Source organism: Flavobacterium sp. ALJ2, from assembly GCF_015594725.1.
Classification (GTDB): Bacteria; Bacteroidota; Bacteroidia; order Flavobacteriales; family Flavobacteriaceae; genus Flavobacterium.
The window spans coordinates 57,672-115,342 of record NZ_JADNRC010000001.1 but is presented as its reverse complement, the minus strand read 5'-3'; the positions used below and the strand labels follow the sequence as shown (position 1 = coordinate 115,342).

At 33.2% G+C, this 57,671-nt stretch carries 45 protein-coding genes (2 of these 45 cut by a window edge); 24 read left to right on the top strand and 21 right to left on the bottom strand.

Annotated elements, in window-relative coordinates; translation table 11 throughout:
- Positions 1 to 926 carry the 5' portion of a histidine--tRNA ligase gene (gene hisS, locus IUY40_RS00545; RefSeq protein ID WP_195734944.1) on the bottom strand. Its footprint begins 448 nt before the window's first position, so only the first 926 of its 1,374 coding nucleotides appear in the window; its start codon is at positions 924 to 926; its stop codon lies off the left edge, out of view.
- Between the two features lie 145 nt (positions 927 to 1,071).
- Here hisS and IUY40_RS00540 point away from each other — a divergent pair, with 145 nt between their 5' ends.
- Positions 1,072 to 2,316 carry an ABC transporter permease gene (locus IUY40_RS00540; protein ID WP_195734943.1) on the top strand — a complete coding sequence of 415 codons (1,245 nt, stop codon included), beginning with the start codon at positions 1,072 to 1,074 and terminating at the stop codon, positions 2,314 to 2,316.
- Between the two features lie 111 nt (positions 2,317 to 2,427).
- On the opposite strand, the gene prmC is transcribed toward IUY40_RS00540, so the two are convergent.
- From prmC to IUY40_RS00525, 3 genes are all read right to left on the bottom strand, one after another.
- Positions 2,428 to 3,282 carry a peptide chain release factor N(5)-glutamine methyltransferase gene (prmC, locus tag IUY40_RS00535; RefSeq protein ID WP_195734942.1) on the bottom strand — a complete coding sequence of 285 codons (855 nt, stop codon included), beginning with the start codon at positions 3,280 to 3,282 and terminating at the stop codon, positions 2,428 to 2,430.
- A 142-nt stretch (positions 3,283 to 3,424) separates the two neighbouring features.
- A complete protein-coding gene (locus IUY40_RS00530) occupies positions 3,425 to 3,865 on the bottom strand; it encodes a hypothetical protein (RefSeq protein ID WP_195734941.1) in 441 nt (146 codons plus the stop codon).
- Positions 3,866 to 4,106: 241 nt separating this feature from the next.
- Positions 4,107 to 4,592, bottom strand: coding sequence for a GNAT family N-acetyltransferase (locus IUY40_RS00525; protein WP_195734940.1), 486 nt, complete (start codon positions 4,590 to 4,592; stop codon positions 4,107 to 4,109).
- Between the two features lie 310 nt (positions 4,593 to 4,902).
- On the opposite strand from IUY40_RS00525, the gene ribD reads away from it, so the two are divergent.
- Genes ribD through IUY40_RS00510 form a run of 3 tightly spaced genes read left to right on the top strand, consistent with a single transcriptional unit; the run spans position 4,903 to position 7,195 of the window.
- Positions 4,903 to 5,958, top strand: a complete 1,056-nt coding sequence (gene ribD / locus IUY40_RS00520; protein WP_195734939.1) for a bifunctional diaminohydroxyphosphoribosylaminopyrimidine deaminase/5-amino-6-(5-phosphoribosylamino)uracil reductase RibD — start codon at positions 4,903 to 4,905, stop codon at positions 5,956 to 5,958.
- Positions 5,951 to 6,553 (top strand): HAD family phosphatase, encoded by a 603-nt coding sequence (locus IUY40_RS00515; protein WP_195734938.1) that lies wholly within the window; start codon positions 5,951 to 5,953, stop codon positions 6,551 to 6,553. Before ribD ends, IUY40_RS00515 begins: the two co-directional genes overlap by 8 nt.
- Before the next feature lie 9 nt (positions 6,554 to 6,562).
- Entirely contained in the window at positions 6,563 to 7,195 is a 633-nt protein-coding gene (locus IUY40_RS00510; protein ID WP_195734937.1) for a YigZ family protein, read from the top strand.
- A 24-nt stretch (positions 7,196 to 7,219) separates the two neighbouring features.
- On the opposite strand, the gene IUY40_RS00505 is transcribed toward IUY40_RS00510, so the two are convergent.
- Complete coding sequence (locus tag IUY40_RS00505; protein WP_195734936.1) at positions 7,220 to 7,630, bottom strand: thioesterase family protein; 411 nt, start codon at positions 7,628 to 7,630, stop codon at positions 7,220 to 7,222.
- Positions 7,631 to 7,816: 186 nt separating this feature from the next.
- Between IUY40_RS00505 and dnaA the strand changes: the two genes are divergently transcribed.
- The 12 genes from dnaA (at position 7,817) to IUY40_RS00450 (ending at position 19,601) form a co-directional block, all read left to right on the top strand.
- The gene (gene dnaA / locus IUY40_RS00500; protein ID WP_195734935.1) at positions 7,817 to 9,244 is read left to right on the top strand and encodes a chromosomal replication initiator protein DnaA; all 1,428 of its coding nucleotides are present in this window, start codon (positions 7,817 to 7,819) and stop codon (positions 9,242 to 9,244) included.
- Between the two features lie 7 nt (positions 9,245 to 9,251).
- A complete protein-coding gene (locus IUY40_RS00495; protein WP_195734934.1) occupies positions 9,252 to 9,719 on the top strand; it encodes a low molecular weight protein-tyrosine-phosphatase in 468 nt (155 codons plus the stop codon).
- A 35-nt stretch (positions 9,720 to 9,754) separates the two neighbouring features.
- Positions 9,755 to 10,477, top strand: coding sequence for an SAM-dependent methyltransferase (locus IUY40_RS00490; protein WP_195734933.1), 723 nt, complete (start codon positions 9,755 to 9,757; stop codon positions 10,475 to 10,477).
- A gap of 22 nt (positions 10,478 to 10,499) precedes the next feature.
- Complete coding sequence (locus tag IUY40_RS00485; RefSeq protein WP_317190886.1) at positions 10,500 to 10,835, top strand: hypothetical protein; 336 nt, start codon at positions 10,500 to 10,502, stop codon at positions 10,833 to 10,835.
- Positions 10,795 to 10,935, top strand: a complete 141-nt coding sequence (locus tag IUY40_RS19680; RefSeq protein ID WP_347343914.1) for a hypothetical protein — start codon at positions 10,795 to 10,797, stop codon at positions 10,933 to 10,935. The genes IUY40_RS00485 and IUY40_RS19680 overlap by 41 nt, the downstream gene beginning before the upstream one ends.
- A 99-nt stretch (positions 10,936 to 11,034) precedes the next feature.
- On the top strand, positions 11,035 to 12,162 hold the full coding sequence (locus IUY40_RS00480) for a methionine aminotransferase (protein WP_195734932.1): 1,128 nt from the start codon (positions 11,035 to 11,037) through the stop codon (positions 12,160 to 12,162).
- 77 nt (positions 12,163 to 12,239) lie between these two features.
- On the top strand, positions 12,240 to 13,121 hold the full coding sequence (locus IUY40_RS00475) for an SDR family oxidoreductase (protein WP_195734931.1): 882 nt from the start codon (positions 12,240 to 12,242) through the stop codon (positions 13,119 to 13,121).
- 200 nt (positions 13,122 to 13,321) lie between these two features.
- Entirely contained in the window at positions 13,322 to 13,930 is a 609-nt protein-coding gene (gene udk / locus IUY40_RS00470) for a uridine kinase (protein WP_195734930.1), read from the top strand.
- Positions 13,931 to 14,041: 111 nt separating this feature from the next.
- Positions 14,042 to 14,365 carry a septum formation initiator family protein gene (locus IUY40_RS00465; protein WP_195734929.1) on the top strand — a complete coding sequence of 108 codons (324 nt, stop codon included), beginning with the start codon at positions 14,042 to 14,044 and terminating at the stop codon, positions 14,363 to 14,365.
- Positions 14,366 to 14,389: 24 nt separating this feature from the next.
- A complete protein-coding gene (locus IUY40_RS00460; RefSeq protein WP_195734928.1) occupies positions 14,390 to 15,760 on the top strand; it encodes a methylmalonyl-CoA mutase subunit beta in 1,371 nt (456 codons plus the stop codon).
- A gap of 43 nt (positions 15,761 to 15,803) precedes the next feature.
- On the top strand, positions 15,804 to 17,942 hold the full coding sequence (gene scpA, locus IUY40_RS00455; protein ID WP_195734927.1) for a methylmalonyl-CoA mutase: 2,139 nt from the start codon (positions 15,804 to 15,806) through the stop codon (positions 17,940 to 17,942).
- A gap of 222 nt (positions 17,943 to 18,164) precedes the next feature.
- Positions 18,165 to 19,601, top strand: a complete 1,437-nt coding sequence (locus tag IUY40_RS00450) for an alanine/glycine:cation symporter family protein (RefSeq protein ID WP_195734926.1) — start codon at positions 18,165 to 18,167, stop codon at positions 19,599 to 19,601.
- A 213-nt stretch (positions 19,602 to 19,814) separates the two neighbouring features.
- Here the strand turns inward: IUY40_RS00450 and IUY40_RS00445 are convergent, their stop codons facing one another.
- From IUY40_RS00445 to dapF, 4 genes are all read right to left on the bottom strand, one after another.
- Positions 19,815 to 20,459 carry a peptidoglycan-binding protein LysM gene (locus IUY40_RS00445; protein ID WP_195735255.1) on the bottom strand — a complete coding sequence of 215 codons (645 nt, stop codon included), beginning with the start codon at positions 20,457 to 20,459 and terminating at the stop codon, positions 19,815 to 19,817.
- A 463-nt stretch (positions 20,460 to 20,922) separates the two neighbouring features.
- On the bottom strand, positions 20,923 to 21,963 hold the full coding sequence (mltG, locus tag IUY40_RS00440) for an endolytic transglycosylase MltG (RefSeq protein WP_195734925.1): 1,041 nt from the start codon (positions 21,961 to 21,963) through the stop codon (positions 20,923 to 20,925).
- Positions 21,964 to 22,021: 58 nt separating this feature from the next.
- Positions 22,022 to 22,555: a GNAT family protein gene (locus IUY40_RS00435; protein ID WP_195734924.1), complete on the bottom strand. Its 534-nt coding sequence runs from the start codon at positions 22,553 to 22,555 to the stop codon at positions 22,022 to 22,024.
- 55 nt (positions 22,556 to 22,610) lie between these two features.
- Complete coding sequence (gene dapF, locus IUY40_RS00430; protein WP_195735254.1) at positions 22,611 to 23,393, bottom strand: diaminopimelate epimerase; 783 nt, start codon at positions 23,391 to 23,393, stop codon at positions 22,611 to 22,613.
- Between the two features lie 134 nt (positions 23,394 to 23,527).
- On the opposite strand from dapF, the gene IUY40_RS00425 reads away from it, so the two are divergent.
- Both IUY40_RS00425 and IUY40_RS00420 read left to right on the top strand, forming a co-directional pair.
- The gene (locus IUY40_RS00425) at positions 23,528 to 24,934 is read left to right on the top strand and encodes a trypsin-like peptidase domain-containing protein (protein ID WP_195734923.1); all 1,407 of its coding nucleotides are present in this window, start codon (positions 23,528 to 23,530) and stop codon (positions 24,932 to 24,934) included.
- A gap of 239 nt (positions 24,935 to 25,173) precedes the next feature.
- On the top strand, positions 25,174 to 26,622 hold the full coding sequence (locus IUY40_RS00420; RefSeq protein ID WP_195734922.1) for a glyceraldehyde-3-phosphate dehydrogenase: 1,449 nt from the start codon (positions 25,174 to 25,176) through the stop codon (positions 26,620 to 26,622).
- A gap of 200 nt (positions 26,623 to 26,822) precedes the next feature.
- Here the strand turns inward: IUY40_RS00420 and IUY40_RS00415 are convergent, their stop codons facing one another.
- Together IUY40_RS00415 and IUY40_RS00410 are read right to left on the bottom strand one after the other, a co-directional pair.
- On the bottom strand, positions 26,823 to 26,990 hold the full coding sequence (locus IUY40_RS00415; protein ID WP_195734921.1) for a hypothetical protein: 168 nt from the start codon (positions 26,988 to 26,990) through the stop codon (positions 26,823 to 26,825).
- Positions 26,991 to 27,423: 433 nt separating this feature from the next.
- Positions 27,424 to 27,882 (bottom strand): Lrp/AsnC family transcriptional regulator, encoded by a 459-nt coding sequence (locus IUY40_RS00410; protein ID WP_195734920.1) that lies wholly within the window; start codon positions 27,880 to 27,882, stop codon positions 27,424 to 27,426.
- 201 nt (positions 27,883 to 28,083) lie between these two features.
- Here IUY40_RS00410 and ald point away from each other — a divergent pair, with 201 nt between their 5' ends.
- A complete protein-coding gene (gene ald, locus IUY40_RS00405) occupies positions 28,084 to 29,202 on the top strand; it encodes an alanine dehydrogenase (RefSeq protein ID WP_195734919.1) in 1,119 nt (372 codons plus the stop codon).
- 123 nt (positions 29,203 to 29,325) lie between these two features.
- Here ald and IUY40_RS00400 read toward each other — a convergent pair whose 3' ends face one another.
- Positions 29,326 to 30,735, bottom strand: coding sequence for an amino acid permease (locus tag IUY40_RS00400; RefSeq protein ID WP_195734918.1), 1,410 nt, complete (start codon positions 30,733 to 30,735; stop codon positions 29,326 to 29,328).
- A 475-nt stretch (positions 30,736 to 31,210) separates the two neighbouring features.
- On the opposite strand from IUY40_RS00400, the gene IUY40_RS00395 reads away from it, so the two are divergent.
- The 3 genes from IUY40_RS00395 (at position 31,211) to IUY40_RS00385 (ending at position 34,315) form a co-directional block, all read left to right on the top strand.
- Complete coding sequence (locus IUY40_RS00395; protein WP_195734917.1) at positions 31,211 to 32,311, top strand: glycosyltransferase family 9 protein; 1,101 nt, start codon at positions 31,211 to 31,213, stop codon at positions 32,309 to 32,311.
- Positions 32,312 to 32,403: 92 nt separating this feature from the next.
- Complete coding sequence (locus IUY40_RS00390; RefSeq protein ID WP_195734916.1) at positions 32,404 to 33,876, top strand: serine hydrolase domain-containing protein; 1,473 nt, start codon at positions 32,404 to 32,406, stop codon at positions 33,874 to 33,876.
- A gap of 73 nt (positions 33,877 to 33,949) precedes the next feature.
- Complete coding sequence (locus tag IUY40_RS00385) at positions 33,950 to 34,315, top strand: DUF1801 domain-containing protein (protein WP_195734915.1); 366 nt, start codon at positions 33,950 to 33,952, stop codon at positions 34,313 to 34,315.
- Between the two features lie 55 nt (positions 34,316 to 34,370).
- Here IUY40_RS00385 and IUY40_RS00380 read toward each other — a convergent pair whose 3' ends face one another.
- From IUY40_RS00380 to IUY40_RS00360, 5 genes are all read right to left on the bottom strand, one after another.
- Positions 34,371 to 35,561, bottom strand: coding sequence for a peptidoglycan endopeptidase (locus tag IUY40_RS00380; RefSeq protein WP_195734914.1), 1,191 nt, complete (start codon positions 35,559 to 35,561; stop codon positions 34,371 to 34,373).
- Positions 35,562 to 36,365: 804 nt separating this feature from the next.
- On the bottom strand, positions 36,366 to 38,630 hold the full coding sequence (locus tag IUY40_RS00375) for an aconitate hydratase (protein WP_195734913.1): 2,265 nt from the start codon (positions 38,628 to 38,630) through the stop codon (positions 36,366 to 36,368).
- Positions 38,631 to 38,759: 129 nt separating this feature from the next.
- Positions 38,760 to 41,531, bottom strand: coding sequence for a bifunctional aconitate hydratase 2/2-methylisocitrate dehydratase (locus tag IUY40_RS00370; protein WP_195734912.1), 2,772 nt, complete (start codon positions 41,529 to 41,531; stop codon positions 38,760 to 38,762).
- 285 nt (positions 41,532 to 41,816) lie between these two features.
- Positions 41,817 to 42,770, bottom strand: coding sequence for a MoxR family ATPase (locus IUY40_RS00365; protein WP_195734911.1), 954 nt, complete (start codon positions 42,768 to 42,770; stop codon positions 41,817 to 41,819).
- Positions 42,771 to 42,849: 79 nt separating this feature from the next.
- Positions 42,850 to 44,280 (bottom strand): peptidylprolyl isomerase, encoded by a 1,431-nt coding sequence (locus IUY40_RS00360; RefSeq protein ID WP_195734910.1) that lies wholly within the window; start codon positions 44,278 to 44,280, stop codon positions 42,850 to 42,852.
- A 563-nt stretch (positions 44,281 to 44,843) separates the two neighbouring features.
- On the opposite strand from IUY40_RS00360, the gene IUY40_RS00355 reads away from it, so the two are divergent.
- Together IUY40_RS00355 and IUY40_RS00350 are read left to right on the top strand one after the other, a co-directional pair.
- Entirely contained in the window at positions 44,844 to 46,277 is a 1,434-nt protein-coding gene (locus IUY40_RS00355; RefSeq protein WP_195734909.1) for an alpha-amylase, read from the top strand.
- A gap of 177 nt (positions 46,278 to 46,454) precedes the next feature.
- Positions 46,455 to 48,044 carry a peptide chain release factor 3 gene (locus IUY40_RS00350; RefSeq protein WP_195734908.1) on the top strand — a complete coding sequence of 530 codons (1,590 nt, stop codon included), beginning with the start codon at positions 46,455 to 46,457 and terminating at the stop codon, positions 48,042 to 48,044.
- Positions 48,045 to 48,322: 278 nt separating this feature from the next.
- On the opposite strand, the gene IUY40_RS00345 is transcribed toward IUY40_RS00350, so the two are convergent.
- The 4 genes from IUY40_RS00345 to rplL form a co-directional block, all read right to left on the bottom strand.
- On the bottom strand, positions 48,323 to 48,634 hold the full coding sequence (locus tag IUY40_RS00345; RefSeq protein WP_195734907.1) for a DUF3467 domain-containing protein: 312 nt from the start codon (positions 48,632 to 48,634) through the stop codon (positions 48,323 to 48,325).
- A 53-nt stretch (positions 48,635 to 48,687) separates the two neighbouring features.
- On the bottom strand, positions 48,688 to 52,998 hold the full coding sequence (rpoC, locus tag IUY40_RS00340; protein WP_195734906.1) for a DNA-directed RNA polymerase subunit beta': 4,311 nt from the start codon (positions 52,996 to 52,998) through the stop codon (positions 48,688 to 48,690).
- Positions 52,999 to 53,317: 319 nt separating this feature from the next.
- Positions 53,318 to 57,130, bottom strand: a complete 3,813-nt coding sequence (rpoB, locus tag IUY40_RS00335) for a DNA-directed RNA polymerase subunit beta (protein ID WP_195734905.1) — start codon at positions 57,128 to 57,130, stop codon at positions 53,318 to 53,320.
- A gap of 262 nt (positions 57,131 to 57,392) precedes the next feature.
- Positions 57,393 to 57,671 carry the 3' portion of a 50S ribosomal protein L7/L12 gene (gene rplL / locus IUY40_RS00330; RefSeq protein WP_035619173.1) on the bottom strand. It continues 93 nt past the right edge of the window, so the window shows 279 of its 372 coding nt (coding positions 94–372); the start codon falls outside the window, past its right edge; its stop codon occupies positions 57,393 to 57,395.

The window sequence follows — 57,671 nt, the reverse complement described above, 5'->3', positions numbered from 1 at the left end:
CCAATTTCAAAAATTGCTCCTGTATAATAATTAAGTCCACGAGCAAGCGTAACATCCAAATCCAGAATTGCAGTAGACAAACCTAAATTTGAAACATTATCACATATAAAACGTAATTCTTCCACCCCTTTCATTCCTTCTTCTGAAGAAGATAATAAATCGGAGAGTTGATTAATTTTATCCGAAATAGTTCCTGAAAAACTAAATAATGGCTGCACTTTTACGAGCGCTTCTTTCGAAATTCCTTTCTCCATCATTTCTTTCTTCACACCATCTTCACCTATTTTATCAAGCTTATCTAGCGCTACTGTAAAATCAATTAATTTATCCGAAGCACCAATAACCTCAGCAATTCCAGATAATATTTTTCGATTATTAATTTTTATCGTTACACCATTTAAACCCAAAGAAGTAAAAACAGTATCGTATAATTGTACTAACTCTACTTCCTGCCACAATGATGTAGAACCAACCACATCGGCATCACATTGAAAAAATTCTCTAAAACGTCCTTTCTGCGGACGATCAGCACGCCAAACTGGCTGAATCTGATATCTTTTAAAAGGAAATTCTATTTCGTTTTGATGTTGTACCACATACCTCGCAAATGGAACAGTTAAGTCATAACGCAACGCTTTTTCAGAAATACTAGCCGTTAATTTAGTACTGTCTTTTGCTTCTAAATGCGCTTCATTTGCCTTAGACAAATAGTCCCCTGAATTCAAAATTTTAAAAATCAAGCGATCACCCTCTTCTCCGTATTTCCCCATTAAGGTTTCCGAATTTTCAAACGAAGGTGTTTCGATTGGTTGGAAACCAAATTTCTCGAAATTGTTTTTTATGATCTGAATGATATATTGACGTTTTGCCACCTCTATTGGTGAAAAATCTCTGGTTCCTTTAGGAATACTAGGTTTAGATGCCATTTAATTTAGTATTTTAGTTTTTAGACTTATGCTTTCAGATTTCTCAAAATTGTAAATCGAATGCAAATATCTCACTTTTTAAAATAAATAATGACTGTTCTAAAACAAACTTGTAACAAAAATTGTATTTTCGTGACAAACTAGTATGATGCTAAAATTATTCAAAGAAAATATCCGAATTGCATTTGGTTCGATTCGAACTCAATTATTACGAACGATTCTTACCGTTTTAATTATTGCAATCGGTATCACTGCTTTAGTTGGAATCTTAACCGTAGTTTCGGCTTTAGAAAACACTATCTCTACCGATTTTGCTTCTATGGGAGCAAATACCTTCAATATTAATCAGTACGAAAACGAAGTTAGAAACCGCGGTGGTAACGAAAGAGAAGTCATCAATCCTATTATTTCTTATCCAGAAGCTATCGCTTTCAAAAATAAATACAAATACCCATTTACAGAAACTTCTCTTTCATTTACAGCGACTTCTACTGCCGAAGTAAAATACCTCTCGACTAAAACCGATCCCGAAATTAAAGTACTGGGGGTCGACGAACATTTTATTGGTAACTCAGGTCTAGAAACAAGCATAGGCAGAACCTTTAATCAATTTGATATCGAAAACAACACCTATGTATGTATATTGGGCTCTGATTTTATGAAAGACCTATTAAAAGACGTAAATCCAATTGATAAAATTATTTCTATCCGCGGAGCACGTTTTAAGGTAATTGGCGTACTAAAAGAAAAAGGGTCCACATTTGGAAACAGTCAGGATTTACGAGTACTAATTCCGATACAAGTAGCACGTTCCTTATTTACCGCTCCAAATATAAATTACACTATAAGCATAATGGTTTCTAAAAAAGAACTCTTGGACCAAGCTATAGACAACGCAACGAGTACCATGCGCCGTGTTCGAAAATTAAGTCCTACTCGTGATAATAATTTTGGCATTGTACGAAGTGATGACCTTATTAATCGTATTCTAAGCATTACACAATATCTAGGCTGGGCTGCATGGATCATTAGCGTCATTACCATCCTAGGCTCATCGATTGCCTTAATGAATATCATGATTGTATCGGTAACAGAACGCACACGCGAAATCGGCGTTCGTAAAGCGCTAGGCGCCAAAAAAACAACTATTGCCGTTCAGTTCTTCATCGAAACTTTACTAATCGGACAATTAGGCGGCTTAGTCGGAATTATCCTTGGAATTCTAGTTGGTTTCGCATTTGCTACAGCTATGAATTTTGTTTTCGTAATTCCTTGGGGAGCAATTTTAGCTGCCTTCGGTACTAGTTTTATGGTTGCAGTTGTTTCTGGGTTATATCCCGCAATAAAAGCATCTCAACTTGATCCTATCGAAGCTTTGCGCTACGAGTAGCTTTGGGCTCGTTAGTTATCCGGATCAGTCACAGTATTTCGTATTTCTTGCAAGATTAAAGAAACCATTGCAAGAAATACACATTTACCTTTTTATATCTTATCAAAAAAATTATTTTTTACAAAAAATCATCCTATCATTGTCATAAATATCTTTGCGCAATTCGATGTTTTTAAAGCCTAGATTCTCAAGTAATTCAACTGTTTCTTTCCCTAAATACTGATTGATTTCAAAGTAAAGACTTCCGTTTTTTACCAAATTTTTCTGTGCCAATTCAGCTATTTTTTTGTAAAAAATCAATGCATCATTATCCGCTACAAAAAGTGCCAAATGAGGCTCATTATCTAAAACATTTTTCTTGATTTCTTCTTTTTCTAAATTCCGAACATAAGGAGGATTCGAAACTATAACATCGAATTCTTGCATTAAATCTTCTGTTTCCAAAATGTTTTGATGCAAAAAAGTAACCGAAACTTCGTTAGATATAGCATTCCTTTTAGCTGTATCCAAAGCACCTTCTGAAACATCGATTGCAAAAACCTGAGCTTTAGGAAGATTCTTTGCCAACGAAATTGCAACACAACCACTTCCAGTTCCTATATCTAAAATTTTGAGATTTTGAGATTTTCCAATCTTTGAATTCCCTTTTATAATCCACTCCACCAACTCTTCCGTTTCTGGTCGCGGAATTAAAACATTCGAATTTACCTCAAAATCCAATCCGTAAAAATTAGTTTTCCCTAATAAATATTGTATCGGAATTTCCTTTTTTAATTCAGCCTCCAAAATACTCCAATCTTCAATTTCTTCGTCTGAAAAAGACAAACCTGGATTTAAAGCTAAATCTATTTGTTTAAGGTTTCGTTTCTCTTCCAGTATTAAATAGAAGAAACTCTCCGCTTCCAGAACATCATAAATTCCTGAAAGCTCTTGAATAAATTGCGTTCTGTATTGTTTTATTTTCATTTTTATATTTGTTATTAAAAAGCAGGTTCAATTAGCAATCAAATTGCACTGCAATTTCAGAAACTCTTTTCATCGCTTCTTCACTTTTGGCTTTTGATGAAAGGAACAAAATTACTCGTTCCTCTTCATAATCTCTGTTGCACTAAAAATAAAAATCTAATTTTCCATCCCCAGCAAAAAGCAACACTACAAATGTATCGTTAAATGACTGCTCTGTTAAAAGTAATTTTTCGGTAGTATTTCCTGCTGTTAAGTACAACTTATAGCTGGCAACCTTCTTAAAAACCTCTTCTTTATTATTATCCGCAGAAATTATTTCAGAAGAAAGCACTTTGCCTTCGGCACGCAAAACGTAATTGATATTATTAAATGTATTAGTTACTTTTTCTGTTGTCCATATTTTATCTTTCTTTATTTTTAAAGACTTTGTTTTTCCTAATTTCAAACTAGGATACTCCATAAAAATGATTGTTTTATTTTTAGAAATAATTGACACTAAAGAATCTCCCGAACAGTCGTCGAATCCTTTTTCTATTTTAAAATCAGCCTTCCCTAAATAATACTCCCCATGCTGTTCATACAAATCAATCTACTTTTTAGTTAAAGAACCTGCAGAATTTTCACCGCTATAACTTCTTGGCAACAAAATATAAAAGTCATTTTTAAACTCCTCATCAGAAACTACTTCTTTTTCCTGAATAGAATCTTTTTAAACTGGTTTCTCAGTAACTGCAATATTTTTCTCTGCTTTTATCTCTTTAGAATCTTTACAAGAAAACAGGATTGAAATTAAAACAATTCCAATAGCTAGTTTTTTCATATTCTTATAGTTTTTTTAACATCCATACGGGGCATGAAGTATGACCTGTGCTTCCCATTGGAGCATCAAGATATTCAAAACCTGATTTTTTATATAATTTTTGAGCAGCATACATAAAAGGCATCGTTTCGATATAACAATTTTCAAAACCAGAATCCTTAGCACTTTCCAAGCATTTTTCCATCATTTTACTTCCTATTCCTAAGCCACGTGTTTCTGGCAAGAAATACATCTTTTGCAATTCACAAATTGTTGGTGCTTCATTCTCTAAAGGAGCAATTCCTGCACATCCTACGATTTTACCATTATTTTCAACCACATAATAAACTGATTTAGGTTTATTATATTCTTCAAACATAAAATCTAAATATGAATCTTCGTATGCAGTTCCCACTTTCGGAATATTCAACTCATCAAAAACCGCTCTTATTAATTGTGCCACGGCTTGATTGTCTTCTTTTATTATTTTTCGGATAATCCAATTTTCCATTTCTTCTTATTATATCTTACTTAAAGTACAAAAGTAAATATACTTTAACTCGTTGAATGCAATTCGTAAAAAAACATTTAACACATAAAGACATCAATTCAAACTTACAATTACAAAGAATTCTAAAAAAACCATAATTTTTTCACATAGCCTTATGCGATTTATTTTATGTGAAAAATATTTTTTTTTAGACTTTACAAACGTATGGTTCTATGAGTTAAAAAAATCATGCGCAATAGAGTATACAACATTGCCGTTTAAGATAGTTTCAAAACTAAATCATGAACTCAAAAATAACTACTTTTGCATTGTGAATATACATGAAAAATACATAAAACGCTGCATTCAACTTGCCAAAAATGGCTTAGGAACTACCTACCCAAACCCAATGGTTGGTAGCGTTATCGTTTATAATGATACGATTATTGGAGAAGGCTGGCATAAAAAAGCAGGCGAACCGCATGCCGAAGTAAATGCTATAAACGCTGTTAAAGATAAATCGTTACTCAAAAAAGCAACCATTTACGTAAGTTTAGAACCCTGTAGTCATTTTGGAAAAACACCTCCTTGTTGTGATTTAATTATCATCAATGAGATTCCAAATGTAGTTGTTGGAACTGTTGATCCAAATGAGAAAGTTGCAGGTAAAGGAATAAAAAAACTTCTTGAGGCTGGGAAAAAAGTTGTCATTGGTGTTTTAGAAGATGAATGCAATGAGCTAAACAAGCGTTTCTTTACATTTCATCAACAAAAAAGACCCTATATAATCTTAAAATGGGCAACATCTAAAGATGGATTTCTAGCTCCCGAAAAAGACAATGATGTAAAACTAAAAAGAGAACCCATCTGGATTACGAATATATATTCTAGACAATTAGTACACAAATGGCGAAGCGAAGAACAAGCCATTTTAGTAGGAACTCAAACTGTTATTGATGATAATCCTAAATTAAACACTCGGGATTGGGCTGGAAATAATCCTGTCCGGGTAATTTTAGATCAAAATAATCGCATTCCGCAAGACAGCCATATCTTTAACAATGATGTTAAAACTATTGTATTTACAAAATCCAAAATTGCCATTGAAAAAGAAAACCTTATCTTTGAAGTAATTGATTTTAAAGAAAATATAATCCCACAAATACTTACAGTTTTGTACAAGCACCAAATTCAATCGATTATTATCGAAGGCGGACTACAAACTTTACAAACCTTTATCGATATCAATCTTTGGGATGAAGGTCGTTTTTTTGTTGGAGATACTTACTTTACAAAAGGCACCAAAGCTCCTGAATTTGCTAGTAAAAAGTCAAAAACAATTTACATCGGCAAAGACAAATTAATACAAGATAGAAACCATGATTGACACTATTATATTTGATTTTGGAGATATTTTCATCAACCTAGACAAACAAGCTACAATTGATGAATTAAAAAAGCTTGGCCTATCGGAATGGAACAAAAATCTAAATCTTCTGAATATTAAATTCGAAACAGGTAACATCACACCCGAAGAATTTATAACCGGATTTCAAAAAGAAATCCCAAATGCTTCAGCAAAAGATATCCTCAATGCTTGGAATGCAGTCTTACTTGATTTCCCATTATATCGACTAGAATTTCTTCAAATGCTTTCTGGAAAATATAGACTATTCTTATTAAGCAATACCGATTCAATTCACATTAAAACATTCGAACATAAAACGGGGATTTCTTTTTACAGTGATTTCTACCAATGTTTTGAAAAAGTATATTTTTCGTTCGAAATTGGAATGAGAAAACCAAATCACGAAGCGTATAACTACATCATAAACAAACACGAACTATCCCCAAAACGAACACTGTTTGTTGACGACAAAATCGAAAACACCAATGCTGCAGCCGAATTAGGGCTTCAAGTATGGACCCTACAAGTAGGAAAAGAAGATGTCGTAGATTTATTTGACAAAAAAATAATTTAAAAAATAATCTTGGAAATCAAAGACAACTACCAAACGATAGCTTCCACTTCGGAAGAAGTCTTATATAAAGAAAAGAGCAGCAAGTTTTTTGGCTATGCTTACCCCATAACATCTGAAGAAGAAGTTAAACCCATTATTGAAACTTTAAAGAAACAACATCCAAATGCAGTACATTATTGCTATGCCTATCAATTAGGAATTGAACCTACTGTAAGCTACAGAGCTAATGATGATGGAGAGCCGAGCAATACGGCAGGGATGCCTATTTATGGACAAATCCAATCTTTTAACGTTACAAACATCCTTATTGTTATTGTACGCATATATGGAGGGATAAAATTAGGTGTTGGAGGCCTAATTGCAGCATACCGAACGACAGCACAAATGACATTAGAAGTTTGTGAAATTATCAAAAAAACGATTGATGTTCGATTTTTAATTTCTTTTGACTATAAAAACATGAATAAAGTAATGCGGGTAATTAAAGAAAAGAAACTAGAAATTATATCCCAAGAAATGGAAATAAACGAGGTTTCTGGACTGCCAATTGGCAAAATAACAGTTCAAGTACGCAAAAAAAATGCCGAAATGGTATTCGACATTTTTGATTCAATGTTTGAAATAGATGTGAAATCTTGCTAAAACCGCCCTCATTTAAGGCAAATTTTAGCAATTATCAATGTTTTTAAGAAGCTCCAAAATATAACTTGGAGGAGCCGTTGGGCGACCTGTTTTTAGAGATACAAATACCAAAATAAAGACAGCAGTTGTTAATAACTCATTTAATTCGTTATAGATTGCGCAATCAAATTCTATCTTGACAGAGGTCTGACTTTTAAATGTTGTATGCACTGTTAATAATTCATCATAGCGTGCTGATTTTTTATAATTAATATTCATAGAAACGATTGGCAAAGCAATCCCACTTTCTTCCATGCTTTTATACGAAACCCCTTTGTTTCTAAGCCATTCGACGCGACCAATTTCAAAATAAGGAATATAATTCCCATGATAAACGACTCCCATTTGATCCGTTTCTGAGTAACGAACACGCACTTGAGTTTGATGATTTTTCATTATTTATTTATTAAAAAAAATTACTTTTTAGAACCCGCCTTACAACAATATTTTATAAAATTACCATCCGAAATATTTTTTTTTAACGAAATTTGTTCACATATTTGTTATCTTGAAAAATGACAAATATCTAACCTCGTTTTTATAAGACAAATATTATCAATACACATAAATTTAATTGAATCTATGACTAAAACTGCACAATCGGTATGGGAAAACTGTTTGTCTTTCATAAAAGACAACATTCAAGATCAGGCGTACAAAACTTGGTTTGAGCCAATCAAATCAGTTGAGCTAACCGACAACGCATTATATATTCAAGTCCCAAGTAAATTTTTCTACGAATGGTTGGAAGAGCACTACGTTAAATTACTTAAAGTAGCTCTTACCAAAGAACTGGGAAAAAATGCAAAGTTACTCTATAAAATTAAAATGGAAAACACTTATGGTAATAAACAACCGTTTACGGAACAATTACCAAGTGCCAATAGAGGGCCAATGAAACCACAAGATGTTGATGCTCCATTTAAAAACTTAAATCCAGAATTAAAAAATCCTTTTGTAATTCCAGGAATACGTAATTTAAAAATCGAGTCCCAATTAAACGCTAATTATAGTTTTGACAATTTCCTTGAAGGAGACTCAAATCGTTTAGCTCGTTCTGCAGGTATGGCTGTTGCCAACAAACCTGGGGGAACTTCATTTAATCCTTTATTGATTTTTGGAGGCGTTGGTTTAGGAAAAACGCACTTAGCTCACGCAATTGGAGTTGAAGTAAAAGATAAATACCCAGAAAAAACGGTTTTATACATTTCTGCCGAAATTTTCACACAACAATATATCGACTCCGTAAAGAAGAATAATCGCAACGATTTCATTCACTTTTACCAGTTAATCGATGTTTTAATTATTGACGACGTTCAGTTTTTATCTGGAAAATCAGGTACTCAGGACGTTTTCTTCCATATTTTTAATTATTTACATCAAAATGGAAAACAAGTAATCTTGACTTCTGACAAGGCTCCTGTAGACATGCAAGACATCGAACAACGTTTATTGTCACGTTTTAAATGGGGATTATCTGCCGAGTTACATCAGCCAGATTATGAAACAAGAATTTCTATCTTAAAAAACATTCTATATCGCGATGGAGTTGAAATTCCAGAGGATATTATTGAATATGTAGCACGCAACATTAAATCAAATGTACGTGAACTAGAAGGAGCAATTATATCATTGATTGCACAATCTTCTTTCAATAAAAAAGAAGTAACACTTGAATTAGCTAAAAGTGTAGTCGAAAAATTCGTTAAAAATGTAAAAAGAGAAATTTCTATTGATTATATTCAAAAAATTGTATCTGATTATTTCCAGCTAGACATTGAAACACTTCAATCTAAAACCAGAAAGAGGCACGTTGTTCAAGCAAGACAATTAGCTATGTTTTTTGCGAAAAAATTCACTAAAGCATCTTTAGCAAACATCGGCTCACAAATTGGTGACCGTGATCACGCAACCGTATTACATGCTTGTAAAACAGTTGACAACTTAGTCTCTACTGACAAACAGTTCAAAAAATTTGTAGAAGACATCAATAAAAAATTAACGCTATAAACGCAGCATGCCTGTAAAAATTTTAATGGTCTGCTTGGGTAATATTTGCAGATCACCGTTAGCTCAAGGCATATTAGCCTCGAAATTACCTGAAGATGTTTTTTTAGTTGATTCGGCAGGAACGGGCTCCTGGTATGTTGGCCGTAATCCGGACGAACGCGCTATTGCAGTAGCAAAAAAAAACGGCCTAAATATTTCCAACCAAAAAGGAAGACAATTCAAAACTTCCGATTTTGATACTTTCGACTATATCTACGTCATGGACAGTTCCAATTATGATGACGTTATTGCATTGACAAAAAAACAAGAGCAAAAGGATAAAGTGCAACTTATTCTGAACGAGTTATTTCCTTCCGAGAATGTTGATGTTCCTGATCCCTATTACGGCTTACCAAATGGCTTCAGCTCCGTATACGAAATGCTAAACGAAGTTGCCGAAGTGATTGCTGAAAAACTAATAGCTAAACATCAATAACCAAACCTCGTCTTTATAAATTAAAAATCAAACATATGAAATCAACTTCTTTATTAGGAAAACTTTATTTGATTCCGACAACCTTAGGCGAAAGTGACCCTATGGATGTTTTACCACAAACAATAAAGAGAAGCATTGATTTTATAGACCATTATATTGTAGAAAACGAGAAAACAGCCCGAAAATCAATAAAAGCAGTTTCTCCTGAAAAAAAACAATCTGAACTTATCCTTTTCACTCTAAATAAGCGCACTGAAAACAGCGAACATTTAGATTTCATAAAACCTTTATTAGAAGGCAAAAATATGGGATTAATGAGTGAAGCAGGCTGTCCAGGCGTTGCTGATCCTGGTGCTGTAATTGTAAAACTAGCACATGAAAAAGGAATTCAGGTAGTACCACTTGTCGGACCCTCTTCTATTTTATTAGCCATGATGGCATCTGGAATGAATGGCCAAAGCTTTACCTTCAATGGCTACTTACCTATTGATAAAGACGAAAAAAAATCAGCATTAAAGTATTTTGAAAAATTATCTCAGGATAAAAATCAATCTCAGCTTTTTATTGAGACTCCATACAGAAATAATAAATTAGTCGAAGATATTCTGCAAATTTTAAATCCTGCGACGCATCTTTGTATCGCTACAGACATTACTTTACCAACTGAGTTTATTAAAACAATGCGAATAGCTGATTGGAAAAAAATAAAAGTAGATTTACACAATCGACCTACGATATTCATTATCCATAAAATGTAATCAAACTTTAGAACCATCTTCTATGAAGAAGTTTTTAATCCTGATTTTAATTTATTCAGTACAAAATATAACTTCTCAGACTATTAAAGAAGATTCTAAAACTGAAATACCCTCAAATGAATTACTTAAAAGTCAAGAGGTAAAAGGTCCGGATTATATCTATAATACCGCTGGCATAGAAGTTAAGCCTGAATTTCCCGGAGGATTGATCGGTTTGGACAGTTTTATAAAACAAAATTATAAAAACCCAACAGATAATCTAAAGGGCAAAGTATATATGACGTTTATAATAGAAAAAAGATGGTTCATTAAGTGCTATCAAAGTTTTAAGAGATATTGGTTATGGAACTGGTGCTGAAGCTATTCGCATTTTAAAAACATCTCCTAAATGGACACCTGGAATACAAAACAACAAACAAGTTAGAGTACTTTATTCTCTTCCTATAACTATCTACTAATAAGCTATAGAATCTCTTTTTTGAAAAATATTCGTTTCAGAAAAAGAAATTAAAATTATCATAAAAAAGCTATCTTTATAAAAGTAATTATAGATTTTTATGAGCAAACTTCCCCACATTGGCACGAGTATTTTTACGATTATGTCTAAAATGGCAAACGAACACAATGCAATTAATCTATCGCAAGGATTCCCTAATTTCCCTGTTGACGAACGATTAACTAGCATTGTAGCACGACTTGCAACCGAAAACGTACACCAATATACTCCAATGGCAGGTTACCAGCCATTATTAACCAAAATAGCCAAACTAGTTTTAGATTCTTATAAGCGAGTAATTGTACCAGAAACCGAAATCCTTGTAACTGCTGGAGCAACTCAAGGTATTTTTACCACCATACAAGCATTAATTAAAGCAAACGATGAAGTAATTATCCTCGATCCGAGTTACGATTGCTACGAAGCACCTGTTTTATTATGCAATGCACATGCTGTTCGGGTTCCGTTAAACGATGATTACACTCCAAATTGGGAAACCATAGAAAAGGCTTGCTCTATAAATACCCGCATGATAATCATCAATAATCCGCATAACCCGACAGGGAAAATTTTAACGGAAGTAGATTTTATAAAATTAGAAAAGATTCTTAAAAAATATCCTGACCTATTAGTATTATCAGATGAAGTTTATGAATACATCATTTTTGAAGAAAAACACATCTCTGCACACACCCGTCAACAACTTTTAAACCGTTGTATCATGATTTCCTCTTTTGGAAAATCATTCCATATTACAGGATGGAAAATTGGGTATGTTGTAGCGCCAGAACATTTAATGATTGAAATTAAAAAAGTCCATCAATTTTTGGTTTTTAGTGTAAATAGCATCTCCCAAATTGCCATTAGCGAATACTTGGATATTGTAGATGTAACCAAACTCGGTAAGTTCTATCAAGAAAAACGAGATTACTTTAAAAAATTACTAGAAAAAAGCCGATTTGAATTAAAACCATGCGAAGGAACCTATTTTCAGGTTGCATCCTATAAATCAATTTCTGACGAAGATGATGTTACTTTCTGCAAAAGACTAATAACCGAATATGGAGTTGCCGCAATTCCTATTTCAACTTTCTATGCCAACAGAAAAGATTTAAAACTAATCCGTTTTTGTTTCGCCAAAGACAATGCTACACTAGAAGCTGCTGCCAAAAGATTATGTAGCATTTAGCAGAAGATAAAATTAACACATATATTATGCATGCATACTATTAAAACCCTATATTTACCTTTTAAATTTAAGAAAACATGAGCTATACAGATAAAATGTTAAGAGACGATGCTTTACAAGGCAAAGTAATAGTGGTAACTGGCGGAGGAAGTGGCCTCGGAAAAGCGATGACCAAATACTTCCTTGAGCTAGGTGCAAAAGTTGCCATTACATCAAGAGATTTAGAAAAACTAAAAAATACTGCGACAGAACTTGAAACTGAAACTGGCGGAACTTGCTTGCCACTGCAATGTGATGTTCGTCATTATGAAGAGGTAGAAAACATGCTGCAAGAAGTTTTAAAAGCTTTTGGCAAAGTAGATGTTTTACTAAATAATGCTGCTGGAAATTTTATTTCACCAACAGAAAGACTATCTGCTAATGCTTTTGACACTGTTATCGACATTGTTTTAAAAGGTTCTAAAAACTGTACGCTTGCTTTTGGAAAACACTGGATAGACACCAAGCAAACATCAGCTACAGTATTAAATATTGTAACTACATATGCTTGGACAGGATCTGCATATGTTGTACCAAGTGCTACTGCAAAAGCAGGAGTACTAGCCATGACAAGAAGTCTTGCTGTAGAATGGGCAAAATACGGAATCCGTACTAATGCTATTGCTCCAGGTCCATTCCCAACTAAAGGAGCTTGGGATAGGTTACTTCCTGGAGATCTTGCAGAGAAATTTGACATGGCGAAAAAAGTACCTTTAAAACGCGTGGGAGACCATCAAGAATTAGCCAATTTAGCTGCTTATTTAGTTTCTGATTTCTCAGCCTATGTAAATGGAGAAGTAATCGTTATCGATGGCGGAGAATGGTTAAAAGGAGCTGGGCAATTTAATTTATTAGAAGCAATTCCTGAAGAACTTTGGGATCAGCTGGAAATGATGATAAAAGCAAAGAAAAACAAATAATAAGTGCTTACTAAAGTCAGGTATTTAAACAAATCACTGATTGCACAAAAGGTCTCCGTTACATCGTAATTGAGACCTTTTCTTTTACTTAAAAAACTCAAAAAGTAACATAAAGACTACACCTAATTTTAAGTATTTAATCTAATGACAAATCCGTATTAATTCTTATTTTTGCCGCTTCAAATTATAACAACATTTTTATGCTCATCATTGGAATTGCAGGCGGAACAGGAAGCGGAAAAACAACCGTAGTACATCAAATCATGAATGAATTACCCCATACCGAAGTGGGCGTAATCTCTCAGGATTCCTATTATAAGGAAAATAAAAATCTATCTTTTGATGAAAGAGCCCTGATTAATTTTGATCATCCACGTGCGATAGATTTCGATTTATTAGTTAGTCATTTAAATGACCTTAAAGAAGGAAAAACAATCGATCAACCTGTTTATTCATTTATCACTCACAATAGAACCGACGACACAATTAGCACTCACCCAAGAAAAGTAATGATTGTTGAAGGTATTTTAATCCTAACAAACCCAGAACTTAGAGCACTTTTTGACATTAAAGTATATGTGCATGCCGATTCAGACGAAAGACTTATTAGACGCTTAAAGCGTGATATCGCAGAACGTGGTCGTGATTTAGATGAGGTTTTAACACGCTACCAAAACACGTTAAAACCTATGCATGAGCAATTTATAGAACCTACAAAAGCTTTTGCAGACATCATAATACCAAATGACAAATACAACACTGTAGCAATAGATGTAGTTCGTGCAGTAATTACGCAACGTATTCTATAATTTTATTGTAAATTTATTGCATTAATAATTAGGAGCTAATCCCGTTTTCACCTTTATCTTTGTTCATACCTCACAAAGGATATCGGCTCTACCGGGGCTAAAAAATAAAAAATGACTAATCCGCATAAAGACAAATCCTGGTTTAAATTCCTAAGCAACAAGTATGTTTGGGTATTGTTGTTTTTTATAATCTGGATGGTTTTTCTAGATAATTACTCCTATTTTGACAATCGTTTTCTCGATAACCAAATAAATGAGTTACAAGACAATAAAACCTATTATCAGGAAGAAATAAAAAAAGATCAGGAACAAATAAAAGAACTTAAAAACCCAGAGCAGATTGAAAAATATGCTAGGGAAAAGTATTTTATGAAAAAAGATAGTGAAGATATATACATCATCGAATTTGAAGGTGATACTATTAAAAAAAAATAAATTTAGAATTATAAAGAGATAAAAATGGCTACTCCCCTTTTCGATAATTTTAGTCCCGTATCATCCAAACAGTGGAAACAACGAATCCAATTTGAATTGGATGGCGCCGATTATAACGAAACTTTAATTTGGAATTCTCCAGAAGACATTCAGGTAAAACCATTTTATCATAATGATGAAGATATAAATCCTCTTGAAGTAACAACTAAAGCAACTGATTTTAAAATATGCCAAAATATTTTTGTTCATGACGTTTTAAAATCAGTTGAAAGGGCTTTAGATTCACTAAAAAGAGGAGCCGAAAGCTTACGCTTTACAATTGAGAATGACACTATTGACATTGAAAAATTATTCCGAAATTTAGCTCTCGAAAATAGAAAAGTTTACTTTAATTTGAATTTTATTTCAATCGATTTCGTAAAAAGACTAAATACAATATCGAAACAGAAAAAAGCTGCTTTTTATTATGCTATTGACCCAATTGGACAATTGGCAAAAGATGGAAATTGGTTTTCGTTTACTACCAAAGAAAAAAACAATTTCGAAACACTTGAGATCCTTTCAAAGGAAATTCCAAATGTATCACTAATAAGCATTAATGCAGGTTTATATCAAAATGCTGGTGCCAATATGGTTCAACAACTTGCTTATACTGTAGCACATGCCAACGAATATTTCAACCGAATTCCTTCGATAAACGGAACTATAGTGTTACAAATAGCAGTAGGAACAAATTACTTTTTTGAAATAGCTAAACTTCGTGCTTTACGACTGCTCTTTAATTTGATTGCAACCGAATACAATTCAAATATCAAATGTCATTTATTGGTTTCTCCAACAAAACGAAACAAAACCTTGTATGATTACAATGTAAATATGCTACGTACCACAACCGAATGTATGTCGGCAATAATTGGTGGTGCTGATGCTATTGCAAATTTACCATACGATGCTTTATACCACAAAGACAACGAATTTGGAGATCGAATTGCCCGCAATCAACTATTGATTCTTAAAAACGAAAGTTATTTTGATAAAGTCAATAATCCTGCCGACGGAAGTTATTATGTCGAAAGTCTTACGAAGCAACTTGCCGAAAAAGCATTAACCCTTTTTAAAGATATCGAAGCCGATGGTGGCTTCCTAAAGCTATTAAACGAAGGAACCATCAAAAGAAAAATCCAAGAAAGTGCAGATAAGGAACAGGAATTATTTGATTCAAAAAAAGAAATATTGCTTGGGACAAATAAGTACCCAAACAAAGAAGACAAAATGAAGCATGATTTAGAACTCTTCCCTTTTGTAAAAATAAAACCTAGAAAAACATTAATTACACCAATAATAGAAAAACGGTTGTCCGAAAAATTAGAACAGGAACGTTTAGCTCTTGAATAATCTGATTTTAAAGCAATAACAACCCATACAAAAAAGTGTTTCAATGATACGAAAAGACCTCAACCATATCAGACTAGATGTTAAAAGTGAGAAGATAGATGTTGTTTCTAAAAACCAACCAACAACCAACAACTTTGAAACAGCCGAAGGCATTGATTTAAAAGCTACCTATACCGAACAAGATATTGAAGATATAGAACATATTGGCTTTGGAGCAGGATTTGCGCCTAATTTAAGAGGACCTTATGCAACTATGTATGTCAGACGTCCTTGGACAATCAGGCAATATGCAGGATTTTCGACTGCCGAAGAAAGCAATGCCTTTTACAGACGTAATCTGGCTGCTGGTCAAAAAGGCTTATCAATCGCTTTTGACCTACCTACCCATCGTGGCTATGACTCTGATCACGAACGTGTTGTAGGTGATGTAGGTAAAGCTGGAGTTGCTATTGATACAGTCGAAGACATGAAAGTCTTGTTTAATCAAATTCCGCTTGAAGAAATGTCAGTTTCGATGACAATGAATGGAGCTGTTTTACCCATTATGGCTTTTTATATCGTTGCAGCCGAAGAACAAGGCGTTCCTCCAATAAAACTTTCAGGAACAATACAAAATGACATCCTAAAAGAATTCATGGTACGCAACACATATATCTATCCACCAACTCCTTCAATGAAGATTATTGCTGATATTTTTGAATTTACAAGCAAAGAAATGCCGAAATTCAATTCGATTTCAATCTCAGGATATCATATGCAAGAAGCAGGTGCAACAGCTGACATTGAATTAGCCTACACGCTCGCAGATGGATTAGAATACATTCGGACTGGACTAACTACAGGAATGTCTATAGATGAATTTGCTCCCCGATTGTCTTTTTTCTGGGCTATAGGAATGAATCACTTTATGGAAATTGCTAAAATGCGCGCTGGAAGAATGATTTGGGCAAAACTTGTTCAGCAATTTAACCCTAAAAGCGATAAATCATTAGCATTAAGAACGCATTGTCAAACTAGCGGATGGAGTTTAACAGAACAAGATCCGTTTAATAATGTAGCACGTACTTGTATCGAAGCCACTGCTGCAGCTCTTGGTGGTACCCAATCTCTACATACAAATGCACTAGACGAAGCAATTGCATTACCAACCGACTTTTCGGCAAGAATCGCTCGTAATACACAAATTTTCTTGCAGGAAGAAACCAAAATAACAAAAACCGTCGATCCTTGGGCAGGTAGCTATTATGTAGAAAGCCTAACAAATGAGATTGTAACCAATGCATGGAAACTAATTGAGGAAGTAGAAGAATTAGGCGGAATGACTAAAGCTATTGAAGCTGGTATTCCTAAGTTAAGAATAGAAGAAGCTGCCGCAAGAAAACAAGCGCGTATAGACAGCGGACAAGATATAATTGTTGGTGTTAACAAATACCGACTAGAAAAAGAAGATCCTTTACAGATTCTTGATGTCGACAACCAAATGGTTCGTAAGCAACAGGTAGCCCAACTCGAACATATTAAAGCTACGAGAGATTCTGAAAAAGTAAAAACAATACTCGAAAAATTAATTCATTGTGCAAAAACTGGCGACGGAAATTTACTGGAAATAGCTATTGATGCTGCAAGAAATCGTGCCACATTAGGCGAAATTAGCGATGCATTAGAAACTGTTTTTGGAAGATACAAAGCACAAATTAAATCCTTTAGTGGCGTGTACAGTGCAGCAATAAAAGACGACAAAAGCTTTGAGAAAGCAAAACAATTGGCCGATACCTTTGCAAAAAAAGAAGGTCGTCGCCCAAGAATTATGATTGCCAAAATGGGGCAAGACGGTCATGACAGAGGTGCAAAAGTAGTTGCCACTGGTTATGCCGATGTAGGTTTTGATGTAGACATTGGTCCACTTTTCCAGACTCCTGCTGAAGCAGCCAAACAAGCTGTAGAAAATGACGTTCATATTCTAGGCGTTTCTTCACTTGCTGCGGGGCATAAAACCCTTGTTCCACAAGTTATTGAAGAACTTAAAAAACATGGACGCGAAGATATTATGGTAATTGTAGGAGGTGTAATACCTGCACAAGATTATCAATATTTATTTGATGCAGGTGCTGTTGCTGTTTTTGGACCTGGTACAAAAATAAGCGAAGCTGCAATTACAATTCTGGAAATCCTAATTGATTAAAAAAAAAATATCTGTTACTCCACTAAATAATTTATATTATCGAATATTCTATTTCAAGGCAAGTATATGTGAGATACTCTTGCCTTTTTAGTTAATAAACCTTCTATAAAACACTTAACATAGCTATTTTAGAAAACAATTCTTAAAATAACCAAATTCCTATAGTTTTTATCTGTTTATTTTTCCTACTTTAGCAATACTCTTAATATCTAATTATCAAACATGGAACTATTTATAGAAAAAATAAACAATCTTATCTGGAGTGATGCCTTAATATTTCTTTGTCTAATAACTGGAATATATTTTAGTATACGTTTTAAATTTCCTCAAATTTTATATCTAAAGCAAATGATTAAACTCTTGTTTGATAGTAGTTCTTCAGATAAAGGAATTTCTTCTTTTCAAGCTTTTTCTCTTGCAATTTCTGGACGAGTAGGTACTGGTAACATTGCAGGGGTTGCTACAGCAATAGCAATGGGAGGTCCGGGAGCAATTTTTTGGATGTGGACTATTGCATTCTTAGGGAGTGCTTCTGCAATTGTTGAGGCTACACTTGGACAGATGTATAAAGAAGAACGAAACGGACAATACAGAGGAGGTCCTGCTTTTTACATATTAAAAGGACTAAACAACAAAGTATTTGCATGGACCTTTGCTATTGTAACGATAATAAGTACGGGATTTCTATTACCTAGTGTTCAAAGTAACAGTATCTCTGTTGCGGTAAAATCTGCATTTGACATACCTTTTCATCAAACAGGAATAGGTTTAGTGCTTTTACTTGGTATCATCATCATCGGTGGTGTTAAAAGAATAAGTAAAGTGGCTGAATATATAGTTCCTTTTATGGCAGGCACTTACATTATTATGTCTTTAATCATAATTTCTCTAAACATAACTAAAGTACCTGAGGTATTTTCTCTTATCATCAATTCTGCTTTTAGTCTCGACGCAACATTTGGAGGAATTGTAGGTTTAGCAATCTCTTGGGGTGTAAAAAGAGGGATATATAGTAACGAAGCTGGTCAAGGTACTGCACCACATGCGGCGGCGGCGGCGGAAGTTTCTCACCCAGTAAAACAAGGACTTGTTCAAGGATTTTCTGTATATGTAGATACCTTATTTGTTTGTACAGCTACTGCCTTAATGATTCTTTTTACCGGGCAGTATAATGTGAAAAATCCTGAAGGAGGATTTCTCGCAGAAAATATTCCCAATGTAGAAATGGGACCTGAATATACTCAATTTGCGGTTTCGCAACACTTCCCGCTTATTGGTAGTGGTTTTGTCGCTATAGCACTCACTTTTTTTGCTTTTACAACTATTATGGCTTATTATTATATTGCAGAAACCAACATTAGCTTTATAATGCGCAAAAATAAAAGTCAACTATTGATATGGTCGTTAAGAGTTTTTATTTTGTTCTCTACCTTTGTCGGCTGTATTACTACAGCAAAAACAGCTTGGACACTTGGTGATATCGGCGTAGGTTTAATGGCTTGGCTTAATATTGTTGCTATTTTATTACTACACAAAAAGGTAATAATACTCTTCAAAGATTACAACCAACAAATTAAAGCAGGAATTGACCCTGTATTTGATAATAGTAAATATAATTTCCCAAATATGGATATTTGGAACAGGAAATCTAAAAAATAAAATACCGAGAGCTATACTATTTAATTATATTATCTATACTAACTATCTGCCAGATAATGCAGTATTTAGAAAAAAATTAATCTAAACTAACGTAGAAAATCAAAGATTAAGATTCAAAAAAAAAAAAAAAACACTTGCAAAAATATTCTTGCAAGTGTTTTTTTTTAATAATAATCTATACCGATTATTAAAAACTAGTAATATTCTAAAGAATTATATAGAATGTACCGTAGCATCATTATTAGCTTCGACAGAAGATATGTTATACCCTCCAAAAGCCTTCATATAGCTCCTGATAGACGTTCCGTAAGCATCTCTGGAGTATTTTTGCCCATTATGCTTAAAAAAGTTTTTAACAGAGCCAGCGCCTCCTAAGTGCGCCGCTGCCAATATTCCTGATTCGGTAATATAAATCCCGCCTATTAGCTTTCCTTCATATTTCTCGATTTCTTTTCTTAATATCCATTTGTTTTTAGACAATAAAGCAATAAATGCTTTTTCTTGTAACGCAGGATTTTCAAGGAATGCTTGATCATTTCGAACTCCAATTGCACGTAAGGCCTGGGTTCCGAATTGATATTTCCCCATATAACCAAGTGTATTTACTTTTCTGTATTTGCCTTGAGATTCTTTTAAAGCGATTGCTTCTTTGAAACCGATTAGGTGGTTTCCGGTGAAAGGAATACTGTCTACAACAGGATAATCTTTCTTTTCTTTAGATGGTAGTAAGTATTCGATTCCATCTGTATTTTCTGTAAGAAACCAAGGTTTGGCGTCTAACTTAAAGGGCTTAAAACCCGTGCTTAAAAATGCAATAATAACTGTTAACGTTGTGTAAAAATACCATTTGTTTATCATAGATTGTTTTTCTTTTGAACGCTGTCCCATTCAAAAATTTCTGCCTGCAAAGATACAATAAAATTTACAAAGCTATAAATCAACTAGTTAAACTTTTCCAAAATCCCCCTTAACCCCCTAGTTAGAAGAGTGTTCCGGAAAATATTTTTAATTCATAATAGCCCTAAAAGCTAATAAAAACGTTTCGTAAAAAAACAATTTCCATTCTTTTTTTGTAAGATAAACGTCGAGACATTGATAAAACTTGTAAGCACTATTCGAAGCTCAGATTGTCAAATCAGTATTTTTTTTTCTCCATTAATTATAAAAAAATGATAGAATTTATCCCTAAACAAAACTCTTATATTATAATAATCTTAGACAATTCGGTAACCAAATTATATTTCCTAAAAATTGACTAAAAAAAATGCCGAAGTTATATCACTTCGGCATCTTTTATATTTTTTAATTTTATCTATCTAAACTATCTTACCACTCCTTGACTATTAATCCAATCTGAATATTTTTTTGCATTTACATTATGCTGAGCTAAAGTAGATGCAAATTCATGGTATCCAAAACGATCTATACTTGCGCAAAAATAAATATAATCATTTTTTTCAGGATTCAAAACTGCTTCTAGTGCTGTAATATCTGGCATTGCAATTGGCCCAGGAGGAAGTCCCGTATTCATATAAGTATTATAAGGAGAAGACATTGTTAAGTCTTTATAGAAAACTCTTTTTATTACTTGATCAAAGTTGTTTGTTTTCTTTTTGATTGCATAAATAACTGTTGGATCTGCTTGTAATGGCATTTCCAAACGTAATCTGTTTAGGTAAACTCCTGCAATTCTTGGTCTCTCATCTTTTTTTACCGATTCTTTATGCACAATTGAAGCTAAGATTGTAGCTTCAACAGGAGTTAATCCCTGTACTTTGGCTTTAGCAATTCGTTCATCAGTCCAGAAATTATGATATTCTTTAATCATTTTATCACGAAACTTTAGCGCCGAAGTATTCCAATAAACTTCATAAGTATTTGGAATAAACATTGCAAATACATTCTCTTCGTTAAAACCATTTTCTTTCAAAAACTCAGGATCTTTAAAAGCAGTTAACAAAGTCAAGCTATCGGCTTCAATTTGAGAGCCAATTCGGCCTGCAAAATTCTCTAAACGTTCCTGATTATTAAAAGCTAATTTAACGGGAACATTAGATCGCATTGCTCTTACCAAATCCATATTATTCATATCCTTGGTCAATAAAAAACGTCCTGGTTTAACATTTTCAGGATAGTTTCTTTTATTGGCAACCATTTCAAAATTCTGTAAATCTTTCACATACGGCTCCAATATTTTTTTAACATCTTCATAATCAGATCCAGTAGGTACATATACATAAACTTCTTTTTCAGGAAATTTAGTATTAGCACTAAAAATTTGATTTATCAAAATGAATCCATAAACCATCAAAACCGAAATTACAATAACGGCACTTATCGTTATAATTTTCTTTATATTCATATGGGGCTACATTACTTGCTAGTATTTATAAAAGTACAATTGTCTAAAAAACAAATATTTAAAATTTATTGTTTATTAATTGAAACATTGCTTCATCCTGGTATACACCGTTAACTAAAAGCCAATCTTTTTTTGTTCCAATTTTTTCAAAGCCAAATTTAGTAAAAAGTGCGTTACTTGCTTCGTTTTTAACACCAATATTTGCATATAATTGATGCAAATTAAGATGATAAAAAGAATACTTAATTAATAACTCTAAAGCCTCTGAACCAATATTTTGGTTCCTTTTTTCATTATCCTGAATTACAATTCCAATACCTGCCCTATTATTTTTAGGATCAAAATCAAATAAATCAACCAAACCAATGGCAGGAAAATCCTGATCTTGACAAATAGCGAGTCTTAATTGCTTGGCTTCATAAATATCCTGCTGTGCATTTTCTAGATACTGCTTTATCAAGAATCGACTATAAGGCGTTTGAGTATTACTTACCTCCCAAATCCTAAGATCGTTTTCGACTGCATAAATAAACTCTAAATCATTAGGTTCTAATGCTCGTATATAAATGGTATTCCCTTTTAATGTTATCATTTGATGTTTTTAGTTAGTCTTAGACCTTCCCCTACTAATATTTTAGGAACTCTATCTAGATTTCAATTGTCCCTTTAAATACAAATTCAGCAGGTCCTTTAAGAAAAACATTTGTAAAATGTTCTCCCATTTTTTCAAAAGAAACTACTAGCTTACCTCCTTCAACATTTAAGGTAATATTTGTTTCATTTGTTTCTCCTATCGCATTCATGGCTATTGCAACTGCTGTAGCACCTGTACCGCATGCGAGTGTCTCATCTTCTACCCCTCTTTCATAGGTACGTAATGAAAACGTTTTATCATCTATTTTTTTTACAAAATTGATATTGCTTCCTGATTTACCATATAAATCTCCATAACGTATAGCAGCTCCTTTTTCTTTGACATCATAATGTTCTAAGTTATCTACTAATTGTACATGGTGCGGAGAACCTGTATCTAAGAACGTATAATTTTCAAATTTATTTACTGCATCAACATCTATCATTTGCAAAGAAACGATAGAATCTGGAGCTATTGTAGCATGATGTAAACCGTCTGTTGCTATAAAGGTAGTTTCATTCTCGATTACATTAAGCTTTTTAGCAAATGCAACGAGACATCGACCACCATTACCACACATTGAACTTTGATTTCCATCAGCGTTATAATACACCATTCGAAAATCGGTTTCAGAATCGTTTTCTAATAAAATAAGTCCATCAGCACCTATTCCGAATCTTCTGTCGCACAACCGTTCAATTAATTTTGCATCTTTCTTTGGGAAAAAATCAGAGCGATTATCAATCATTACAAAATCATTTCCGGTTCCCTGATATTTATAAATTTCTACTTGCATTATTCTTGAATTATTAACTACAAAAGTACGAACTATTAATGAAATGTTAATCATTGTTAAAGAGAGTTAAACCACTTTACTTCAGATTTTTTTTGATATAATTTTATAATAGATAACTTAAACACTGATCAACTATGAAACGATTTTCAACCTTATTTTTAGTATCCCTTTTAAGCGGTGCTACTACTCTTGGAGCATACAAGTTCTTATTTGATAATAACGGTTCTTTTCTTGGCAAAAAAAATCCAATTGTAACTGTTGCTCCAAATTCTTACTCTAAACAAGTTGGACTAGGATTAGCTGCCGAAACTGTAGATTTTACTGCAGCAGCAGATAAAACTATACATACAGTAGTACACGTAAAAAATGTATCTCGCAGAACTGTTACTAATCCGATGTTAGAATTTTTTTACGGTTATGGAGGTCAACAAACGCAAGAACAAGTTGGTACAGGATCTGGTGTAATTATTTCTGCTGACGGATATATCGTAACCAATAATCACGTTATAAAAAATGCTACTGAGATTGAAATTACTTTAAACAATAAAAAATCTTATACAGCAAAACTTATTGGAACAGATTCTAAAATGGATATTGCTTTATTAAAAATTGATGCAGATGAAAAATTACCTTATACTGTTTTTGCAAATTCTGATTCGGTAAAAATTGGTGAGTGGGTTTTGGCAGTTGGAAATCCATATAACCTCACTTCTACAGTAACTGCTGGGATTGTTTCGGCAAAAGCAAGAAATTTAGACACAAACGGAATCCAATCTTTTATCCAGACAGATGCCGCTGTAAACCCAGGGAATAGCGGTGGTGCATTAGTAAATACAAGAGGAGAATTAATTGGTATCAATACTATGATTTCATCTACAACAGGCTCTTATGTCGGATACTCATTTGCTGTTCCATCTAATATTACTAGAAAAATTATCGAAGATATAATGGAATTTGGCAATGTTCAAAGAGCGATACTAGGTGTTGAAGGTGGTGAACTTAATAATATTGCCGCAAAAGAATTAGGTATATCACAAACCCAAGGTTTTTATATCAATAAAGTGACAAAAAAATCCGGAGCTGAAAAGTCTGGTCTTCAAAAAGGAGATATCATTGTAAAATTAGACAATCAAGACATTGCTACTTATGCCGATCTTTCTGGATATATTAATACAAAAAGACCAAATGATGTAGTTCAGGTAACTTATATACGTGATGGGAAAAATAAAGTAATTCCTGTTACTTTAAATAAAAACGAATTTTTTAGTACTGAATTTAAAGGAATCGAATTAGAAAACATTGATGGTATTGACAAAAAGAAGTTTGGCATAAACTATGGTGTGAAAATAAAAGCACTTACAAACGAAAGTCTTAAACAATATAACGATGAATTAAAAGGCAACATTATATTAAGTATAGATAATGTAAAAGCAACAAATATTGAAACAGTCTCAAAGCTTTTAAATCAAAAAGACGAAAATCAAAGCATACGAATGGAAATGATTAATAAAAACGGAGAGGTTATTCGAGTTATCATCTAATACATTTTATTTTTCAAAACTAAAGCCATCTTAATTTACAAGATGGCTTTTTTATTTCTTTTGATATATGATTTAAGTTTTTGTTATTACAAGATCCTATTTTGGTTTTATTGAGAGAAAATGTTTTTATGTAAGTTTCTAAAATAAATCATAAAATAGGCTACGAAATCGATTGAATTGGGTATTTTTGCGCCAAATTGTAAAAACCAAAGCTGTTTTATTTTTAGAAATTTTCAACTATGAGCAAAAAATCATTGTACCAAAAAGAAGTATCATTTCAAGTCGACAGACGAAAAGCCGGAGTAGAATTGATTAAAATCATAAGCGATTTATGGTATGACAAATCCATCGAAATGGTTTTATTTAAAAATCAATTACTGGACAAAAATGTAAGCGACATTATTAACCTGCATCAATATGCAGGAGAATTTGTAGGCAAACCCATTACTATTTTTGACTCTGTCGAAATTGCAAGAGTTGTTTTATCTCTAAAATTACCACCTGCAAAAATAGATATCGGAAAGTTAACTTATGAATATCGTTTAGAGGATGAAAAATATCCAGATGCCCGCCATTTTGTAATTGAGAAACTTAAAGAAGCTAAATCAACTGAAGAAATTCAACCAAAAGATGTTGTTCTTTATGGTTTTGGAAGAATTGGGCGTTTATTAGCAAGAGAATTAATGTCGAAAACAGGAAAGGGAAATCAATTGCGATTAAGAGCTATCGTTATTCGTGACAAAAATGAACTTGCAAATCTTGAAAAAAGAGCTTCTTTATTAAGATATGACTCAATTCATGGAGACTTTCAAGGATCTGTAGTTGCTGACCCTAAAAATAATGCACTATTAATTAATGGAACTACAGTACATGTTATTTCAGCAAATTCTCCTGAAGAAATTGACTACACGCTATATGGTATTAACAATGCCTTAGTAATTGATAATACTGGTGCTTATACAACACAAGAAGCTTTGAGCAGACATCTAGTTTCTAAAGGCGTTGACAAGGTTTTACTTACTGCTCCCGGAAAAGGAGTTCCTAATATAGTACATGGTGTAAATCACAACGAATATAACCCCGATGAGAATGATATTTTCTCAGCTGCATCTTGTACCACAAATGCTATTACTCCAGTTCTAAAAGCAATAGAAGATACGCTAGGAGTTGTAAAAGGACATCTAGAAACTATTCATGCTTATACTAACGACCAGAATCTAGTTGATAATATGCATAAAAAATACCGCCGAGGGAGAGCTGCTGCTTTAAACATGGTAATTACCGAAACTGGCGCAGGAAGCGCAGTTGCAAAAGCACTACCAACACTTGAAGGAAAATTAACATCGAATGCAATTCGTGTTCCTGTTCCTAATGGCTCACTGGTTGTATTGAATCTTGATGTAAAAAAAGCAACTTCGATTGCTGGAATCAATAAAATAATGAAAAAATATGCGCTTGAAGGCGAACTGGTAGAGCAAATAAAATACTCTTTGAATACTGAGTTGGTTTCTTCTGATATAATTGGTACTTCGGCACCATCTATTTATGATAGTAACGCAACAATAGTTTCTAAAGACGGAAAAAGTATTGTATTATATATATGGTATGACAATGAATTTGGCTATAGCCACCAAGTGATTCGATTGGCTAAATATATTGCCAAAGTAAGACGTTTTACCTATTACTAGCATACAAACAACCAAAACCAACTTTTTTCAAAACCATCAAGATTCCTTGGTGGTTTTTTGTTTGATATCTGACTTAAGATTACCCCCCTTAATTCATTCATCATATTTAATTTGTTGCTGTTTTAAATGTAAATAATGGTTTTCCTAAGGTTACTTCCGGAGCTACTTTCATTAAAAAAGTATCTCCAATTTTTATGTTCTTACCAAGAAAAAAAAGGATTAGAAGTATGTGTGTAGAAATTAGAAAAAGTAATACTTAGAAATTTTAATTTTCCTGCTCTATCGATTTTTATATCCATAACAGTTACAATTTCTTCATAAGATTCATGTACTCTTTTAGCATAAAAGACTTTCTTTTTAGAATACATAAAAGGGAGAATGTGTAATTCAGTAATATTACCACTATTTAATCTATCACAAAATACACTTCCAATGCTACTTGTGATAAATTTATCTTTTCCGTTTATTGTATACCAATAAATTTTACCCCGATAATTACCACCTAAAGAAATTAAAAATCCTTTTACAATATATTTTGGTTATTTCTTAATGCTACTATATATTTTACAGAAAAAATGTGAGGGATTACTATAGAAGCAATTACCATTAATAAAGAATTCACAAAAATCTCGCTAGAGTTCAAATAAATTGATGTACCCAAAAAAGATAAAAAAACTATAATTCCAGGACTTGAAAAAAAAATAGCAACAAATAAATATTTTCCGATCCTGACTATCTAATGGTTTTGTTCGATATCTCATTTCTGTTTGTTTTTTTCGAATATAGAAATTTTACTACAAATTAAATCGGAAAAATTGTTGTGCTTTTTACTTCAGATATTACAAAAACAGTATTGATTAGAGAGACTTCAGGTAAAATTGATAATTTTTTTTGATGAAAATGATGATAGGATTCCATATCAGGAATGATAATTTTAAGCATATAATCAAAATTTCCAGAAACATAATTACATTCTACAACTTCGGGTAAATTCAAAATAGATTGATTAAATCCTTCCGAAGTATCATATGTTTGTTTTGCAAGTGTAACTTGGCAGTAAACAGTAAGATTATTTCCTAATTTTTTTTTACTTAAAATAGCTACATATTTCTCAATAACCCCCTCTCTTTCAAGGCGTTTAACTCGATCATGAACAGGCGTAAGAGACAAATTTATTCTATTTGCTATGTCCTTTAAAGTATGACGCGCATCTTCTTGTAAAAGGCGTAGGATTTTTTTGTCAGTTTCATCTAAAAGCATAGTAAAAAGTGTTTCAAATAATTATTAATAATCAGTCATTTTTTCTTTTTAAAGTCGTTAAATGCTCCTCAAAAAGAATATTTTTTTGTAAAAATATTAAATAAAAACAATATTTTCTTAATTATAATCATATTATCAATAATATATCCTCTATATGTAGCTTTGTAAAACAAAATTAACAAAAACAAAAAAACTTAAAAAATGATAATAGGTGTTCCAAAAGAAATTAAGAATAACGAAAACCGTGTAGCTGTTACACCAGCTGGAGTTTCTGAAATGAAAAAACATGGGCATGTTGTTTACGTTCAAGCTACTGCAGGCTTAGGAAGCGGATTTAGTGATGAGGAGTACACAGCTGCCGGAGCACAAGTTTTAACAACTATTGAAGAGGTATATGCTATTGCTGAAATGATTATTAAAGTAAAAGAGCCTATTGCCTCAGAATATGATTTAATTAAAAAAGATCAATTATTATTTACATACTTTCACTTTGCTTCATCAGAGCCATTAACTCATGCTATGATTGAAAAAGGAGCCATATGTTTAGCTTACGAAACTGTTGAAAAAACAGATCGTAGTTTACCTTTATTAGTTCCAATGTCAGAAGTTGCTGGACGTATGTCTATCCAACAAGGAGCTAAATACCTTGAAAAGCCATTAAAAGGAAGAGGAATTCTTTTAGGTGGTGTTCCTGGCGTTCCTCCTGCTAAGGTTTTAGTACTTGGTGGCGGAATCGTAGGTACTCAAGCTGCAAAAATGGCTGCTGGTCTAGGAGCTCAAGTTACTATTATGGATGTAAGTTTAGCACGTCTCCGTTATTTAGATGATATTATGCCTGCTAATGTAAATACAGAAATGTCTAATCAATATAATATCACTAAAGCTATTGCTGATGCTGACCTAGTAGTTGGAGCAGTTTTAATTCCGGGAGCAAAAGCACCTCACTTAATTACTCGTGATATGCTTAAATTAATGCGTCCAGGAACGGTTGTTGTAGATGTTGCTGTTGACCAAGGTGGATGTATTGAAACTTGTACACCTACAACTCACGAAAACCCAACTTTTATTATTGATGATATTGTACATTACTGTGTAGCTAATATGCCTGGAGCTGTACCTTACACATCTACACTTGCTTTAACAAATGCTACTCTCCCTTATGCTTTACAATTGGCTAACAAAGGATGGCAAAAAGCATGTAATGAAAATGAAGAATTGAGAAAAGGTTTAAATATTGCAAATGGAAAAATTCTTTACAAAGGAGTTGCCGAAGCTTGGAATCTTCCTTATAATGAAGAATTAGTGTTAGCAAACATATAATTGCTAGCATTATACAAGTGCTTACTACACTAAAAAACCCGTCATAAGACGGGTTTTCTGTTTTTATACAAGTTTATTTTAGTTTTGTTTCAAGTTTTAATTAAAAACAAACTTCAACTTTTATTACTCTTTTGGCTTGGTTAAATAATACACAGGAATTCCTGTTAGCATAATTAATACACCCCAACCACAAGTAGAGAATTTGGTAAACAACAAACAAATACAAATTGCCGACGCTACTAAAATATACAAGAGTGGCAAGAACGGATAGCCAAAAGCTTTATAAGGTCTTTCGGCATTTGGCATTTTTTTACGTAAAATAAAGATTCCGTAAATAGTCAAAATATAGAAGATCAAAACAATGATAATCACAAAATCAAGTAAATCTCCATACTTTCCAGTCAAACACAAAGCCGAAGCCCAAATACATTGTGCCCATAAAGCCCAAGCAGGAACACTAGACTCATTTAAGACTGCTGCTTTCTTAAAAAACAAACCATCCTTGGCCATTGTATAATATACTCTGGCACCTGCCATTATTAAGCCATTATTACAAGCAAAAGTCGAAATCATAATCATAATTGCAATGATTAATGTTCCTATATTTCCAAAAATATATTGCGATGCCACAACTGCTACTCTATCTGATTTTGCTGTAGCAATTTCATCCAAAGGAATAACTGCCAAATACATTAAGTTCGTTAAAACATATATAATTGTAACTATAAAAGTTCCTAAAAACAAACTAAAGCCAACATTACGTTTTGGATTTTTAATTTCACCCGCAATAAAAGTCACGCCATTCCATGCGTCACTAGAAAATAAGGATCCAACCATAGCAGCCGAAATACCAGTAATTAATGCAGTTCCTCCAATTGGGAGCCAAGATTCAGTATCAGCATCAAAAGCACGTGTAGACCAAGCATCTGCCCAATTGGCATCCCAAATAGAAGCTTTAGCGCCTAATGTTAATCCGAAAACGATTAATCCTAAAAGTGATAAAATTTTAATAATCGTTAAAACTGTCTGTAATATTTTACTGTTTTTAACTCCACGACTATTAATATAAGTTAAGAAAACAATCGTAACGATAGAAACCAATTGAGCCGCATTCAAACGAAAACTTCCTATCTCTAAAAGTATATTTTCATCACTAAAAGGCTCATATAGATAGGCTGCAAATTTTGCAAAAGCCACACCTACAGCTGCAATTGTACCTGTTTGGATAACTGCAAAAAAGCTCCATCCGTACAAAAAAGCTATTAATTTGTTGTAGGCCTCTTTTAAGTAAACATACTGCCCTCCTGCCTTTGGAAACATAGCACTTAGCTCTCCATAACTCACTGCTGCAATAACTGTAATTAATCCCGAAATTAGCCATATCATAGTTAGCCAACCAGCTGACCCCACTTGTCGAGCAATATCGGCACTCACTATAAAAATTCCTGAACCTATCATAGATCCAACTACAAGCATAGTCCCATCTAATAATCCGAGTTCTCTTTTAAAATCTTCTGGTTTGTTTTCTTGCATATGTTTTATTTTTTCGTTAGCTAAAGATATACTTTTTTTAGAAATCTTAGTTTTTAGATCATTGATTTTTAGTTTATATCGTAATCATCATTTTCAGCTTAAGTCACAATCTCAAGCGGAACCTAACCTAAGCTTTTTCGACAACAATACAAAATATAAAAATTGATGAATAATCTACTTGCTCTATTATCCTTAGCATCCAAGAACTTAATTATAAGATAACTAATACTTTACCAATAATTGTTTTAAAAAAAATAATTTCGTTTAATTATATAAAAAAAAACAAAAATTACGTAATCAATCTATAAATGACTTAGTTAAATTTACATTAAGTAGATTATGAAATATATTCATTTGGTCAATAATAATAAAACTAAAATGAGTTCTAACAATTTGCTCTTAGTTCTTTCTATTCTTTTGAGTTACCATTTATTCTTTTTAACACAAAATAAGTTTAATAAATAATATTTATACCATGAAAATCTTAAAAAGCATAAACGTAGTAAGACGCAATTTAATGCATCATTTAACTAAAAATATTGGCAATTCAAAACTCAATAAGGAAGGCGAATCAACCATTAAAGCCGAAATTAAAAGGATATTAATTTCCAGACCAAATGCCAGATTAGGGAACCTTTTATTAATTACCCCACTATTAGAAGAAGTCACAAACACATTTCCAGGGTGCAAAATAGACTTATTTGTAAAAGGAAATTTAGCTCCTATATTATTCAAAAACTATGATAATGTCGATAAAATAATCCAATTACCTAGAAAACCTTTTAAAAATTTACTCCAATATATTAAAGTTTGGATATCTATTCGAAAAACACAATATGACATAGCTATTAATGTTGATAAAAATTCTTCATCTGGAAGACTTTCTGTCAAATTTTCAAATTCAAAATTCAAATTCTTTGGGGATCCTACTACTGAAGACATTCAATTAAAATATAACGATTACGAGCATATTGCAAAATATCCTATATATAACTTCAGAAGCTATTTAAGCGCAATAAACTTTATCCCTAACAATACTTCTATTGGTGCACTAAATCTCAAATTAAGTAATTCGGAAATTATTGAAGGAAAAAAAGCATTAAATAATATAGTCAATAATGATAAAAAAACACTTTGCATATATACCTATGCAACTGGTGATAAATGTTATTCAGAATTATGGTGGGGAAAATTTTATAAAAGGTTAAAAACCAAATACCCTAATTATAATATTATTGAAATTTTACCAATTGAAAACGTCTCACAAATTAACTTCAAAGCACCATTTTTTTACAGTAAAAACTTACGTGAAATCGGAGCGTTAATTGCAAATACTGAAGTTTTTATTGGAGCCGATTGCGGAATCATGCACCTAGCTAGCTCTGTACAAACACCAACAATTGGGTTATTCTCTATTAGTGAGCAAAAAAAATACGAACCTTACTACAATCATAGTATAGCCATAAATACTAATAAAACTTCTATTTTACAATCCATCAAAATTATAGCATGCATGATTAGTCAAAACTTGTCACTTCGAGTTACCACTACGTCAAAAATTACTGCTTTATATTAAACAAAATAGTGGCTTTTAGTAACTATATTAAATTTTAATCGTCTATTACTAATATATGCTTAAAATATAGTAACCAAAAACCATCAATCAACATGAAAAAAAAATCAAATCACTCTTTATTTAAAGTACTTGTTTTTAGTCTAATTTTTCAATTAATCTTAGTAAATACAAGCATTGCACAAACCAAAGCTGACAAAATAAATGAACTTCTAAGTTTATATTCAAAATATGACCAGTTTACAGGAACTGCTCTTGTAACTCAAAACGGAAAGATTATCTATAAACAAGGCTTTGGATTTGCTAATATGGAATGGAAGATTCCTAATGAAACTAATACAAAATTCAGATTAGGCTCTATTACCAAGCAATTCACCGCCTTATCAATCCTTCAATTGGTTGAACAAGGAAAACTTAAACTAGATGTGCCAATATCTACTTATCTTCCTGATTACTCTAAAACCAACGGAGAAAAAATAACCATTCATCAATTACTTACACATACATCAGGAATACCCAATTACACTTCGTTTCCTAATTTTTCCTCAGATATTAGCCGAAATCCATATACACCAGAAGCTTTCATAAAAACATTTGCCGATTTACCTCTTCAATTCAAGCCAGGAGAAAAATTTGCTTATAGCAACTCTGGTTACTTTGTATTGGGATATATCATAGAAAAAGTTACTGGAAAAATATACGAGCAATATTTACAAGAAAATATCTTCCAGCCTCTTAAAATGAATGATTCTGGATATGATCATCATAGTGTCATTTTAGAAAATAGAGCTACTGGATATGAAAGGAATAAAAAAACCTATATAAACTCAAGTTATATCGACATGTCTCTTCCTTATGCTGCTGGATCTCTATACTCGACTGTAGAAGATTTATACTTATGGGATCAGGCTCTTTATTCTGAAAAACTATTATCAACTAAATACAGAGAGCTATTATTTGGAAAATACATTCCTGCTGGACCATCATCTAATTACGGATATGGTTGGTTTATTGAAGATGTTAACATTGGAAAATCAGATGAAAAAGTACAAATTATTGAACACGGCGGAGGAATAAATGGATTTAATACCTTAATTACGCGTATCCCATCATCTAAAGATTTGATCGTGTTATTAAACAACACTGGCGGAGCTAGCCTTAATGAAATGTGTAAGGCTATAAGAGCCATTTTATATGATAAACCATATGACATGCCTAAAAGATCTAGCGCTTATGCTCTTCTGGATGTTATTCAATCTCAAGGACTGGAAGCTGGATTAGCAAAACTAAAAGAACTCAATAAATCTGATGAATACGCTATTAAGGAAAACGAAATGAACAGTGCTGGATATCAATTATTACAATCAGGAAAAACTAAAGAAGCTATAGCTATTTTTAAAATAAATGCTGATACTTTTCCTAAATCCGGAAATGTATATGATAGTCTGGGAGAAGCTTATTTAAAAGACGGAGATAAAAAACTCGCTATCTTAAATTATAAAAAATCAATACAACTTGATCCAAAAAATGAAAGCGGAAAGAAAACATTAGAAGAAATATCTAAATAGTACCTTTGATAAACTACATTAGAACAGCCGCAATTTGACAAAGTTGCGGTTTACTTTTATAAAACTAAAAATTATGATAAATTCAAAACCTAAAACCATTGATGAATATATTGCTGGTTTTCCTGTAGAGATTCAGGAAATATTAGAACAAGTTCGGCAGACAATTAAAAGAGCTGCTCCAAATGCTGAAGAAAAGATAAGTTACGCCATTCCAACTTTTACGCTTAATGGTAACTTAGTGCATTTTGCAGCTTTCAAAAATCACATTGGTTTTTATGCGTTACCTTCAGGAAACGAAGCTTTTCAAGAAGAACTTTCTGTTTACAAATCAGGAAAAGGATCTATTCAGTTTCCATTAAACAAGCCTATGCCTTTAGATTTAATAACTAAGATTATAAATTTGCGAGTTAAACAAAATTTAGATAAAATAAAAAAGTAGATTTTTTTGACTGAATAAATTCTATAATATGCTCAAATATATCTTAGAGACTATCTTATTGCAAAACGCGATTAACTTGCGTAAAGTTTCTTTCGTAATATGCCTCTTTTGTAGATGACACTATAACCCCGCGCTGAACTGAAGAATGAATGAATTTGATTTCACCATCGTTAGCCTCTATTACCATTCCAACATGATTTATCTGACGCCTCCCATTAGTTTTAAAGAAGATTAGATCTCCTTTTTTAGCTTCTTCCGAAGCAATTTTCACTCCAACACGAGATTGTTCAATAGAACTTCTAGGTAACTTAATATCTAAACTACCAAATGTTGTTACTATTAACCCTGAACAATCAAACCCTGATCTAGTTGTTCCTCCAGTGCGATAACGCACACCCATATTTTCAGTTGCATTTAAAACCAATTGGTTTAATAAATCTGAATCATGAGTAAACTTTACGTTTTCAGTTGTTACTGTGTCCTTAGTATCAGCTGTTGCTACTGCTGTAGCAACATTAGCATCTATTGAAGTTTTAGCTTCTTCTGGTACATCTTTCTTCACATAGGTACTTGAAGGATGAATTTTCAAAACTGAACCAACTGGTAATTTATTTTTTATAAATGGATTTTGTTTTTCCAATTCCACAACTGTAAGTCCAAATTCCTTTGCAATTCCATATTTAGTTTCTTTAGGTAGAACCTCCCGTACAATTTCAGCCCCTAAAGCTTTTTCAACTATCTCTGGCTGAGTCGTTGTGGCAACAACCATATCTTCTGTTTCAACTGATTTAGAATCTGCTATTCTGATTGGCTTAGCATTAGCTGGAATTATAATTTGCTTTCCTATTTTAAGCCCTTCACTTTCTAATTTTGGATTGGCCTTTTTTAATTCTTCGACTGTTAGTTGATACTGTTTTGAAATCCCGTATAATGTTTCTTTTGGTAGAATTTCATGTGTAGTTGTTTTCTGAAGACTATCTGTATTACTAGCAATTGCTTCTTTGTTCTTTGTTACTTTATTAGTAATCTTTTTCTGTGAACTTGGAATTAGCAAAATTGAATTTAGTTTCAATAACTTACTTGCTTTAGGATTTAAATCTAGGATGTCTTTTACTTTTACATTATATTTTTTTGCTATTACACTAACATTCTCTCCTTCAGAAATTTTATGCTTGGTATATTTTTCTTGTGAAAAAACTCCAAAACTAAAAAAAAACAATGCTAATACTAGTACAAAACTTTTCATGCTTATTCAAATTACATCTGCAGATTCTATTTAATTCATTTAAAAAAAACAACAATCCAATTACTTAAAAAGCTAATTTAATTTTTTAAACTAAAAATCACTAATTTTTAACAACTCTTTATATTCAAATTAACAAAATTCGCATAAAAAATAATCGTTCTATATTAATTCAATTGTTTTTTACTAAAAAACTGTACTCCTTTTAAACAAAGAATAAACATTTTAAAACAAAGCCTACCTAATTGGTAGTTTTAATAGAAAACTAATCTCTGAAATTGAATCTTTTGATTTAACTACTGAAAAATGACAAACCAAAGGTGAACTATTTTATGGTATAAGCAAACCTGCTATTACTCATAATGACAGTGCCATATATATATTCTTGAAAACAATAAAATAGTCACTCACAATATTTCAACCAAAATTTAAAAAAAATCCTTGGTCTTTATAACATTGAATGCCATCGAAATACATTGCTAAAACAATAAAATATATTTACTTGGAGGCTATATTGAGAATGATTATTCCAGATCTCCATCATCGAATACTTATAGCATTGATGCAGATGAATTTGAAAATACAAAACCTAATAGTTATAAAAAAAAGTTAATTATAAAGACGAGCCTTCTAGCCCAGATAAAAGTGGCATTCTTTTCTTTTTTCATTTAAAAAGAAAAGATAAAGCATTTCGATAACTACCTGAAAGCCAAATACAAACAAAACCAACTGACGAAGTAATTAGCTCTTAATTAAAAAACTCCCAAGTTGCCTTGAGAGTTTTTAATATAGCTTAAATGTCTTGAATTACGCTTTTCCAGCAGCAATTAAGTTTAATGCTGAACCAGCTACAAACCAGCCAATTTGTCCTGCATTATACGTATGGTTAGCTAAGATTATATCTTTAGTTCCATCTGCATGAATAAATTCTAACGTTAATGGTTTTCCTGGAGCAAACCCAGTTAAATCAGTAAAATTAATTGTATCATCTTCTTGGATTTTATCATAATCTGCCTCGTTAGCAAATGTTAATCCTAAAAGTCCTTGTTTTTTAAGATTTGTTTCATGGATACGAGCAAAAGATTTTACCAATACCGCTTTAACTCCTAAGAAACGCGGCTCCATTGCTGCATGTTCACGTGAAGATCCTTCTCCATAGTTATGATCTCCCACAACAATAGATGGAACTCCTGCTGCTTTGTATGCACGAGCCACTGCAGGAACCGCATCATACGTTCCTGTTAATTGATTTTTAACTGAATTTGTTTTTTGGTTAAATGCATTTACTGCACCAATTAACATATTGTTTGAAATATTATCTAAATGCCCACGGAAACGCAACCATGGTCCTGCCATAGAAATATGATCTGTAGTACATTTTCCGAATGCTTTGATTAACAATTTAGCACCTGTAATGTTTTTACCATCCCAAGCATCAAACGGAGCTAATAATTGCAAACGCTCTGATGTTGGACTTACAGCTACCTGAACTCCTGAACCATCTTCAGCTGGAACCTGAAACCCCGGATCTTTAACATCAAATCCTCTTAGAGGCAATTCATCTCCTGTAGGCTCATCTAACATTACTTCTTCGCCATCTTCATTGATTAACGTATCTGTTAGTGGATTAAAACTTAAGTCTCCTGCAATAGCCATTGCAGTCACTAATTCTGGCGAACCTACGAATGCTAACGTATTTGGGTTTCCATCAGCACGTTTTGAAAAGTTACGGTTAAACGAGTGAACGATTGTATTTCTTTCTTCTTTTTCTGCCCCTTCTCTGTCCCACATACCAATACATGGTCCACAAGCATTAGCAAAAACTGTTGCTCCAATTTTATGGAATGTATCGATAAAACCATCACGCTCGATTGTATAACGAACTACCTCTGAACCTGGAGTAATCGTGAACTGAGATTTTAATTTTAATTTTTTAGCCGAGACTTGTCTCGCCAAAGATGCTGCACGAGCAATATCTTCATATGATGAATTGGTACATGAACCAATTAAACCAACTTCAATTTTTAGTGGCCAATTATTCTTGATTGCAGCTTCTTTCATTTTAGAAATTGGAGTAGCTAAATCAGGCGTAAAAGGACCGTTTAAATGTGGCTCTAATTCAGTTAAGTTAATTTCGATTACCTGATCAAAATATTTTTCTGGATTTGCATATACTTCTGGATCTCCTGTTAAGTAAGAAGCTACTTTATCTGCAGCATCTGCAACATCGGCTCTGTTTGTAGAACGCAGGTAGCGACTCATCGAATCATCATATCCAAAAGTTGAAGTCGTTGCTCCAATCTCAGCGCCCATATTACAAATAGTACCCTTTCCTGTACATGACATTGAAGTAGCACCTTCTCCAAAATATTCAACAATTGCTCCTGTCCCACCTTTTACAGTAAGAATTCCAGCAACTTTAAGGATAACATCTTTAGGAGCTGTCCATCCTGATAATTTACCCGTTAATTTTACTCCAATTAATTTAGGAAATTTTAACTCCCATGCCATTCCTGACATAACATCTACTGCATCAGCTCCACCAACTCCAATAGCAACCATTCCTAATCCTCCTGCATTTACAGTATGCGAATCGGTACCAATCATCATCCCTCCTGGGAAAGCATAATTTTCAAGTACTACTTGATGAATAATCCCTGCTCCTGGCTTCCAAAAACCAATTCCGTATTTATTAGAAACTGATGAAAGAAAATCAAACACTTCATTACTTTGTGTTTTAGCTCTAGCCAAATCAGTTACAGCATCAACTTTAGCTTGAATTAAGTGATCACAATGTACTGTCGTAGGAACTGCTACTTTTGATTTACCTGCATGCATAAATTGTAGCAATGCCATTTGTGCAGTTGCATCTTGACAAGCAACACGATCTGGCGCAAAATCAACATAATCAACTCCTCTTCCAAACGCCTTGCTTGGAGTTCCATCCCAAAGGTGATTATACAAAATTTTCTCCGTTAAAGTAAGTGGACGACCAACAATTTCACGTGCTTTATCAACACGACTTGGCATGTTGTCATACACTTTTTTAATCATTTCAATATCAAATGCCATAATATACTTGTTTTATTTTTTATTCTTTTTTGAACATCACAAGTTACAAAAAATAGAATAGCTGTAAAAGAAAAAGCCTGAGTTTATCACTCAGGTCTTTTATATATAATCATTATAGCTTATCGTAATTTACATCACTAACAGCTTATGAGAAGGAGCAAACCTAGTCAAGCTAATTCCCTCTACTGCTGCTGTATATTCAGCTAACGTAGGTGTTCTACCTAGAATTGTAGATAAAACTACAACTGGCGTAGAAGAAAGTAATGACTCTCCTTTTTTGCCTTCAGTATCTTCTACTACCCTTCCTTGGAAAAGACGAGTAGATGTAGCCATTACCGTATCTCCTTTTGCTGCTTTTTCCTGATTCCCCATACAAAGGTTACATCCAGGACGCTCTAAGTACAACATGTTTTCATATTCCGTACGCGCTGCTCCTTTAGGTGCATTATCGTTGAATTCGAAACCAGAGTATCTTTGTAAAACTTCCCAGTCTCCTTCAGCTTTAAGTTCATCTACAATATTATAAGTAGGTGGAGCCACTACAAGCGGCGCCTTGAATTCAACCTTACCGTGAATATCTTCAATGTTTTTAAGCATCTGAGCTAGAATTTTCATATCTCCTTTGTGAACCATACAAGAACCGATAAACCCAAGGTCTACTTTTTTTACTCCACCATAAAAAGACAAAGGCCTGATGGTATCGTGTGTGTATCTTTTAGAAACATCTGCATTATTTACGTCCGGATCTGCAATCATTGGCTCGATAATCTGATCAAGATCAACAACAACTTCAGCATAATACTTTGCATTTGCATCCGGAGTCAAAGCCGGTTTTTCAGCTGATTTGATCTCTGTAATTCTCTTATCTGCTTTATTGATCAACCCCTGAAGAACTTGTTTCTCATTGTCCATTCCTTTGTCAATCATGATCTGAATTCTACCTTTTGCAATCTCCAGTGATTCAATTAAGGTATCGTCTTCAGAAATACAGATAGAAGCTTTTGCTTTCATTTCTGCAGTCCAGTCTGTAAATGTAAATGCCTGGTCAGCAGTAAGAGTTCCAAGATGAACCTCAATAATTCTACCCTGGAAAACATTTTCACCACCAAACTTTTTAAGCATCTGAGCTTGTGTAGCGTGAACGACATCACGGAAGTCCATGTAATCTTTCATCTCCCCTTTAAACGTCACCTTTACAGATTCAGGAATTGGCATTGAAGCCTCACCTGTAGCAAGTGCAAGAGCAACTGTTCCTGAGTCAGCACCAAAAGCAACACCTTTAGACATTCGTGTATGAGAATCACCACCAATAATGATGGCCCACTCATCAATAGTAATATCATTAAGAACTTTGTGAATTACATCCGTCATTGCGTGATAAACTCCTTTCGGGTCACGAGCAGTAATCAAACCGAAATCATTCATAAATTTCATCAGTTTTGGAATATTAGCCTGAGCTTTTTTATCCCATACTGAAGCAGTATGACAACCTGATTGGTACGCACCATCAACGATTGGAGAAATTACCGTAGCAGCCATAGATTCTAATTCCTGAGCAGTCATTAGACCAGTCGTATCTTGCGAACCTACAATATTAACTTCTACACGAACATCTGATCCTGCATGTAATACTTTACCCGGAGCAATTCCAACAGCGTTTTTGTTAAAGATTTTCTCTACTGCTGTAAGACCTTGTCCTTCAATAGAAATCTCTTTTGATGGAGCAAATACAAGAGGAGCCTCAATCTCTAAAATTTTCGCTGCTAATGTCTGAAGTTTTTTACCAAACACAATTGCATACGATCCTCCAGCTTTAATAAACTCCATTTTTTGAGGAGTAAACGCCTTAGAAATATCTATTAGCTCTTTGTCTCCATTATAAAGCTTTTTTGTTTTAGTGTTTATAGTAAGCACAGTACCTGTAGCAACTGAATATGCTTCTTCCAGAATTGGCTCATTATTCTCATTACGAATAACATTCCCTTCTGCATCAAGCTTTTTAACCCAGTTTTGAAGATCTAAACCAATACCACCCGTAACATCAACTGTTGTTAAAAAAATTGGAGAAATACCGTTTGTTCCTCCAACGATTGGAGCAATATTAACGAATGGAATATATGGACTTGCTTGTTTTCCTGTCCAAAGAGCCACGTTGTTTACACCTGACATTCTTGATGAACCAACTCCCATCGTTCCTTTCTCTGCAATTAGCATCACGCTTTTATCAGGATGTTGTGCTTGTAGCGCCTTAATCTCTTCTTGTGCCTTAGGAGTAATCATGCACTGCCCATGAAGTTCACGATCAGAACGTGAGTGAGCCTGGTTACCTGGAGACAACAAATCTGTCGAAATATCTCCCTCACCAGCAATAAAAGTAACTACTTTAATTTCCTCTTCTACTTCTGGCAGTTTAGTAAAAAACTCTGCCTTCGCATAGCTTTTAATAATTTCTATAGCAATTGAATTACCTTTTTTAAATGCTTCTTTTAAACGATCAGTGTCTGCCTCATAAAGGTAAACTTGTGTTTTAAGAACACTTCCTGCTTCTTTTGCAATAGCTACATCATCACCTAAAGCTAAATCTAATAGTACTTCAATAGAAGGCCCACCTTTCATGTGTGATAATAACTCAAATGCAAAAGCTGGTGTTATTTCTTTTACTACAGATTCTCCAAGAATAATCTCTTTTAAAAACTTAGCTTTTACACCTGCAGCACTAGTAGTTCCTGGTATAGTGTTATAAATAAAGTGTTTAATCGATTCTTCTCGATACTCGTTATCTAAATCTTTAATCTGTGCAATAATTACGCTTAACAACTCAGCACCATCAATTGGCTTCGGGTGAAGTCCTTGGTCTTTTCGTTCTGCAATCTCTTTAATGTAATCGTTATAAGTATTCATAATCGAAGTATTTTCTAGGTATCTTATTTTTTTGTATGCAAATTTAAAAATTAAAGCCGAGAATTAAAAAAAATATAACAGAAGTCGCCTTTTCAAAAGTTATTATTAAAAAATAACGATTTACATTGCGTAAATTTAGCAAAATTACATTTTAATGTCAAAATATTGAATTATTGACAATATAAAATCCTTTCTTTAACAAAGTCTAAATTCTTTATTACAAAGAAAAAGGTTCTTTGCTATGTTTTAAGCAAAGAACCTTTCTAAATAAGTGTTTTTATAACGTTATAGTAACTTCTGAATTATAATCTCTTCTGTAATTCCTTCTGCATCGGCTTTGTAATTTTTAATGATTCGATGTCTCAAAATACCAGTTGCTACCGCTTTTACATCTTCTATATCTGGCGAAAATTTTCCATTGAATGCCGCATGTGCTTTGGCAGCCAAAATTAAATTTTGTGAAGCTCTTGGCCCTGCCCCCCAATCTAGATAATTTTTAACAAAATCATTCGTCAAACTATTATCAGGACGGGTTTTACTAACCAAAGTTACCGCATACTCTATCACATTATCTGCTACAGGGATTCTGCGGATTAAGTGTTGGAAATCTATAATTTCCTGAGCCGTAAACAACGGGTTAATTACGCTTGTATTGTCTGAAGTAGTACGTTTTACAACTTGCACTTCTTCTTCAAAACTTGGATACTCTAATTTTATAGCAAACATAAAACGATCCAATTGTGCTTCTGGCAAAGGATATGTTCCTTCTTGTTCAATAGGATTTTGTGTTGCTAATACAAAGTATGGCAAGTCTAATTTGTGATTTTCACCTGCAATAGTTACCGAACGTTCCTGCATTGCCTCTAACAGAGCTGCTTGCGTTTTAGGTGGCGTTCTATTAATCTCATCGGCCAAAATAATATTCGAAAAAACAGGTCCTTTTATAAACTTGAATTGCCTGTTTTCATCCAAAATTTCACTTCCTAAAATATCAGACGGCATCAGATCTGGAGTAAATTGAATTCTCTTAAAATCAAGACCTAAAGCCTGTGATAATGTATTTATCAATAATGTTTTTGCCAATCCTGGAACCCCTATCAAAAGGGCATGCCCACCAGAAAAAATGCAAATCAAAATTTGATCTACAACATCATCCTGACCTACAATTATTTTTGCAATTTCAGTTTTTAATTCATTACGTTTTTGGACTAAGTTATGAATTGCTGTTACATCAGACATCTTATGAATGTATTTAAAATTAAAAAGAGTTAGTACTATGAATTCATAAAACTAACTCTTTTTATTTATTTTATAAAAATTATTTTTTCAACCAGTTATTAGTAAAAGTACAATCTCTGTACTCTCCAATAATTTTAATATAAGTTTCTTTTATTTTTTCATCAAACCATTTTGCAATAGCATTGATTTGTTTTTCTTTTAAAGCTAAATCTTTAATCTTAATATAGTCTGTACCATAATCAGCAATATGCTCTTCGATTCTATTCGTTACAGTAATTAACTTATATGTCTTTTTACCTTTATCATCTGTATTTAGAATTGGTTGTGAAACATCAGTATCTTTTAAATTCGAAACCTGAGTATATAATGTAGGATCCATTTTTGTTAATTCAAAACGCGTATCCTGAGTATTCGGATTAATTAAAGCTCCACCATTTGCACGTGTTTCTTTTTCATCTGAATCTGCTCTTGCTGCTTCGGCAAAAGTAACTTTCTTATCTACTATTTTTTCTCTGATCCCAGTAATCCTTTCTTTTGCTTCTTTTAAAGCTTCCTCAGAGACTACTGGAGCAATTAAAATATGTCGTAACTCTACCTCTTGCCCTTTAATCTTATCAATTTTTATAATATGAAATCCAAAAGTAGTTTCAAAAGGAGCTGAGACTTCACCTTCCTGAAGACTAAAAGCAACATCTTTAAATTCTTTTACGAAAGGTGTTTTCCTAGTCATCTTATAATATCCCCCATTCGAGCTAGAACCTGGATCTTGCGAATACAGAACGGCTTTTGTTGCAAAACTAGCACCGTCTTCTACATCTTTTTTAATGCTATTTAATCTATCTATAACTTTTTGTTTGTCTTCTTTAGAAACTTTAGGTTCTACAACAATTTGTGCTACTTCCATCTCTGCACCAAATGTTGGCAATTCATTTGTTGGTATTTTCTTAAAGAAATTACGAACCTCTTCCGGAGTAATCTCTACTCCATCGATAATTTTCTTTTGCATCTCTGATGCTAACTTTTGCTCTTTTAAAATATCAGCAAAATAGGTTCTAAATTCTTCAACAGAATTCTTTTTGTAATACTGAACTACCTTGTTTATATCTCCAATTTGCTGAACCATATAATTCAATCGTTCATCCATCATCCCTTTTACTTCGGCATCACTTACAATAATACTATCCTGAATGGCTTGATGTGCATATAGTTTATCTTCTAGAAGTTTTCCGAGCATTTGACATCTTGAAATATCTTTAACCGATCCTCCCTGACTACTAATTTCTAAATAACTTTTGTCGATATCTGAATCTAAAATAATATAATCACCTACTGTAGCGATAATACCATCAATTTTTTGTTTTTGATTACTCTTAACTACAACTGGTTTTGCAACAACTGTATCTTTAATAATTTCTTGCGCTTTGGTTAGCGAAGTGAAAAGAAGCAAAAAACTTATTGTTAATACAAATTGACAATTGATAGTTCTTATTCGTAATTTTTTTAATAGCATTATTTTAAAATTTAATTTAATGTAAAGTAGCTTTATTTTTTTAGCATTATCCGGTCACAAATATAGTAAACCGCGTATTTCAATATATATTTTAAATGTTCAGAAAATAAAAATCTTTACAAATCTAACAAACATTGCTTAATCAACTTATAACGAACAAAAATAACAATTCAATCACATAATACAAGTTTCCTTATTACTATTAACAAAAAATTATATGCAATCAAAAAAAATCTAGTATCTAAGAATTAACCTCATTTAATATTTAGAACAATCTGTAAGTTCTGTGAAACTTTTATTGCTATAAACTCTATCAATATTAATCCGAAACTTATATGCAAGCAACTCATTTTAAGTCAAATAACTTAAAGTTTTCAACACTACAACGTTTTCGTTCAAAAATTAAAACCTTCAAATGATTATGCAAATAAGTTTTACTTACATTCGATATATTATTATCGTTATTTATCCCAAAAACATACAAATAAAGGAAACTTTTTATTTATTATTTAATTTATCACAATTTAAATTACCAAATCCAAAACTAACCTAATTTTTTTATTATGAAAAAACAAATTGTAAAACTTTATTTAATTACTGCTCTATCAGCTTTTTTTTATTCTTGCAGCTCAAATGAAAATACTGAATCTGAAATTGAAGCCGCCAATTCCAAATTTAAAGTTATAAATGTTACCAATCACGATGGTCGTCCGTTTAGCACAGGAACTTCTACTACAGAGAAATATGTCGCAAATCCGGGTGGTGGAGTAATGATGCAAGCTTTTTATTGGGATGTTCCTTCTGGTGGGAATTGGTGGAATACTATTAATGCTAAAATTACAGATTGGTCAAATGCTGGAATTGGTTCCATTTGGCTACCTCCTGTATCGAAAGCACAAAATGGTGCTTTCTCAATGGGATATGACCCAACAGATTACTTCGATTTTGGAGATTACAATCAAAATGGCTCTGTAGAAACCCGATTTGGATCTAAAACTGAGCTTGTGAGTTTAATAACCAAAGTTCACGCTGAAAACATGCAGGTATATGCAGATATTGTAATTAATCATAATAGTGGCGGGCAATCGGAAGCAAATCCGTTTACAGGAACAAATACCTGGACTAATTTTACTGGAGTAGCTTCTGGGAAATTCCCTAGAACAAGTGCCGATTTTTATAAAAATGCTTACGGAAATAATGATGAAGGGGCTTTTGGAGGATTTCCTGATTTAGCTCATGTAGTTCCAAATGTTCAAAACTGGCTTTGGCTACGAGCTGATGGTGTGGGCAAATATTACAAAAATACTATGAAATTTGATGGTTGGAGATTTGATTATGTAAAAGGATTTGGTGCGTGGGTTGTAAACGCTTGGAATGCTAATGTAGGAGGCTTTTCGGTTGGAGAATTATGGGATTCGAATGTAAACGTATTAAATGACTGGGCTAACAATGCCAATAGTTCTGTTTTTGATTTTGCTTGTTATTACAAAATGAATGATGCGTTTGACGGTAATAATCTTGCGCTATTAAATGACGATATGATGTGGAAAAGAAACCCATACAAAGCTGTTACTTTTGTTACCAATCATGACACTGACGAGATTTCGAATAAACTACTGGCTTACTCCTATATATTAACTCATGAAGGATATCCAACTATTTTTTATAGAGATTACGAAGAATGGCTTGATAAAAACAAATTAAATAACCTTATATGGATTCATAACAATAAAGCTACTGGAACGACATCTATATTATATTCTGATAATGATGAATATATTGCTCGAAGAAACGGATATAACGGAAACCCTGGATTAATAGTGTACATCAACAATTCAACTTCTTGGCAAGAAAGATGGATTCAAACTAATTGGGCAAATACTCAAATCAAAGATTTCACAGGAAGCTCTAACTGGTACCCTACGACACAAGGTGATCAATGGGTAAAAATTCAATGTCCTCCAAAAGGTTACACAGTTTGGTCGATTAATAATTAATTATTACCTAATAAAATATATTTAATTTTGTGGCTGATTTAAATAATCAGCCACTTTTTTATTCAAACAATCAAATAATAACAACTAAATTTATAAACTAAACAGACTTAAATTAAGAAGCTACTATTTTTTTTAAGCCGTAATTAATAGTACTTTTGCAAACTATTGATATTAAATATGAGCTTTTTAAAAGAAATACAACGTAGAAGAACATTTGGAATTATTTCGCATCCCGATGCTGGTAAAACAACATTAACTGAAAAACTATTGTTATTTGGTGGTGCTATTCAGGAGGCTGGTGCAGTAAAAAACAATAAGATAAAAAAAGGTGCTACGAGTGATTTCATGGAAATTGAGCGTCAGAGAGGGATTTCGGTTTCTACATCTGTATTAGCCTTTAATTATAAAGATAAAAAAATCAATATTCTTGATACTCCTGGGCACAAGGATTTTGCCGAAGATACTTTTAGAACTTTAACTGCTGTAGATAGCGTAATTGTAGTAATTGACGTTGCTAAAGGGGTTGAGGAACAAACGGAGAAATTAGTTGCTGTATGTAGAATGCGTAAAATTCCGATTATTGTTTTTATAAACAAATTAGATCGTGAAGGTAAAGATGCATTTGATTTGATGGATGAAGTGGAGCAAAAATTAGGCTTAACTGTTACTCCATTAAGTTTCCCTATCGGAATGGGATATGATTTTCAGGGAATCTATAACTTATGGGAACAAAATATCAACCTTTTTAGTGGTGATAGCCGTAAAAACATTGAAGAAACCATTGCTTTCTCTGATGTACAAAATCCTGAACTAGAAAAAATAATTGGTGAAAAACCTGCGGATAGGCTACGAGAAGAATTAGAATTAATAGACGAAGTATATCCTAAATTTGATCGTCAGGATTATTTAGATGGAAAATTACAACCTGTATTTTTTGGTTCTGCTTTAAACAACTTTGGAGTACGTGAACTGCTAGATTGTTTTATTACAATCGCCCCTTCTCCAAGACCAAAAGAATCTGAAACGCGTTTGGTTGATCCTACCGAAGAAAAAATGACTGGTTTTGTATTTAAAATACATGCCAATATGGACCCTAAACATAGAGACCGTTTAGCATTTATAAAAATAGTTTCTGGTACTTTCGAAAGAAATAAACCTTATTACCATGTACGTCAGAAAAAGAATTTAAAGTTTTCTAGTCCAAATGCATTCTTTGCGGAGAAAAAGGAAATTGTAGATATTTCATATCCTGGTGATATTGTTGGCTTACATGACACGGGGAACTTTAAAATTGGAGATACATTAACAGAAGGTGAAATAATGAGCTTTAAAGGAATTCCTAGTTTCTCTCCAGAACATTTTAGATACATTAATAATGCCGATCCAATGAAAGCTAAGCAATTAGACAAAGGTGTTGATCAATTAATGGACGAAGGTGTTGCGCAATTATTTACCTTAGAAATGAACAACCGTAAAGTTATCGGAACTGTAGGAGCACTTCAATATGAGGTAATTCAATACCGTTTAGAACACGAATATGGTGCTAAATGTACTTATGAAAATTTCCCAGTTCATAAAGCCTGCTGGGTTAAACCTGATGATGCCAAAAATGATGAGTTTAAAGAATTTAAACGTATCAAGCAAAAATTCTTAGCAAAAGATAAATACGATCAATTGGTGTTTTTAGCTGATTCTGACTTTACAATACAAATGACTCAAAATAAATATCCAAGTGTAAAATTATTTTTCACTTCTGAATTCGAATAATTATCTGATTCGTGATGATATAAAAAAAGCGCTACTTTTATAAAGTGGCGCTTTTTTTTGAATATGTGAATTAACAAAAAATAACCTCGAGTGAGTTTTCAATTTTTAGGAAGCTGCAAATTATAAAAAGACCTTCTAAAAGCAAAATTAAGTCGGTAAAGTAAGTTGAAAATCGGATAAAGTGTGTCTTTTTCTTAAACAACTTCATTCTACAGAAATAGAACTATCAAATTCTAGGTATAAAAAAAGCTCCATTTCTGGAGCTTTTAAATTTTAATTTATGCTTGTCCTGCTGGACCGAAGTTAAGCGGTATTGGCACTTGTTCCGTTTCTTTGATTTCGCCATGAGCTACTTCAAAACGATGAATATTTTCTCCAATTGCTTTTAGTAATCGTTTAGCATGTTGTGGTGTCAAAACAATTCTTGACTTTACCTTGGCTTTAGGAATACCCGGCATAATGCTTACAAAATCTAAAACAAACTCTGAAGAAGAATGATTGATAATTGCTAAATTAGAATAAATTCCTTCAGCGATTTTCTCATCTAATTCTATATTAATTTGCTCTTGTTGTTGGTTCGAATTACTCATAAATTTATAATTTTTTCCATTTCCCTCTCCTTTGGAGAGGGTTAGGGTGAGGATTAATAAATATATTCTTCTTTATTAGCCATCATTTCATTGTAATCGTCTTTTGAACCTACAATTGTATGATCGTATTCTCTCATACCTGTTCCTGCAGGAATTCTATGTCCAACAATTACATTTTCTTTCAATCCTTCTAAGTAATCTACTTTACCTGCTACTGCAGCTTCGTTAAGTACTTTAGTTGTTTCTTGGAAAGAAGCAGCAGAAATAAATGATTTAGTTTGTAGCGAAGCTCTTGTAATACCTTGTAAAACTGGCGTTGCAGTTGCAGTAATTACATCTCTAGCTACTACTAGGTTTTTATCTGTACGTTTTAATAATGAATTTTCATCACGTAAATCACGAGGAGAGATAATCTGACCTGCTTTTAATACGCTAGAATCTCCAGCATCTTCAACTACTTTCATTCCGTATAATTTATCGTTTTGAACGATGAAATCTTTAGTATGAATTAATTGATCTTCTAAGAATAAAGTATCACCTGGATCTTGTACTCTTACTTTACGCATCATTTGACGAATAACAACCTCGAAGTGTTTGTCATTGATTTTTACCCCTTGTAAACGGTATACTTCTTGAATTTCATTTACCAAGTACTGTTGAACAGCTGCTGGCCCTTGAATTCTTAAAATATCGTCTGGAGTAATAGCACCGTCTGACAATGGTACACCTGCTCTAACGAAGTCATTCTCCTGAACTAGAATTTGGCTTGATAATTTAACCAAGTATTTTCTAACATCACCAAATTTAGATTCGATAACGATCTCACGGTTACCTCTTTTGATTTTTCCAAAAGAAACAACACCATCAATCTCAGAAACTACAGCTGGGTTCGAAGGATTACGAGCTTCTAACAACTCTGTAATTCTAGGTAAACCTCCTGTAATATCTCCTGATTTAGAAGAACGACGTGGAATTTTCACCAATACTTTACCTGCTTTAATTTTCTCACCGTTTTCAACCATTAAGTGGGCTCCAACTGGTAAGTTATAAGAACGAATCAATTCACCTTCTTTACCGTAAACCAATAAAGTTGGAATTAATTTTTTAGCTCTTGATTCAGAAATTACTTTTTCCTGGAATCCTGTTTGCTCATCAATTTCAACCATGAATGATTGACCTTGCTCTAAATCTTCGTAAGCAATTTTACCAGTAAACTCAGAAACGATAACTCCATTATATGGATCCCATTTACAAATCACATCTCCTTTAACTACCGATTGACCATCTTTTACAAAGATACTTGAACCGTAAGGAATGTTGTTTGTACTTAATAAGATACCTGTTCTTTCATCAATTAATTTCAATTCAGTAGAACGAGATACTACAATATCAACTGCATTACCTTCGTTATCCTCGCCTTTAACAGTTTTTAAATCTTCGATTTCTAGTTTACCATTAAATCTTGTAATGATGCTAGATTCTTCAGAGATACCACCCGCAACCCCTCCAACGTGGAAAGTACGTAATGTTAACTGTGTACCTGGCTCCCCAATAGATTGAGCTGCAATTACTCCAACTGCTTCTCCTCTTTGAGTCATTTTACCAGTAGCTAAGTTTCTACCGTAACATTTAGCACAGATTCCTTTAAGCGCTTCACAAGTTAATGGAGAACGAACTTCAACTTTCTCCACTGGAGAAGCTTCAATTGCTTTCATTATAGCTTCTGTGATTTGCTCGCCAGATCTAACTAAATAGTCACTAGTTAAAGGATTAATTACATCTTGCAATGCAACACGTCCTAAAATTCTTTCTCCTAATGATTCAACAATCTCTTCATTCTTTTTCAATGCAGAAACTTCAACACCTCTAAGCGTACCACAATCCTCAATGTTAACAATAACATCCTGAGAAACATCATGTAATCTTCTAGTTAAGTAACCAGCATCGGCAGTTTTAAGAGCCGTATCCGCAAGTCCTTTACGAGCACCGTGAGTAGAGATAAAGTACTCAAGGATCGAAAGTCCTTCCTTAAAGTTAGAAAGAATCGGGTTTTCAATAATTTCACCACCACCAGCAGTAGATTTTTTAGGCTTAGCCATCAAACCACGCATACCAGTTAACTGACGAATTTGTTCTTTAGAACCCCTTGCTCCAGAATCAAGCATCATATATACAGAGTTGAATCCTTGTTGATCTTCTCTAATATTTTTCATTGCTAGCTCTGTAAGCTGTGCATTTGCAGAAGTCCAAACATCAATAACTTGGTTGTAACGCTCGTTATTGGTAATAAGACCCATATTATAGTTTGTTGAGATACCTTCAACTTGTTCTCTAGCATCTGCAATCAATTTAGTTTTTTGCTCTGGAATTCTAATATCACCAAGAGAGAATGATAACCCTCCTCTAAATGCGAATTTATACCCCATATCCTTCATATTGTCCAAGAAAGCAGCTGTAGTAGGTACATTGGTAGCGCTTAAAACGTGTCCAATAATATCTCTAAGGTTTTTCTTAGTCAATACATCATTGATATATCCTGCTGCTTCTGGTACCACTTCATTAAACAATACACGACCAGCGGTAGTTTTAATAATTTGATACACTAATTCTCCAGCTTCATTAAAATCTTTTGCTCTAATTCTCACTGAAGCATTCAATTCTAATCTTCCTTCGTTTAATGCAATATTTACTTCTTCTGCAGAGTAAAAAGTTAAGCCTTCACCTAAAATTTTATGATCTGGAGTAGAAAGACGTTCTTTGGTCATATAGTATAGACCCAAGACCATATCCTGAGACGGTACAGTAATTGGTGCACCGTTAGCAGGGTTCAAGATATTGTGAGAAGCCAACATTAACAATTGAGCTTCAAGAATAGCCTCTGGTCCTAATGGTAAGTGTACCGCCATTTGATCCCCATCAAAATCGGCATTAAACGCCGTACAAACTAAAGGGTGCAATTGAATCGCTTTTCCTTCAATTAATTTTGGTTGGAATGCTTGTATACCTAATCTGTGCAACGTAGGAGCACGATTCAGTAATATTGGGTGACCTTTAATAACATTTTCAAGGATATCCCAAACTACAGGCTCTTTTTTGTCTATAATTTTCTTAGCAGATTTTACCGTTTTAACAATACCTCTTTCTATCAATTTACGGATAACGAAAGGTTTGTATAATTCAGATGCCATATCTTTAGGGATACCACATTCAAATAATTTTAATTCCGGTCCAACAACAATTACCGAACGAGCAGAATAATCCACACGTTTTCCTAAAAGGTTTTGACGGAAACGTCCTTGTTTACCTTTTAATGAATCTGATAATGATTTTAATGGTCTGTTTGATTCTGTTTTAACAGCAGAAGCTTTACGAGTGTTATCAAATAATGAATCTACAGATTCTTGCAACATACGTTTTTCGTTTCTTAAGATAACTTCTGGAGCTTTAATCTCCATTAATCTTTTCAAACGGTTATTACGTATAATTACACGACGGTATAAATCATTTAAATCTGAAGTTGCAAAACGACCTCCATCAAGTGGCACAAGCGGACGTAATTCTGGTGGAATAACTGGAACCACTTTCATAATCATCCATTCTGGACGGTTTTCGCGGTTTAAGTTAGACTCACGGAAAGACTCAACTACTTGTAATCTTTTTAATGCTTCTGTTTTACGTTGCTTAGATGTCTCATTGTTAGCACTGTGTCTTAGTTGGTAAGATAACTCATCTAAGTCAATACGTGCCAATAAATCCATAATACACTCTGCTCCCATTTTGGCAACAAATTTATTTGGATCAAAATCATCTAAATATTGATTGTCCTGAGGAAGAGAATCTAAAATATTCAAATATTCTTCTTCAGTTAAAAAGTCTAATCTTTGTAAAGATTCTCCTTCTGCATTTTTAGCAATACCTGCTTGAATCACTACGTATCTTTCGTAGTAAATAATCATATCTAATTTCTTAGAAGGAAGTCCAAGGATATAACCAATTTTATTAGGAAGAGAACGGAAATACCAAATATGAGCGATTGGCACAACAAGGTTGATGTGTCCTACTCTATCACGACGTACTTTTTTCTCAGTAACTTCAACACCACAACGGTCACATATAATACCTTTGTAACGAATTCTTTTATATTTACCACAAGCACATTCAAAATCCTTAACAGGTCCGAAGATTCTTTCGCAGAAAAGTCCGTCACGTTCTGGTTTGTGAGTTCTGTAGTTTATTGTTTCAGGCTTTAAAACCTCTCCTCTTGATTCTTTCAAGATAGATTCTGGTGAAGCCAATCCAATTGAGATTTTATTAAATCTTTTAACTGGATTTTTATCTTTATTATTATTTCTATTATTCATCATAGTTTTTACTATTGATTTATTTGCAATTAAAAAATTGATTCTTGTTTTAGTCTAAAGTCAAATGCATTAAAGTTTTTAAAGTCACGAATGACTTTAGTCTTTGGACTTTCAAACTTTCGACTTAAAAACTACCTCGGGTTACTTCTCTAAACTTCAAACTCAATTTTTGAAGTGCTAGTTATAAAATGCCTTGCATTACTATAAAAAATCGGAACGGGTTACGGGTATAAATCTTAAAAACTTAAACTTTACTAAACAGTTTCAGTCTCAGTTTTCAGTGTTGAACTGAAATACTGAGACTGCGACTGAAAACTTATATTTATTCTTCTAGACGAATATCAAGTCCAAGACCTTTCAATTCGTGCATCAATACATTGAATGATTCTGGTAAACCTGGTTCTGGCATAGACTCTCCCTTAACGATTGCTTCGTAAGTTTTAGCTCTACCGATAACATCATCAGACTTAACAGTCAAGATTTCACGTAGTGTACTTGACGCTCCATAAGCCTCAAGTGCCCAAACCTCCATCTCTCCAAAACGCTGACCTCCAAATTGAGCTTTACCTCCAAGTGGTTGTTGTGTAATCAACGAGTATGGTCCGATAGAACGTGCGTGCATCTTATCATCTACCATGTGTCCTAATTTCAACATGTAGATTACACCTACAGTTGCTCTTTGGTGGAAGCGTTCTCCAGTTCCTCCATCATACAAATAAGTATGACCGAATCTTGGTATTCCCGCTTCGTCAGTCAATTCATTGATTTGATCTAAAGTAGCACCATCAAAAATTGGAGTAGCGAATTTTCTACCTAAATTTTGTCCTGCCCAACCTAAAACCGTTTCATAAATCTGACCAATGTTCATACGAGATGGTACTCCAAGTGGATTCAATACAATATCTACTGGTGTTCCGTCTTCAAGGAAAGGCATATCTTCATGACGAACAATACGTGCAACAATACCTTTGTTACCGTGACGTCCTGCCATTTTATCCCCTACTTTCAACTTACGTTTCTTAGCAATATAAATTTTTGCTAATTTCAAGATTCCAGCTGGTAATTCATCTCCAACAGTAATAGTAAATTTCTCTCTTCTTAAAGATCCTTGTAAGTCATTCAGCTTAATTTTATAGTTATGAATTAAATCATTAACCATTTTATTAGTAGCATCATCCGCAACCCACTGACCTTTACTTAAGTGAGCAAAATCTTCTACAGCATAAAGCATTTTTTGAGTATATTTTTTACCTTTTGGTAAAACTTCTTCACCCAAATCATTCATTACACCTTGAGATGTTTTTCCGTTAACGATCAAGAATAATTTTTCAACCAATTTGTCTTTTAATTCAACAAATTTAGTTTCAAATTCCATTTCCAAAGCGCCTAAAGCATCTTTGTCTTGTGTACGTTTACGTTTATCTTTTACGGCTCTTGCAAATAATTTTTTGTCAAGAACTACACCATGTAAAGAAGGAGAAGCTTTTAATGAAGCATCTTTTACATCACCTGCTTTGTCCCCGAAGATTGCACGAAGCAATTTTTCTTCTGGAGTAGGATCTGATTCTCCTTTTGGAGTAATTTTCCCGATAAGAATGTCGCCAGGTTTAACCTCTGCTCCAATTCTAATCATACCGTTTTCATCTAAATCTTTAGTAGCTTCTTCAGAAACGTTAGGAATATCATTAGTTAACTCTTCGTTACCTAATTTTGTATCTCTAACTTCTAATGAATAATCATCTACGTGAATTGACGTAAAAATATCATCACGAACTACTTTTTCAGAAATTACAATCGCATCCTCAAAGTTATATCCTTTCCATGGCATAAATGCAACTTTTAGGTTACGACCTAAAGCTAATTCTCCATTTTGAGTAGCATATCCTTCTGACAATACTTGACCAAGTGCAACTCTATCACCCTTCTTAACGATTGGTTTCAAGTTGATACTTGTTCCTTGATTGGTTTTTCTAAATTTAATTAGATTATATGTTTTTTCATCAGACTCAAAACTAACCATTCTTTCTTCTTCAGAACGATCGTATTTGATAGTGATGATATTTGCATCAACATATTCTACTGTTCCATCACCTTCAGCATTAATCAATACTCTAGAATCAGACGCAACTTGACGCTCTAAACCTGTTCCTACAATAGGAGCTTCAGGGCGAATCAAAGGTACTGCCTGACGCATCATGTTTGATCCCATCAATGCTCTATTCGCATCATCATGCTCTAAGAAAGGAATCAAAGATGCAGAAATAGAAGCAATTTGATTTGGAGCAACGTCAGTGTAATCTACCTGTGTAGGCTCGATTACAGGGAAATCACCTTCTTGACGTGCAATTACGTTTTCAGCGATAATTTTTCCTGTTGAATCCATTTCGATGTTTGCTTGCGCAATCAACATTCCTTCTTCTTCTTCAGCACTTAAATATACTGGAGTAGTATCAAGATCTACAACACCGTTAGTTACTTTACGGTAAGGAGTTTCGATGAAACCCATTCCGTTAACTTTAGCATAAACACCAAGAGATGAAATCAAACCAATGTTTGGTCCCTCAGGAGTTTCAATTGGACATAAACGTCCGTAATGCGTATAGTGAACGTCACGTACCTCGAAACCAGCTCTTTCTCTAGAAAGTCCACCAGGTCCAAGTGCAGATAATCTTCTTTTGTGCGTAATCTCAGCAAGTGGATTCGTTTGATCCATAAATTGAGACAACTGGTTAGTACCAAAGAAAGAGTTGATAACTGATGATAATGTTTTAGCATTAATCAAATCAATTGGCGTAAACACCTCGTTATCTCTAACGTTCATTCTCTCACGAATAGTTCTCGCCATACGCGCTAAACCAACACCGAATTGTTGTGACAATTGTTCTCCAACTGTTCTAACACGACGGTTTGATAAGTGATCAATATCATCAATCTCTGCTTTAGAGTTAATTAATTCGATCAAATATTTTACAATGGTAATGATATCTTCTTTGGTAAGCACTTGCTTTTCCATTGGGATATCTAAACCAAGTTTTTTGTTCATTCTATAACGACCAACTTCACCTAAGTTATAACGTTGATCAGAGAAGAACAATTTATCTATAATACCACGAGCAGTTTCTTCATCAGGCGGTTCTGCATTACGCAATTGTCTGTAGATGTGCTCAACAGCTTCTTTTTCAGAGTTTGTTGGATCTTTTTGTAATGTATTGTGGATAATAGCATAATCTGCTTGATTATTATCCTCTTTATGTAACAAAATAGATTTAACGTTAGAATCGATGATTTCTTCAACATTATCTTTATCGATAATAGTATCTCTATCAAGGATGATTTCGTTACGTTCGATAGAAACTACCTCACCGGTATCTTCATCAACGAAATCCTCGTGCCAAGTGTTTAGTACACGCGCAGCAAGTCTTCTTCCAATATATTTTTTAATACCTGTTTTAGAAACTTTGATTTCTTCAGCAAGGTCGAAAATTTCAAGGATATCCTTATCTCTTTCGAATCCAATTGCACGGAATAAAGTTGTAACTGGTAATTTTTTCTTTCTATCAATATACGCGTACATTACGCTATTAATATCTGTAGAAAATTCTATCCAAGAACCTTTAAAAGGAATTACTCTGGCAGAATAAAGTTTTGTTCCATTTGCGTGGAATGATTGTCCAAAGAAAACCCCAGGAGAACGGTGTAGTTGAGAAACTACTACACGCTCAGCACCATTGATAACAAAAGTACCGCTTGGAGTCATATAAGGAATTGTACCTAGATAAACATCTTGTACAATAGTTTCAAAATCTTCGTGTTCTGGATCTGTACAATATAGTTTTAACCTAGCTTTTAAAGGCACACTATAAGTAAGACCTCTCTCTATACATTCTTGAATTGTATAACGTGGTGGATCAACAAAATAATCTAGGAACTCCAACACAAAGTTATTTCTTGTATCTGTGATTGGAAAATTTTCCATGAAGGTATTGTATAACCCTTCGTTGCCTCTTTCATCAGATTTAGTTTCTAATTGAAAAAAATCTTTAAATGACTTAACCTGAACATCTAGAAAATCTGGATATACAGGAATATTTTTTGTAGAGGCAAAATTCAATCTTTCAGTCTGATTTGTTATCATCAATGGACAAAATTTTGATTAAAAAAAAGTAATTTTTTGTGTAAAAACACATTGTTTAATCTATACTTTCTTATTATAACCAATACATCTTTAAAAATAAACTGACAAAATCCTGTTTAGTTTTTTTCTTCGTATTGATCAAAAACTTTTTCGTATTTTAAACTATTTGATAATAAAACTTGATATATTTTATTATACGAAAAATGGTTTAGGCCATTGAGATAACTCAAGACCTAAACCTAGTTCTTAAAACTGAGTTGAATTATTTAAGCTCAACAACAGCTCCAGCTTCTTCTAATGATTTTTTAAGACCTTCAGCCTCTTCTTTAGAAACACCTTCTTTAACGTTACTTGGAGCACTATCAACTACATCTTTAGCTTCTTTAAGACCTAAACCTGTAAGTTCTTTTACCAATTTAACTACAGCTAATTTAGAAGCACCAGCTTCTTTTAATACAACTGTAAATTCAGTTTGTGCTTCTTCAGCAGCACCACCATCACCTCCAGCAGCAACTACAACAGCTGCAGCAGCAGGCTCGAT

Excerpts from the sequence above, each read along its gene's own strand:
- IUY40_RS00540 (WP_195734943.1), top strand. The coding sequence starts at position 1,072 with ATGATGCTAAAATTATTCAAAGAAAATATCCGAATTGCATTTGGTTCG.
- prmC (WP_195734942.1), bottom strand. The coding sequence starts at position 3,282 with ATGAAAATAAAACAATACAGAACGCAATTTATTCAAGAGCTTTCAGGA.
- IUY40_RS00525 (WP_195734940.1), bottom strand. The coding sequence starts at position 4,592 with ATGGAAAATTGGATTATCCGAAAAATAATAAAAGAAGACAATCAAGCC.
- IUY40_RS00515 (WP_195734938.1), top strand. The coding sequence starts at position 5,951 with ATGATTGACACTATTATATTTGATTTTGGAGATATTTTCATCAACCTA.
- IUY40_RS00505 (WP_195734936.1), bottom strand. The coding sequence starts at position 7,630 with ATGAAAAATCATCAAACTCAAGTGCGTGTTCGTTACTCAGAAACGGAT.
- dnaA (WP_195734935.1), top strand. The coding sequence starts at position 7,817 with ATGACTAAAACTGCACAATCGGTATGGGAAAACTGTTTGTCTTTCATA.
- IUY40_RS00495 (WP_195734934.1), top strand. The coding sequence starts at position 9,252 with ATGCCTGTAAAAATTTTAATGGTCTGCTTGGGTAATATTTGCAGATCA.
- IUY40_RS00490 (WP_195734933.1), top strand. The coding sequence starts at position 9,755 with ATGAAATCAACTTCTTTATTAGGAAAACTTTATTTGATTCCGACAACC.
- IUY40_RS00485 (WP_317190886.1), top strand. The coding sequence starts at position 10,500 with ATGAAGAAGTTTTTAATCCTGATTTTAATTTATTCAGTACAAAATATA.
- IUY40_RS00480 (WP_195734932.1), top strand. The coding sequence starts at position 11,035 with ATGAGCAAACTTCCCCACATTGGCACGAGTATTTTTACGATTATGTCT.
- IUY40_RS00475 (WP_195734931.1), top strand. The coding sequence starts at position 12,240 with ATGAGCTATACAGATAAAATGTTAAGAGACGATGCTTTACAAGGCAAA.
- udk (WP_195734930.1), top strand. The coding sequence starts at position 13,322 with ATGCTCATCATTGGAATTGCAGGCGGAACAGGAAGCGGAAAAACAACC.
- IUY40_RS00465 (WP_195734929.1), top strand. The coding sequence starts at position 14,042 with ATGACTAATCCGCATAAAGACAAATCCTGGTTTAAATTCCTAAGCAAC.
- IUY40_RS00460 (WP_195734928.1), top strand. The coding sequence starts at position 14,390 with ATGGCTACTCCCCTTTTCGATAATTTTAGTCCCGTATCATCCAAACAG.
- scpA (WP_195734927.1), top strand. The coding sequence starts at position 15,804 with ATGATACGAAAAGACCTCAACCATATCAGACTAGATGTTAAAAGTGAG.
- IUY40_RS00450 (WP_195734926.1), top strand. The coding sequence starts at position 18,165 with ATGGAACTATTTATAGAAAAAATAAACAATCTTATCTGGAGTGATGCC.
- IUY40_RS00445 (WP_195735255.1), bottom strand. The coding sequence starts at position 20,459 with ATGATAAACAAATGGTATTTTTACACAACGTTAACAGTTATTATTGCA.
- mltG (WP_195734925.1), bottom strand. The coding sequence starts at position 21,963 with ATGAATATAAAGAAAATTATAACGATAAGTGCCGTTATTGTAATTTCG.
- IUY40_RS00435 (WP_195734924.1), bottom strand. The coding sequence starts at position 22,555 with ATGATAACATTAAAAGGGAATACCATTTATATACGAGCATTAGAACCT.
- dapF (WP_195735254.1), bottom strand. The coding sequence starts at position 23,393 with ATGCAAGTAGAAATTTATAAATATCAGGGAACCGGAAATGATTTTGTA.
- IUY40_RS00425 (WP_195734923.1), top strand. The coding sequence starts at position 23,528 with ATGAAACGATTTTCAACCTTATTTTTAGTATCCCTTTTAAGCGGTGCT.
- IUY40_RS00420 (WP_195734922.1), top strand. The coding sequence starts at position 25,174 with ATGAGCAAAAAATCATTGTACCAAAAAGAAGTATCATTTCAAGTCGAC.
- IUY40_RS00415 (WP_195734921.1), bottom strand. The coding sequence starts at position 26,990 with ATGTATTCTAAAAAGAAAGTCTTTTATGCTAAAAGAGTACATGAATCT.
- IUY40_RS00410 (WP_195734920.1), bottom strand. The coding sequence starts at position 27,882 with ATGCTTTTAGATGAAACTGACAAAAAAATCCTACGCCTTTTACAAGAA.
- ald (WP_195734919.1), top strand. The coding sequence starts at position 28,084 with ATGATAATAGGTGTTCCAAAAGAAATTAAGAATAACGAAAACCGTGTA.
- IUY40_RS00400 (WP_195734918.1), bottom strand. The coding sequence starts at position 30,735 with ATGCAAGAAAACAAACCAGAAGATTTTAAAAGAGAACTCGGATTATTA.
- IUY40_RS00395 (WP_195734917.1), top strand. The coding sequence starts at position 31,211 with ATGAAAATCTTAAAAAGCATAAACGTAGTAAGACGCAATTTAATGCAT.
- IUY40_RS00390 (WP_195734916.1), top strand. The coding sequence starts at position 32,404 with ATGAAAAAAAAATCAAATCACTCTTTATTTAAAGTACTTGTTTTTAGT.
- IUY40_RS00385 (WP_195734915.1), top strand. The coding sequence starts at position 33,950 with ATGATAAATTCAAAACCTAAAACCATTGATGAATATATTGCTGGTTTT.
- IUY40_RS00380 (WP_195734914.1), bottom strand. The coding sequence starts at position 35,561 with ATGAAAAGTTTTGTACTAGTATTAGCATTGTTTTTTTTTAGTTTTGGA.
- IUY40_RS00375 (WP_195734913.1), bottom strand. The coding sequence starts at position 38,630 with ATGGCATTTGATATTGAAATGATTAAAAAAGTGTATGACAACATGCCA.
- IUY40_RS00370 (WP_195734912.1), bottom strand. The coding sequence starts at position 41,531 with ATGAATACTTATAACGATTACATTAAAGAGATTGCAGAACGAAAAGAC.
- IUY40_RS00365 (WP_195734911.1), bottom strand. The coding sequence starts at position 42,770 with ATGTCTGATGTAACAGCAATTCATAACTTAGTCCAAAAACGTAATGAA.
- IUY40_RS00360 (WP_195734910.1), bottom strand. The coding sequence starts at position 44,280 with ATGCTATTAAAAAAATTACGAATAAGAACTATCAATTGTCAATTTGTA.
- IUY40_RS00355 (WP_195734909.1), top strand. The coding sequence starts at position 44,844 with ATGAAAAAACAAATTGTAAAACTTTATTTAATTACTGCTCTATCAGCT.
- IUY40_RS00350 (WP_195734908.1), top strand. The coding sequence starts at position 46,455 with ATGAGCTTTTTAAAAGAAATACAACGTAGAAGAACATTTGGAATTATT.
- IUY40_RS00345 (WP_195734907.1), bottom strand. The coding sequence starts at position 48,634 with ATGAGTAATTCGAACCAACAACAAGAGCAAATTAATATAGAATTAGAT.
- rpoC (WP_195734906.1), bottom strand. The coding sequence starts at position 52,998 with ATGATGAATAATAGAAATAATAATAAAGATAAAAATCCAGTTAAAAGA.
- rpoB (WP_195734905.1), bottom strand. The coding sequence starts at position 57,130 with ATGATAACAAATCAGACTGAAAGATTGAATTTTGCCTCTACAAAAAAT.